Source organism: Geodermatophilus amargosae, assembly GCF_041028265.1.
GTDB classification, from domain to species: Bacteria; Actinomycetota; Actinomycetes; order Mycobacteriales; family Geodermatophilaceae; genus Geodermatophilus; species Geodermatophilus amargosae_A.
In genome coordinates, this window is sequence record NZ_JABGCW010000008.1 from 56,483 (window position 1) to 114,153 (window position 57,671).

At 74.2% G+C, this 57,671-nt stretch carries 51 protein-coding genes (2 of these 51 running past the window's edge); 38 read left to right on the forward strand and 13 right to left on the reverse strand.

All coding sequences use genetic code 11. From position 1 onward, the window contains the following. Nucleotides 1-225, forward strand: the 3' portion of a protein-coding gene (locus tag HLV61_RS10900; RefSeq protein ID WP_369255222.1) for a nuclear transport factor 2 family protein. Its footprint begins 129 nt before the window's first position; the window shows 225 of its 354 coding nt (coding positions 130-354); the start codon falls outside the window, past its left edge; it ends in the stop codon at nucleotides 223-225. A gap of 41 nt (nucleotides 226-266) precedes the next feature. Here the strand turns inward: HLV61_RS10900 and HLV61_RS10905 are convergent, their stop codons facing one another. Then, nucleotides 267-629 carry a hypothetical protein gene (locus HLV61_RS10905; protein WP_369255224.1) on the reverse strand — a complete coding sequence of 121 codons (363 nt, stop codon included), beginning with the start codon at nucleotides 627-629 and terminating at the stop codon, nucleotides 267-269. Nucleotides 630-783: 154 nt separating this feature from the next. Between HLV61_RS10905 and HLV61_RS10910 the strand changes: the two genes are divergently transcribed. Beyond that, a complete protein-coding gene (locus HLV61_RS10910) occupies nucleotides 784-1,692 on the forward strand; it encodes an NAD-dependent epimerase/dehydratase family protein (protein ID WP_369255226.1) in 909 nt (302 codons plus the stop codon). A 76-nt stretch (nucleotides 1,693-1,768) separates the two neighbouring features. Here HLV61_RS10910 and HLV61_RS10915 read toward each other — a convergent pair whose 3' ends face one another. Beyond that, on the reverse strand, nucleotides 1,769-2,980 hold the full coding sequence (locus tag HLV61_RS10915) for a serine hydrolase domain-containing protein (protein WP_369255228.1): 1,212 nt from the start codon (nucleotides 2,978-2,980) through the stop codon (nucleotides 1,769-1,771). 35 nt (nucleotides 2,981-3,015) lie between these two features. Then, a complete protein-coding gene (locus HLV61_RS10920) occupies nucleotides 3,016-4,266 on the reverse strand; it encodes a serine hydrolase domain-containing protein (protein WP_369255230.1) in 1,251 nt (416 codons plus the stop codon). Nucleotides 4,267-4,478: 212 nt separating this feature from the next. Between HLV61_RS10920 and HLV61_RS10925 the strand changes: the two genes are divergently transcribed. The 3 genes from HLV61_RS10925 to HLV61_RS10935 are packed head-to-tail and all read left to right on the forward strand — an operon-like array spanning nucleotide 4,479 to nucleotide 7,336. Continuing rightward, on the forward strand, nucleotides 4,479-6,236 hold the full coding sequence (locus HLV61_RS10925; RefSeq protein WP_369255232.1) for a sensor histidine kinase: 1,758 nt from the start codon (nucleotides 4,479-4,481) through the stop codon (nucleotides 6,234-6,236). Further along, nucleotides 6,224-6,871 carry a response regulator transcription factor gene (locus HLV61_RS10930; protein WP_369255234.1) on the forward strand — a complete coding sequence of 216 codons (648 nt, stop codon included), beginning with the start codon at nucleotides 6,224-6,226 and terminating at the stop codon, nucleotides 6,869-6,871. Before HLV61_RS10925 ends, HLV61_RS10930 begins: the two co-directional genes overlap by 13 nt. Nucleotides 6,872-6,910: 39 nt before the next feature. After that, nucleotides 6,911-7,336, forward strand: coding sequence for an SRPBCC family protein (locus HLV61_RS10935; RefSeq protein ID WP_369255236.1), 426 nt, complete (start codon nucleotides 6,911-6,913; stop codon nucleotides 7,334-7,336). 28 nt (nucleotides 7,337-7,364) lie between these two features. Here HLV61_RS10935 and HLV61_RS10940 read toward each other — a convergent pair whose 3' ends face one another. Together HLV61_RS10940 and HLV61_RS10945 are read right to left on the reverse strand one after the other, a co-directional pair. After that, nucleotides 7,365-7,766 (reverse strand): DoxX family protein, encoded by a 402-nt coding sequence (locus tag HLV61_RS10940; RefSeq protein WP_369255238.1) that lies wholly within the window; start codon nucleotides 7,764-7,766, stop codon nucleotides 7,365-7,367. Nucleotides 7,767-8,054: 288 nt separating this feature from the next. Beyond that, nucleotides 8,055-8,897, reverse strand: a complete 843-nt coding sequence (locus HLV61_RS10945; RefSeq protein ID WP_369255240.1) for a response regulator transcription factor — start codon at nucleotides 8,895-8,897, stop codon at nucleotides 8,055-8,057. 549 nt (nucleotides 8,898-9,446) lie between these two features. On the opposite strand from HLV61_RS10945, the gene HLV61_RS10950 reads away from it, so the two are divergent. Beyond that, nucleotides 9,447-10,277 carry an AfsR/SARP family transcriptional regulator gene (locus tag HLV61_RS10950; RefSeq protein WP_369255242.1) on the forward strand — a complete coding sequence of 277 codons (831 nt, stop codon included), beginning with the start codon at nucleotides 9,447-9,449 and terminating at the stop codon, nucleotides 10,275-10,277. 72 nt (nucleotides 10,278-10,349) lie between these two features. Beyond that, nucleotides 10,350-10,667: a hypothetical protein gene (locus HLV61_RS10955; RefSeq protein ID WP_369255244.1), complete on the forward strand. Its 318-nt coding sequence runs from the start codon at nucleotides 10,350-10,352 to the stop codon at nucleotides 10,665-10,667. An 82-nt stretch (nucleotides 10,668-10,749) separates the two neighbouring features. Here the strand turns inward: HLV61_RS10955 and HLV61_RS10960 are convergent, their stop codons facing one another. Continuing rightward, nucleotides 10,750-11,661, reverse strand: a complete 912-nt coding sequence (locus HLV61_RS10960) for an FRG domain-containing protein (protein ID WP_369255246.1) — start codon at nucleotides 11,659-11,661, stop codon at nucleotides 10,750-10,752. 228 nt (nucleotides 11,662-11,889) lie between these two features. Between HLV61_RS10960 and HLV61_RS10965 the strand changes: the two genes are divergently transcribed. The 12 genes from HLV61_RS10965 to HLV61_RS11020 all read left to right on the forward strand — a co-directional run bounded on the left by HLV61_RS10965 (nucleotide 11,890) and on the right by HLV61_RS11020 (nucleotide 25,737). Continuing rightward, complete coding sequence (locus HLV61_RS10965; RefSeq protein WP_369255248.1) at nucleotides 11,890-12,375, forward strand: hypothetical protein; 486 nt, start codon at nucleotides 11,890-11,892, stop codon at nucleotides 12,373-12,375. A 25-nt stretch (nucleotides 12,376-12,400) separates the two neighbouring features. Beyond that, entirely contained in the window at nucleotides 12,401-14,989 is a 2,589-nt protein-coding gene (locus tag HLV61_RS10970; protein WP_369255250.1) for a hypothetical protein, read from the forward strand. A 134-nt stretch (nucleotides 14,990-15,123) separates the two neighbouring features. Then, complete coding sequence (locus HLV61_RS10975; protein WP_369255252.1) at nucleotides 15,124-17,010, forward strand: hypothetical protein; 1,887 nt, start codon at nucleotides 15,124-15,126, stop codon at nucleotides 17,008-17,010. 319 nt (nucleotides 17,011-17,329) lie between these two features. Next, complete coding sequence (locus tag HLV61_RS10980) at nucleotides 17,330-18,178, forward strand: cupin domain-containing protein (RefSeq protein ID WP_369255254.1); 849 nt, start codon at nucleotides 17,330-17,332, stop codon at nucleotides 18,176-18,178. A gap of 319 nt (nucleotides 18,179-18,497) precedes the next feature. Then, the gene (locus HLV61_RS10985; RefSeq protein ID WP_369255255.1) at nucleotides 18,498-19,337 is read left to right on the forward strand and encodes a DUF4062 domain-containing protein; all 840 of its coding nucleotides are present in this window, start codon (nucleotides 18,498-18,500) and stop codon (nucleotides 19,335-19,337) included. A 362-nt stretch (nucleotides 19,338-19,699) separates the two neighbouring features. Continuing rightward, nucleotides 19,700-20,545, forward strand: coding sequence for a hypothetical protein (locus HLV61_RS10990; RefSeq protein WP_369255257.1), 846 nt, complete (start codon nucleotides 19,700-19,702; stop codon nucleotides 20,543-20,545). Nucleotides 20,546-21,192: 647 nt separating this feature from the next. Continuing rightward, entirely contained in the window at nucleotides 21,193-21,753 is a 561-nt protein-coding gene (locus HLV61_RS10995) for a class F sortase (protein ID WP_369255408.1), read from the forward strand. A gap of 181 nt (nucleotides 21,754-21,934) precedes the next feature. Beyond that, nucleotides 21,935-22,153 carry a hypothetical protein gene (locus tag HLV61_RS11000; RefSeq protein ID WP_369255259.1) on the forward strand — a complete coding sequence of 73 codons (219 nt, stop codon included), beginning with the start codon at nucleotides 21,935-21,937 and terminating at the stop codon, nucleotides 22,151-22,153. Between the two features lie 310 nt (nucleotides 22,154-22,463). Beyond that, entirely contained in the window at nucleotides 22,464-23,099 is a 636-nt protein-coding gene (locus HLV61_RS11005; RefSeq protein WP_369255261.1) for an AfsR/SARP family transcriptional regulator, read from the forward strand. 651 nt (nucleotides 23,100-23,750) lie between these two features. Continuing rightward, complete coding sequence (locus tag HLV61_RS11010; RefSeq protein ID WP_369255263.1) at nucleotides 23,751-24,527, forward strand: AfsR/SARP family transcriptional regulator; 777 nt, start codon at nucleotides 23,751-23,753, stop codon at nucleotides 24,525-24,527. A 455-nt stretch (nucleotides 24,528-24,982) separates the two neighbouring features. Next, nucleotides 24,983-25,486 (forward strand): hypothetical protein, encoded by a 504-nt coding sequence (locus HLV61_RS11015; protein WP_369255265.1) that lies wholly within the window; start codon nucleotides 24,983-24,985, stop codon nucleotides 25,484-25,486. Nucleotides 25,487-25,494: 8 nt separating this feature from the next. Beyond that, nucleotides 25,495-25,737: a hypothetical protein gene (locus tag HLV61_RS11020; protein ID WP_369255267.1), complete on the forward strand. Its 243-nt coding sequence runs from the start codon at nucleotides 25,495-25,497 to the stop codon at nucleotides 25,735-25,737. A gap of 58 nt (nucleotides 25,738-25,795) precedes the next feature. On the opposite strand, the gene HLV61_RS11025 is transcribed toward HLV61_RS11020, so the two are convergent. From HLV61_RS11025 to HLV61_RS11050, 6 genes are read right to left on the reverse strand one after another with little or no spacing between them, the layout of a single operon-like run. Beyond that, a complete protein-coding gene (locus tag HLV61_RS11025; RefSeq protein WP_369255269.1) occupies nucleotides 25,796-27,193 on the reverse strand; it encodes a Dyp-type peroxidase in 1,398 nt (465 codons plus the stop codon). Between the two features lie 3 nt (nucleotides 27,194-27,196). Beyond that, a complete protein-coding gene (locus HLV61_RS11030; protein ID WP_369255271.1) occupies nucleotides 27,197-27,745 on the reverse strand; it encodes a hypothetical protein in 549 nt (182 codons plus the stop codon). Next, entirely contained in the window at nucleotides 27,742-28,404 is a 663-nt protein-coding gene (locus HLV61_RS11035; protein WP_369255273.1) for a hypothetical protein, read from the reverse strand. Before HLV61_RS11035 ends, HLV61_RS11030 begins: the two co-directional genes overlap by 4 nt. A 4-nt stretch (nucleotides 28,405-28,408) precedes the next feature. Next, on the reverse strand, nucleotides 28,409-28,897 hold the full coding sequence (locus HLV61_RS11040; protein WP_369255274.1) for a cytochrome P450: 489 nt from the start codon (nucleotides 28,895-28,897) through the stop codon (nucleotides 28,409-28,411). A 24-nt stretch (nucleotides 28,898-28,921) separates the two neighbouring features. Continuing rightward, nucleotides 28,922-29,677, reverse strand: coding sequence for a hypothetical protein (locus tag HLV61_RS11045; protein ID WP_369255276.1), 756 nt, complete (start codon nucleotides 29,675-29,677; stop codon nucleotides 28,922-28,924). After that, complete coding sequence (locus HLV61_RS11050) at nucleotides 29,674-29,985, reverse strand: hypothetical protein (protein ID WP_369255278.1); 312 nt, start codon at nucleotides 29,983-29,985, stop codon at nucleotides 29,674-29,676. The genes HLV61_RS11045 and HLV61_RS11050 overlap by 4 nt, the downstream gene beginning before the upstream one ends. 197 nt (nucleotides 29,986-30,182) lie before the next feature. On the opposite strand from HLV61_RS11050, the gene HLV61_RS11055 reads away from it, so the two are divergent. Both HLV61_RS11055 and HLV61_RS11060 read left to right on the forward strand, forming a co-directional pair. After that, nucleotides 30,183-33,227, forward strand: coding sequence for a BTAD domain-containing putative transcriptional regulator (locus tag HLV61_RS11055; RefSeq protein WP_369255280.1), 3,045 nt, complete (start codon nucleotides 30,183-30,185; stop codon nucleotides 33,225-33,227). A gap of 148 nt (nucleotides 33,228-33,375) precedes the next feature. Further along, on the forward strand, nucleotides 33,376-33,966 hold the full coding sequence (locus tag HLV61_RS11060) for an RNA polymerase sigma factor (protein WP_369255282.1): 591 nt from the start codon (nucleotides 33,376-33,378) through the stop codon (nucleotides 33,964-33,966). A 97-nt stretch (nucleotides 33,967-34,063) separates the two neighbouring features. Here HLV61_RS11060 and HLV61_RS11065 read toward each other — a convergent pair whose 3' ends face one another. Continuing rightward, complete coding sequence (locus HLV61_RS11065; protein WP_369255284.1) at nucleotides 34,064-34,507, reverse strand: hypothetical protein; 444 nt, start codon at nucleotides 34,505-34,507, stop codon at nucleotides 34,064-34,066. Nucleotides 34,508-35,028: 521 nt separating this feature from the next. On the opposite strand from HLV61_RS11065, the gene HLV61_RS11070 reads away from it, so the two are divergent. The 17 genes from HLV61_RS11070 to HLV61_RS11150 form a co-directional block, all read left to right on the forward strand. Further along, on the forward strand, nucleotides 35,029-35,913 hold the full coding sequence (locus HLV61_RS11070) for a hypothetical protein (RefSeq protein ID WP_369255286.1): 885 nt from the start codon (nucleotides 35,029-35,031) through the stop codon (nucleotides 35,911-35,913). A gap of 13 nt (nucleotides 35,914-35,926) precedes the next feature. Continuing rightward, nucleotides 35,927-37,432, forward strand: a complete 1,506-nt coding sequence (locus HLV61_RS11075; RefSeq protein ID WP_369255288.1) for a phage tail sheath family protein — start codon at nucleotides 35,927-35,929, stop codon at nucleotides 37,430-37,432. A gap of 10 nt (nucleotides 37,433-37,442) precedes the next feature. After that, nucleotides 37,443-37,961 (forward strand): phage tail protein, encoded by a 519-nt coding sequence (locus HLV61_RS11080; RefSeq protein ID WP_369255290.1) that lies wholly within the window; start codon nucleotides 37,443-37,445, stop codon nucleotides 37,959-37,961. Nucleotides 37,962-37,965: 4 nt separating this feature from the next. After that, nucleotides 37,966-38,697, forward strand: coding sequence for a hypothetical protein (locus HLV61_RS11085; protein WP_369255292.1), 732 nt, complete (start codon nucleotides 37,966-37,968; stop codon nucleotides 38,695-38,697). A gap of 1,315 nt (nucleotides 38,698-40,012) precedes the next feature. Continuing rightward, nucleotides 40,013-41,248 carry a DUF4255 domain-containing protein gene (locus tag HLV61_RS11090; RefSeq protein ID WP_369255294.1) on the forward strand — a complete coding sequence of 412 codons (1,236 nt, stop codon included), beginning with the start codon at nucleotides 40,013-40,015 and terminating at the stop codon, nucleotides 41,246-41,248. After that, nucleotides 41,245-43,392 (forward strand): ATP-binding protein, encoded by a 2,148-nt coding sequence (locus HLV61_RS11095; RefSeq protein ID WP_369255296.1) that lies wholly within the window; start codon nucleotides 41,245-41,247, stop codon nucleotides 43,390-43,392. Before HLV61_RS11090 ends, HLV61_RS11095 begins: the two co-directional genes overlap by 4 nt. Continuing rightward, nucleotides 43,389-43,658, forward strand: coding sequence for a hypothetical protein (locus tag HLV61_RS11100; RefSeq protein WP_369255298.1), 270 nt, complete (start codon nucleotides 43,389-43,391; stop codon nucleotides 43,656-43,658). The genes HLV61_RS11095 and HLV61_RS11100 overlap by 4 nt, the downstream gene beginning before the upstream one ends. Nucleotides 43,659-43,887: 229 nt before the next feature. Then, nucleotides 43,888-44,583 carry a hypothetical protein gene (locus tag HLV61_RS11105; RefSeq protein WP_369255300.1) on the forward strand — a complete coding sequence of 232 codons (696 nt, stop codon included), beginning with the start codon at nucleotides 43,888-43,890 and terminating at the stop codon, nucleotides 44,581-44,583. Next, nucleotides 44,580-44,954 carry a LysM domain-containing protein gene (locus HLV61_RS11110; protein WP_369255302.1) on the forward strand — a complete coding sequence of 125 codons (375 nt, stop codon included), beginning with the start codon at nucleotides 44,580-44,582 and terminating at the stop codon, nucleotides 44,952-44,954. The genes HLV61_RS11105 and HLV61_RS11110 overlap by 4 nt, the downstream gene beginning before the upstream one ends. Continuing rightward, nucleotides 44,951-46,087 (forward strand): hypothetical protein, encoded by a 1,137-nt coding sequence (locus HLV61_RS11115; RefSeq protein WP_369255304.1) that lies wholly within the window; start codon nucleotides 44,951-44,953, stop codon nucleotides 46,085-46,087. The genes HLV61_RS11110 and HLV61_RS11115 overlap by 4 nt, the downstream gene beginning before the upstream one ends. Nucleotides 46,088-46,092: 5 nt before the next feature. Beyond that, on the forward strand, nucleotides 46,093-46,632 hold the full coding sequence (locus tag HLV61_RS11120; RefSeq protein ID WP_369255409.1) for a phage baseplate assembly protein V: 540 nt from the start codon (nucleotides 46,093-46,095) through the stop codon (nucleotides 46,630-46,632). 10 nt (nucleotides 46,633-46,642) lie between these two features. Beyond that, nucleotides 46,643-46,984, forward strand: coding sequence for a hypothetical protein (locus tag HLV61_RS11125; protein WP_369255306.1), 342 nt, complete (start codon nucleotides 46,643-46,645; stop codon nucleotides 46,982-46,984). A gap of 5 nt (nucleotides 46,985-46,989) precedes the next feature. Further along, nucleotides 46,990-47,352 (forward strand): GPW/gp25 family protein, encoded by a 363-nt coding sequence (locus HLV61_RS11130; protein ID WP_369255308.1) that lies wholly within the window; start codon nucleotides 46,990-46,992, stop codon nucleotides 47,350-47,352. Continuing rightward, nucleotides 47,349-50,399: a putative baseplate assembly protein gene (locus HLV61_RS11135; RefSeq protein WP_369255310.1), complete on the forward strand. Its 3,051-nt coding sequence runs from the start codon at nucleotides 47,349-47,351 to the stop codon at nucleotides 50,397-50,399. Before HLV61_RS11130 ends, HLV61_RS11135 begins: the two co-directional genes overlap by 4 nt. Nucleotides 50,400-50,488: 89 nt before the next feature. After that, nucleotides 50,489-53,611, forward strand: a complete 3,123-nt coding sequence (locus tag HLV61_RS11140; RefSeq protein ID WP_369255312.1) for a baseplate J/gp47 family protein — start codon at nucleotides 50,489-50,491, stop codon at nucleotides 53,609-53,611. Then, nucleotides 53,608-55,968, forward strand: coding sequence for a hypothetical protein (locus tag HLV61_RS11145; protein WP_369255314.1), 2,361 nt, complete (start codon nucleotides 53,608-53,610; stop codon nucleotides 55,966-55,968). The genes HLV61_RS11140 and HLV61_RS11145 overlap by 4 nt, the downstream gene beginning before the upstream one ends. 484 nt (nucleotides 55,969-56,452) lie before the next feature. Continuing rightward, nucleotides 56,453-57,671 carry the 5' portion of an eCIS core domain-containing protein gene (locus HLV61_RS11150; protein ID WP_369255316.1) on the forward strand. It continues 470 nt past the right edge of the window, so the window shows 1,219 of its 1,689 coding nt (coding positions 1-1,219); its start codon is at nucleotides 56,453-56,455; the stop codon falls past the right edge of the window.

Below are 57,671 nucleotides of genomic sequence, written 5' to 3' on the forward strand. Positions count from 1 at the left end.
GACGGCACGACCCACCGGGGCACCGAGGAGATCCGGCGCTTCCTGTCCAGGGCCGGAGCCGAGTTCAGCTACACCACCGAGCTCGTCGGCGCCCAGCGCGTCGACGACGCGCACTGGGTCGCCGTCAACCGCCTGGAGGGCGACTTCCCCGGCGGCGTCGTCGAGCTCGGCTACCGGTTCGTGATGGACGGCGACCTCATCGCGGAGCTCGACATCGCCCTGTGACGTCGCCCTGTGACGTCGCCCCGTGACGTCGCCCCGTGACGTCATCCCGTGACGCCCGGCGACCACCGGTGGCGTGACCGTGGCGACGACCCGCCCGGTGGTGGCAGCCGCGCGAGCAGTGCCCTGGCGAAGGCCTCGGCCGCCGGGTCGATCGGCTCGTGCGTCGCCGCGGCCCGCAGCCAGCCCGCCAGGGGCGCGGCCAGCGCGGGGGACAGGGTCGCGATCCACGCACCGGTCCCGGCCCGCGCCTCGGCCACGTGCTCGGTGCTCCCCCCGGGGGAGTGCGCGACCACCTCGGGGCGGGTCGCCAGCAGTCCGCCGGTCCGCCAGTCGCCGGGAGTCGTCCGGGCGGCCAGCGCGTCCAGCCGGTCGGCCGCCGTCCGCAGCAGCTGCTCGGGGTCCACGGCCGGATGGTGCCCGACCGGGCTGGCGGACGGGGAGGGCCGGGGGTCGGGGCCTCCTGCGCCACCTCGCTGCACGCAACTGCTGCGCGGTCGGGGACCCCGGGACGGGCTGCGCAGCGGGCAGCGCCGGGCCGTCGCTGGCAGTGTGGAGGACGTGACCGAGTCCTCTCCCCTCGTCGTGGTGACCGGTGCGAACGGACTGGTGGGCACCGCGGTGTGCCGGGCGCTCGTCGAGCGGTCGGCGCGGGTGCGCGCCGTCGTCCGCCGCGCCGGCAGCGCGCCTGTGCTCGACGGGGTCACCGAGCACGTCGGCGAGTTCGCCGACGAGGGGTTCGCCCGCGGGGTGACCCGGGGCGCCGACGCGGTCGTCACGACGGTCCACCCGATGGGTTCGTCGCGGGAGGTGCAGCACCGGGTGGGCGCCGAGGGGACGCCGGTCCTCGCCCGGGCGGCCCGGGACGCCGGTGTCTCCCGGCTCGTGCACCTGTCCACGGCCGGGGTCTACGACCGCTCGGCCGGCGTCGGGGACGTGGCCGAGGACGGTGCCCTCCTGCCCGAGGGCAGCGGGGACTACCCCGACACCAAGAACGCCACCGACACCGCGCTGGCGCAGGTCGGCGGGCTCACGACCGTGCTGGTCCGCCCGCCGGCGATCATGGGCGCCGGCGACACGTCGGTGTGGAACACGCTGCGACCGCAGGAGGTCCTCGGCGGGGAGCGCCGGGCGAACCCGGCACAGACCTGGGCCTGGGTGCACGTCGACGACCTGGCGGCCCTCGTCGCGGACGTCGCCACGGGCGCCGTCGCGACCGCCGACGATCCGGAGCGAGGCCCCGTGGCCGGAGGCACCACCGCGGTCATCGTCGCGGGCGAGCCCGCGACGTGGCGGGACTACCTCGGCTCGGTGACCGACGCGCTGGGCGTCGCACCGGAGTGGACCGACGAGCCGGCCTGGACCGGGCGTCTGCTCACCGACCGCGCGCGGAGGTGGGGCTGGACGCCGCGGGTGGGCCTCGCGCAGGCCCTCGAGGAGCTGCGGCGGGGCCTGACGACGCACTCCTGACGCCTCCGCGATCCCCTGGCGGAGGAGGTCGGGGAGCCGGGCGGCGCGGTCAGGAGCCGGACGGCGATCCCGTCGGTCACCAGGTCGGCAGGCTGTCGGGATAGAGCAGCGTGACGATCCCGGCCCAGAGGTCGTCCGCGGGGACGGCCTCGCCGTCGGCCGCGTTGACCATCACCACCACGCTCGCCTCCCTCTCCGGCAGGTGGGAGACCATGTCGCTGTAGCCGAAGATCGAGCCGTTGTGGCCGACCCAGTCCCCGAGCTGGAGGACGCCGAGGCCGTACTGCACCCGGATACCGGTCGAGGTGAGCGGCGTCCACTCCTGGCGCAGCCGGGCGGTCTCCGGGGTGAGCCCCGCGCCGGTCGCCAGCTGCTCGGCGTAGCGGATCATGTCCGGCACGGTGGAGACGATCGCGCCGGCGGTGGACGGGACCGCGGGGTTGCTCGACGTGACGTCCCGTGGCTCCTCCGCGGCGGGGTCCACCGGTGCCAGCTCGCTGTCGGTGTTCACGTAGCCGCGGGTGAACGGCTCCGGCAGGGCCGCCGTCGTGGGATACGACGTGTGCGGCAGGCCGAGGTCCTCGATCACCGTGGTCAGGTACTGCTGCGCCGAGCGGCCGGTGACCTGTTCGACGACCAGCCCGAGCAGGACGTACTCCGAGTTGGAGTACACGGTCGCCCGGCCGGGTGGGGCGGCCTCGTCGGCGTGCGCGCGGATGATCTCGAGGACGTCGTAGGGGGACCACCCCGGCAGGAGCGGATCGGCGACGTAGCGCGCCATGAACTCCTCGTCGGCGACGAAGTCGTAGACGCCGCCGCGCATGCCCAGGAGGTGCCGGAGGGTGATCTCGTCCCCGTGGGGGATGTCGGGGACGTACTCGGCCAGGGGGTCGTCGAGGGAGAGCCGCCCCTGGTCGGCGAGGCGCAGCACCGCTTGGGCGGTGAAGGTCTTGGTCACGCTGGCGATGCGGTAGTGCACGTCGGGAGCCATGGGGGTGCCCGCGGTGTCCGCGGTCCCGTAGGCCCGGAGGTGGGTCCCCCGGACCGGGTCGGAGATGCCGACCACCGCACCCGTGACGCCGCCGGTCAGCGCGGCCTGCGCCAGTTCGTCGATCCGTGCGGCGAGGTCCGCGTCGAGCGTCGCGGCCGGGGAAGTCGCGGCCGGGGAAGTCGCGGCCGGGGGAGGAGCGGACCCGGCCGGGAGACCGGGGCCGGCCGTGAAGCCGGTCGTCGCGGCCCCGGCGAGCAGGGCGAGTGCCAGGGCGGTGGGGCGCATCCAGCGGCGCATGACGAAGAGCTCCTCCGGTGGGGGTGGTGTCCCGGTCAGTCGGCGTAGAGCTCCTCGATCACCGCCCGGGCGAGCTCGACGGCCGGCCCCTCGCCGTTGGGTGCGGGGGCGGTGGAGGTCCAGGTGACGACGGTGATGTCCCGGACCGGGTCGTGGCCCATGAAGGAGTTGGTCCCGGGCAGCTCACCGGTGTGTCCGTACACGGGCCCGAAGCTGGCCAGGCCGAGCCCGTAGCCGGGGCTGGCCGGGTCGTCGGGGTCCAGCGGCTGGACGCTGGCGATCCGCTGCTGCTGCAGCTGCGGGCTGAGCAGGCACCCGTCGACCAGTCCCTCCACGTAGTCGGCGAGGTCCGGCGCGGTGGAGATCCCGGCGCCGGCGGTCCACCCCCAGGAGGGGTTGGCGTCGGTGACGTCCATCGGCTCCAGGGTGCCCGCGCGGGCTGCGGCCTGGACCTCCGGTGGGAGCACGAGGCTGTCGATGGTCTCCACGTTCGTGCCGAAGGTGTACATCTGCGGGTGCGGCTGCGGGATCGAGGCGTCGGTCCGCGCCGGGAAGGAGGTCTCGCCCAGCTCCAGCGGGTCGAAGATCCGCTCCTGGAAGGCCTGCTCCACCGGGACCCCGGTGAGCTGCTCGATGATCACGCCCAGCAGCACGTAGTTGGTGTTGGAGTACAGGAACCCCTCGCCCGGGGGGAAGGCGGGTGGCTCGGCGAGGCCGATCGCGAGCAGTTCCTCCGGGTCCCACACCCGGCCGGGGTCGCTGTCCATCTGCTCGTTCAGCCACGGGTCCTCGGTGTAGTTGGCCAGCCCGCTGCTCATGTCCAGCAACTGGGCGATGGTGATGTTCTCCCCGTTGGGCACGTCCGGGCGGTACCACGAGACGGGGTCCTCCAGGCCGATCCGGCCCTCGTCGACCAGCTGCAGGATCACCGTGGCGGTCCAGGTCTTGGTGTTGCTGCCGATCCGGACGTGGTCGTCGAGCGTGACCGGCTCCGTGCCGTGCCAGGTCCGGGTGCCCATCGTGGTGGTCCAGTCGCCGAGTTCGGGGGACCGCACCAGGACGACGGCGCCGGTGACCGCGAGGTCCCTCACGAGCCGGTCGAGCTCGGGCTGGACGGCCGCGGCGTACGCCGGGACCTCCGACGGCGCCGCCGCGCCACCCGGTGACGCGTGCGCGGGGGCGGGCGCCACGACCAGCAGGGCGACCGCCGTCGTCGCGATCGAGGCGGCCAGCGGGCCGGGTGCCCGCGAACGACGAGATCCGCTCGAGCGCTCTGCAGCAGTCATGGTCGACCTTCCGAAGGGTGGAGCACGACGGCCGGCACGACCAACGGGAGGGCAGCCGCTCGGCGGTTCACGTGAGCGACCCTGGCGACGTCGTGACCGCCGGGCAATGGACCGGGGTGGCCCGCCGCCCTGTACCTGGGTACAGGTCACGCGGGAGTCGTCACGGGTGCGATGCGGCACCGACCGCGCGTCGCCGGTGCCATGCTGCACCGGTGGCGCGTCGGGGAGGTGTCCGATCGCCGCTGGCGCGGGCGCTGACGCTGAGCCTCGCGCTGACCGGCGCACTCGGTGTCGTCGTCGCCGGCGTCGAGGTCGCCCTGGTCGCCGACTCGCGCGTCGCTCCGTGGTGGCTGCTCGCGTCGTTCCCCGCCGGGGGAGTCGTCCACCTGGCGGCAGGCCTGGCGGCGTGGCGGCGCCGGCCGAGCAACCGGACCGGCCCGATCATGGTCATCGGGGCCCTGTCGTGGTTCGTGGTCGCTCTCGCCAACACCGGGACACCCGCCCTGGTGGCGGTCGGTGTCGTGCTCGCCACCACCCCGCTCGCCGTCGTGGTGTGGCTGCTGCACGCCTTCCCGTCCGGCCGCCTCCGCTCGCGGACCTCCCGGCTGACGGTGGCGGGGGCCTTCGTGGTGTCGCTCGTCCTGCAGGTCCCGCTCTACCTCTTCGATCCGGGGGCCAGCCCGGGCGGCATGCTCTCCGTCGGTCCTCGGGCGGACCTGCTCTCCGCCGGCACCTGGCTCCAGCGCGGCGCGGGGATGGTCGTCATGGTGGTGACCGCGGGTGTGCTCGCCCACCGGCTGCGCGCCGCGACGCCCGGCCAGCGCAGGGTCCTGCTGCCGCTGTACGCCTACGGGATCCTGGCGGTCCTGGCGACGCCGCTCGGTCCGCTCCTGGGTCCGTCCGCCGGTCTCTCGGTCGCGCAGGTGGTCGGGTTCCAGATCGTCCTGCTGGCCGGGGTGCCCGTCGCCTTCGCGGCGGCGATGCTGCGCGGCGGGTTCGCGAGGACGGCCGAGATCCAGGAGCTCAGTGCCTGGCTGGCGTCGTCCGCCGCCACCCCGGAACGGCTCGCCGACGCCCTCGGACGCACCCTCGGGGACGCGTCGTTGCAGGTCGTCTACGCGTCGCGGGACGGGCACGCCCTCGTGGACGGCGACGGCACCCCGTTCGATCCGTCGGCGCTGGGCGCGCACCGCCACCTGGTCGACATCGACCTCGGGACCAGGCGGATCGGCGCCATCGTCTACGACGCGACGGTCGTCGACGACGCCGAACTCGTCCGCGGGGCGGGTCGGGTGGCCGCCCTGGCCATCGACCACGACCGGTTGACGGCCGAGCTGCGGGCCAGCCATGCCGACCTACGGCAGTCGCGCGCCCGCCTCGTCGATGCAGGCGACCGGGCGCGGCAGCGCATCGCCCAGGACCTGCACGACGGCCTGCAGGTGGAGCTCGTCCTGCTGGCGCTGGAGGCACAACGACTGGCTCGGATCGACGGGGCGGCCGACCTCCCCGACGCGGCGACGCGCCTGCGCGTCGGCATCGACCGTGCCGCCCGGAACCTCCGGGGGATCGTCCACGCCCTGATGCCGGCCGCCCTCGTCGAGCGGGGCCTGACCGCGGCGATCGAGGACCTGGTCGACCGCATGCCCCTGCCCACCCGGCTGGCGGTGGCCGAGGTCGACGGGCGCCTGCCCGCGACGGTCGAGAGGACGGCCTACTTCGTGGTCGCGGAGGCGCTGACCAACGCGGTCAAGCACGCCGCGGCCGACACGTTGACCGTGACGCTGGAGCACGCGCCGCCCCGGCTCGTCATCGGCGTGGCCGACGACGGCGTCGGCGGTGCGACCCAGGACGGTGGCGTGGGGCTGCACGGCCTCGCCGATCGCGTCGACGCCCTCGGCGGCCGGTTCACCATCGAGAGCCCGGCCGGCGGGGGCACACACCTGCTGGTGGAGCTGCCGTGCGGGTCGTGATCGGCGAGGACGAGGCGCTGGTGCGGACCGGGCTCACGCACGTGATGCAGGCGGCCGGGTTCGACGTCGTCGCCGCGGTCGGGGACGCGCACGAGCTGGTCCGCAGCGCCGAGGAACACGTCCCCGACATCGTCGTCACCGACATCCGGATGCCGCCCGACCACAGGGACGCGGGCCTGCGGGCGGCGGTGGAGATCCGCCGGGGGCATCCCGGGATCGCCGTCCTCGTGCTGTCGCAGCACCTCCAGCGCGCCTACGCCGTCGAACTGCTGGGCGACCGCCCGTCGGGCGTCGGGTACCTCCTCAAGCAGCGGATCGCCGACATCGACACCTTCACCGACGACGTCCGCCGCATCGCCGCCGGCGGCACCGTCCTCGACCCCGAGGTCGTGGGCCTCGTGGTCGCCCGCGCCAGGGGGCACCACGATGCCCTCGACCGGCTGACTCCACGGCAGCAGCAGGTGCTGGCCCTGATGTCCGAGGGCCGGACCAACGCGTCGATCGCCCGGACCCTGTCGATCACCGAGCGGGCGGTCGTGCAGCACACGTCCCACATCTACGACGAGTTCGGCCTGGCGCTCAGCGACGACGACCACCGCCGGGTGCTGGCGGTGATCCGCTACCTCTCGTCGTGAGCGGTCCATGGAGCCGGAGACCTCCGGCAGGATGACCCGGTGGAGCAGAGCACGACGATCGACGTCGAGGCCCCGGTCGGGCGGGTGTGGGCGGTGCTGTCCGATGTCGGGCGGTGGCCGGAGTGGGCTCCGACGGTCACCTCGGTGCGACGTCTCGACGACGGGCCGCTGGCCGTCGGGTCCCGGGTCCGGGTGGAGCAGCCCCGGATCCCCCCGACCGAGTACGTGGTGACCGAGCTCGAGCCGGGCCGCTCGTTCAGCTGGGTGGCCACCGGCCCGGGGGTGCGCACCACCGCTCGGCACCTGCTCGAGGACCTCGGCACCGGCGGCACGCACGTGACGCTGGCGGTGGAGCAGGCCGGCGTCGTGGGTCGAGTGATGGGGCGGTTCTACCGCCGCCTCACCGATCGTTACCTGACCGCCGAGGCCGAGGGGATCAAGGCCCGGAGCGAGGGACGGGTGTGACGCCCGGCCTCGGGTCGCGGAGGCGGGTTCAGCGTTGACGGGTGCGCTGCCACCAGCCGCCGCCGAACAGGGCCAGGAGCACGAGCACGGGCTGGAGGAACAGCCGGACGAGTCGCTCCCGGTCGGTGTCGAGGCCGAAGGCGTCGGTGCCCTCGAGGTACTGGGCGACGTTGCCGGGGAAGACCACCACGAAGAACGCCGCCAGCAGCGCTCCGACGAGCCGCCTCCTGCGCGGGAGCGCGACGAAGGCCGCGCCCAGGGCGATCTCGGCGACGCCCGAGGCGAGCACCGTCAGGTCGGGGTCGACGGGGAACCAGTCGGGCACCTGGGCCTGGAACTGCCGCCGCTGGGTCGTCAGGTGGAGCAGTCCTGCGCCCACCATCGCCGTGCCGAGCAGGAGACGGGCGGCGGTGCGAGGGGCGGAGGCCATGACCGCACGGTAGGCGGGCTCGCTGTCCTCGATCCGGGGGTCGTGCCCGGTCAGGCACTCGGCCACCAACTACCGGTGCCCGTGGGCGTCGGCAGAGCGGCAGGAGTGCCGACGCGGCCGGCTACCCGGTGATCCGGCGGCACGACCGCCGCCATACTCAGACGACCCCGCCACCGGCCGACGGCGTACTCGGAGTACACACGCACACGCATGCGGCCCTGGTCCGCGCCGGCCGATCGAGGTCATCCACCGGCGCAGCGAGTGGGATGGCTCGTGGGCGTCGGCGCATCAACGGGGCGATGCGCTCTGGAGGGAGCGGCGCAGCGCTGAAGTGTCCGCCGTGCCGTCCCGTCTGCCGGGCTCGGTCGGTGGAGCCAGGAGGCCGGCGTCGCGGGCGCGTTGGACCGCCATGAGCCTGTCGCGCACGCCGAGCTTGCGGTACAGGTGCTCGAGGTGCTTGTGCACCGTCCGCGGGGAGGTGTGCAAGCGATGGGCGATCGCCTCAGCGGTGAGACCTGCCCCCAGGAGCGTGAGGACGGCGAACTCGCGCTCCGTCAGGCGGGTGCCACGGACGCGTTCCCTCTGACACTCCGCCACGTCTGCGAGCACCCGGTGGTGGCGCACGAGCGCGGCCACCGCGTGGCGGACCAGGTCCGCGAGCTCGGCATCGGCGTCGTCGTAGTCGTCGTCGGGTCGGCTGACCACGTAGGCCTCGATCCCGTCGCCGACCCGGAGCGGCAGGGCGAGCTGGTGGGTGATCCCGAAGGGACGTGCGAACTCCGACCAGCCGGTGACCATGGCCACGGGAGCCACCTCGCGGGGGACCCGGCCCAGGATCTGGGGCGAGGAGCTGCCCGTGACCGAGTACCAGCGGATGAGCGGGTGTGTGGTGGCGTCGGGGAGCTCACCGGACGGCGGCGCCTTCGGCAGGTAGCCCTCGGGCCAGCCGCCGACGACGTGGTCCACCCACGCGCCGTCCACGACGTTGAGCGAGCAGCACGCTGCGTCGAAGGACTCCAGGAGCAGGTCGGCCACCTGCGCGTGCGGGAACTCGCGAGCGCCGGTCTGCCCCTGCAGGACGTCGGCGACGAGCTCCAGCCATCGTGCATGACATGTCGTGAGGCGCGACACGCGACGGAGCGTATTCCGTCGCTGCCGGTGAGCAAGGGCCTTATGTCACGGTCGAGTTCCGCCGTGTCACCGGACGTAGCGAGGGCCGCCGTCGCTCCTCAATACGCACAACTGCGTACGGTCCCGACGCCTCTGCGTGACTAGCGTTGCCCTCCCGCATCACTCGTGCGTGCGGCCAGGGGGAGTCATGCCGGTCGGAGTCGTGCACTCGCGTGTCAGGACGGTCAGCGCCGACGAGAGTGGGCAGGTCAAACGGACGCGGCCCACCTGCCTCACCTGATCGACGGCCCGGGTCCTGCGGCTTCCGGGCCGCACCACCTCGCACGTGAGCGCTGCCTGGTCCCGTGCTGCGTCCGATTGCACCGCCACAGGGCCGTTGCCCATGCCCGGCCGGCATCCCGGACGGTCCGTGGGCCGGGGTCCGTCGCATCCGCCTCGGAGGATCCGGTGTCCGCGGCGGTCATCCGCGGCGCGATCCGCAGCCTGGCGGGGGCGCCTGCTGCGCCGGCTCGTCTCCCGTCGCTCGTCCCCGGAGGAAGGAGCCCTCCCGTGGACCGTTCATCCCCCACCCGCGTCACACTGCTCGAGGGCTTCGGGTTGACCTTGCCCGGCAGGGCCCTCCGGCCGTCCGCTGACGACCTGCCCCGTGCGGTGCAGCGCCTGCTGGCACACCTGTGCCTGTCCACCAGGGTGACCCGCGCGGCGACGGCCGGCCACCTGTGGCCCGACGTCCCCGAGGACCACGCGCACGGGAGTCTGCGGTCGGCGCTGTGGCGGCTCAACAAGGCCGCACCCGGCCTGGTCGAGGCATCGGGGACCTGCCTCCAGCTGGCGACGGACGTCCGGGTCGACGTGCGGGAGCTGAGCGACTGGGCGCGGCGGGTGGTGGTGCCGTCCGGAGGGTCTCAGGACGTCGCTCTGCCGGACTCCGCCCTCCTCGGCGACCTCCTCCCCGGGTGGTACGACGACTGGGTCCTCCTCGAGCGCGAGCGGCTCCGCCAGCTCCGCCTGCAGGCGCTGGAGGCCGTGGCGGTCCGGCTGGCCTCGCTCGGACGCCACGGTGAGGCACTGCAGGCGGCGCACGCAGCGGTCAGGGCCGAACCGCTGCGGGAGAGCGCCCACCGGCTGGTGGTCCGGATCCACCTGGCCGAGGGGAACGTGGCCGAGGCGATCCGGGCGTACGAGCTCTTCCGGACCATGCTGGAGGACGAGCTGGGCGTGCCACCGACCGAGCTGATGACTCGATTGGTCCGGCACGTGCCGCGGATCCGGCGGACCCTCGCCGGCCGGCACTCGGAGTGCCCGCGGGGTCGCGACCCGGTCCGCGACGGTGACCTCCCGAGGCAACGGGTGCCCAGCGGTCGGACGTCTTCCGGCTGAGACGCGGGCACGAGAGGAGGGGAACCCGTCCACGTCGGTGCGTCATCCGGACAGGGGACTGTGGAGCGCAGCGTGACCGCTGAGCATGGAACCCGGTACCCCGACCGCGTCGCGCGGTTGCCGTACAGGGACCGTGACGCTGCGCGGCACCCCGTAGGAGATGACGTGGTCGACCACCGGAGTGCGGCACTGCTCATCCGCGTCTGGCTGGAGGACGCGGGAGCGTTCAGGGCTCGGCTCCTGACCCAGCGGGACGCCGCCGCCGGGAGGCCCGCGGAGGAGGTCACCGTCGCCGTCGCGTCGTCTCCCGACGGTGTGCTCGACGCCGTCCGGAGCTGGCTCGACGACGTCACCGGGCAGGACGTGGACCCGGGCCGCGGCGACCACTGAGGCCGCATCACCCCAGGACGGGAACTCCACCGTTGCCGGCTGGTCCGATGAGGTGGCCGGGTACTGCTGTGACGTCGTGACCTCAGTGGTGCTCCACGACGGCGACCCCGTTCTCGAACCGGTAGGTGAAGGCGGTGTCGAAGGCGGCCGCGAGGTCGTCGGCGCTCCCGGTCGGCAGCAGGGACTGCGCTGTGTGTGGCGGGAAGTCCTCGTCCCAGAAGCCAGGATTCCCGCTCGCCGCGCCATCGTGCAGGCGGAAGACGGCGACCAGGCAGTCCGAGAGGAGCCGGGCTGACTCGTCGAGCGACTCCGCGTCGGCCTGCGGATCGCCCACGAGGTAACCGTCCTGCAGATGCGGTCTCTGGGTGCCCGGCGGGCAGACGGCGCTGAGGCGAACTGTCATGCGGCGGGCGGACGGCCGCGGGGGCATCAGGTCGCTGACGACTCGGGGCGCTGAGAACACGTACAGGAGCCCCGTGGTGCGGGATGCAGGGACGCCGAAGGCGAAGGACGCAGCCACGCGCAGGGAACCGGTGAGGTCGAGCAACGGTGTGGGCCAGAGTTCGTAGTGCTGGATCACCGCCCACGGGGCAACCCGCAGCTGTCGCCTCCTGGGATCCGATGCCTTCTCGAAGGGCCGGTGCCGCGGCAGTCTGCCGGCCAGCATCCGGGTCACCGCCGCGGACAGTGGCCCGAGCGCCTCGTAGTAGTCCGCGCGTCTGTCCACGAGCCGCACCGGCGTGGGCAGCCGGTGGGTCGCCCAGGTGTCCCTCGTCAGGGTGGGTGACGGGAACGTCTCTCGCGACTGCCCGCGAAACAGCAGGTGATGGTGCTTGTTCATGACGTTCAGGAAGGACACGACGGTCGCCAGATCGCGGTAGGTGCTGACGTCGAAGGCGGGCTGGCTCTCGATCTCCCCGGGCGCCCGACGTGTCGGACGTAAGTCGCGTGGAGCGTGGTCGCGCCAGGCCACCCAGGAGTCGATCCCGTACAAGCGCCCGTCCGTCGGCACGCCGCCACCCCCTCACCAGGACCTGTCACACGCCTGGAGCCGACCGCGGGTCGCGGTAGCCGTTCGGCGGACGAGCGCAGCGTCGCCGGCGGGTGTCACGCGGGCGTCACTTCCGAACGGTGTCCAAAGTCCCTGTCCCGGCGTGAGTGAGTCACTACCGTGCGCTTTACCGGAACGGAGGCGCCGACCTCCGGACGGGAGGGGGCGGACATGATCAAGGGGAGCCAACGGGCCGACGACGAGCAGCGGTCGCTGGTGAAGGACCTCGCCGCAGAGCTGGTCGAGCAGCTGGACCCGGACGAGCTGGCGGTCTTCGACGACGCCGCTGAGGACTACTTCCGCGATCCCGAGGCCGTCCTGAACCCGCGGCGGCGGGACGAGGCCGTGGGGTCCGGTGTCGAGCTGGCACTGGTGACGCCGGTGGTCCTCGCGGTCGCCGGCCAGGTCGTCGAGTACCTGTCCGGGGTCGTCGTGGAGGCGTTGGGGGACAACGTGCGGCCACGGCTGCTGCGCTTCGTGCGCCGGATGCTGGGGTTGGGCGGCGAGGACGCCGCTGAGCCGCCGTCGCTGGACAGCGCCCAGGTGGAGCACGTCCGCGACGTCGCCCTGGCCAGGGCCCGGGACGTCGGCCTCGACGAGGAGCGCGCGCGGCTGCTGGCCGAATCGGTGGTCGGCGGGCTACGCAGAGCCGCCTGACCGGTCGCCTGCACCAGGAGGCCTCGTGGAGACGCTCGAAGGCACCCGCCCACGGGTGGACGTCCTCGCCTATCCGGCCCCGACGACGACCCGGTTCGTCCTGGTCATGACCTCGCTCCTGACCGCTGGGCTGTTCGTCGGCACGTGGCTGCACAACACGACCTCCGCCGGCGACCGCTGGGCCGGGACCGTCGCCGAGTGCAGCGAGGTGGTGTTCGGTGCGCCGGTGGACCCGGCGGACCCCACGGCGACGTTCGACCGCCAGGAGCGCTTCGTCGACTGCACCGCCCCGGTGGAACGCACGAGGGCTGCGTGGTCCCTCGGCGGCCTGCTCGTGGCCGGCGTCATCGGTGCCGCGATCCTCTACGCCACTCCCGCCCATCTGCAGCGGAGCCGGAGGTTGCGTCGGCCCAACCCCCGGCTGGCGGATGCCGAGCGGCGCTTCGCCGAGCTGGCGGCCGAGGCGGGGGTGCGGCCGACTCCGCGGCTGCTGATCGGCCACAGCAGCTCCGCCGAGGCGTTCAGCTTCGGTGTTCCCGGCCGGTACACCGTCGTCCTGCCGCCGGGCGTCGCGGCCAAGTGGAGGAAGCCGGACGTCTTCGACCCGCACGTCCGTCACGAGCTGGCGCACCTGGCTGCGTCCGACGTGCCGCTGACGTGGATCACCCGCTCGCTGCGCTACGCGGTCGTCGGCCTCCTGCTCCTACCCGTGGCCACGGAACTGGTGGCCTGGGAGTTGTCGAGCCTGCCGGACTACCTGTGGCGGGCGTCGCTCGTGGCCGGGGTGGCACTGCTCACTGCCGCGGCCGCGCTGCGCAGCCGGGAGTTCGACGCGGACGTCCGGTCGGTGGCCCGACACCCCGAACGCAGACAGGCGTGGGTCGCCCAGCTCGGCGTCGAGCCGCGCGAGGGGTCGGCCCGGTGGCGCGGACCGGTGGCCAACCACCCGACCAGGACGGCCCGGACGGCGGTGCTGGATCGACCGGAACGGATCGCGGCCGTCACCGGTCTGGACGGCGGCGTGACCGGTTTCCTGGTCGGCCTCAGCACGCCGCTCCTGACCGCCGTGCTCACCACCGTCCTGGCGCCGGCGGGGCGGACCGATCTCGTCGTCGTCCTCGTGTGCCTGTTGCTGGGTCCGCTGCTGGGGTGCACCCTCGGTCTCGCGCTGTGGCGGCAGGCGCTCCTGAGCCGAGTGGTGGGGACCCGGCCTCGTGTCCTCCTCGCGGCTGTCGGACTGGCCGGTGGCCTGCTGCTCGGGCACGTCACCTCGTTGGGCAACACGGGGCTCGGGCTGCCCACGCAGCACCCCGGCTGGGTGGTGCTCGGCGCCGTGCTGGCCTTCGGAGCGACGTACGCCGTCGCCGGGCTCGGGGAGCTGTGGTCCGACGTCGCGCCGCGACTCCGACGGCCGCTGGGCAGCTGGCTGGTGGCGGTGCTCGCGAGCAGCGTCGCCTTCGGCGCGGCGCTGTGGCTGTGGGAGGTCCTGCGCCAGGCGTTCGAGGAGGGCTGGCTGCTGGCCAGCGGCGTCCTGGTCAGTGAGGTCGGATCGACGGTGCCGGCAGCCGTCGCGGGGCTGCTCACGACGACGGCCCTCGCTGCTGTGGTCCTCACCCGCTCGGCGGCGTCCGCGCCGCGGTGGCTCGTCGAGGACGAAGTCGTCGTCCCGTGGCCCGCACCACCGCGCACCGGACTGCTCGCCCTCGCGACCGGTGTCCTGTGCGGCGCCCTCACCGCCGTCATGGTGCTGGGGTACCGGGTCGTCGGCGGCGCCACCGGGTCCGCGGACGAGGCCGTCGCCCTGTTCTGGGTCGTGGCCGCAGGCGCCGGGGGCGCGGCACTCGCCATGGCGCTGCTCGTGCCGCGACGCGGACCCGGGCTGGGGGTGCTGGCGGCCGAGGTCGCCGGTGGGGTCGGGGTGCTCGGCCTGCTCGTCGTCGGCCTCGACGCCTTCGGCGGGGTGACCCCCGTCCTCCTGGAGTCGCTCGCGATCCCCTTGGGGTTGGTCCTGGCCGTCGTGCTGGCCGCCTCGGCTGCGGGGGCACTGGCCGTCCGCTCGACGCGGACGTCCGGGCTGGCCCCTGTCCTGGGGGCGCTGTTGACGCTCCTCGCCGGCGTGGGCGTGCTGTCCGCTCCGTCGGTCGTCGCACCGTGGGCGGCGACGGGGACGGTGGAGGGTGAGGCCTCTCAGCAGGCGGAGGCCGACATCGAGGTCGCCGCATGGCTGAGTGGTACCGAGCCGGATGCGCGCGCCCGGTTCGACGCCTCGGCGGCCGAGGCCGCACGCCTGGCCACCGACCGGAGCATCGATCCGCAGACCACGGCGTCCCGCCTGCTGAACGGCCCCGCGGCTGAGTTGGCCGCGTTGCGGGACGAGCTCGCGGCCATGCAGGTGCGGGACTCCCAGTTGAGCGGAGTGCACGGACAGTTGACCGACCTCGTGGAGAACAAGCGGCTGCAGGTCGTGGCGATCGCGGCGTTCTTCCGCAGCGGGGACGAGGGCGAGGTCGATCGGCTCCGCGGGCTCCGGGCACAGGAGCACCAGCAGACCGTCGACCTGGAGGCCGGCATCGTGGCGCTGCTGGAGCGCGTGGAGGACTCGCTCGACGACTGACCTCGGCACGCGCGGCAGCACCTGGGCCCGTACGACCGTGACGCCGCGGTGACGGCTGCGCCCTAGCGTCGTCCGGCGCCCGTGGCACCGTCGTCACGGACCGCGGGGACACCGACCAGCGGGGATGGGACGTCATGGCAGAGGCGGACGGTGGCCGGTCGTCGGCCCGAGGTGCCGCTCGCCCGGCTCTGCGGTGGCGGGCGAGCCCGGTCGAGCTCGCTCTGCAGGCCAGCGGCCGCGCGACGACCGGCCAGCTGCCCGATGCCTTCTGCGCCGAGGTGGGCCGCCGGATGCTGCTGGCCCAGTTGCAGTTCAGCGAATGGGTCCTGCGGCGGGTGGAGACGATCGCCTTCCAGGACGAGCGCAGCGTCGTCCGGGAGATGACGATCGACCTCCGCGTCCGCGACGACGCACCCGTCTTCGTCGACGACGCGGACGTCGAGTACTGGCTGGTGCCACTGACCCTGATGCGACGGCGGACGCTGGTCGACTTCCACATCCGCACCGAGGACGACGAACCGCTCGCGATGCCGGGCCTGCGGCTGGCGCAACAGCTCGATGAGGCGATCCTCCTGGCCGCTGCGGCCACTGCGACACGACAGCCGGCAGCGGTCGACGCGCGCGACGCGACCGTCGTGACCGGCTTCATCCGGGACCTGGTCGCCGGTCGCCGGGACGAGGTCCGGCAGTGCTGGGACCGCTTCGAGGCGACCAGTCCCTCCGGTGAGGGACCCCTCGAGGTGCTTCGGGGCTCGACCGTCTTCACCGCCACGGCGCGGAAGCTGCGCAACGGCTTCACGCTCTACGCCTTCCTGCCGTGTCAGAAGGGGAGACGTCGACTCCTGCGCGTGTCGTTCGTCGAGCCGATCCGCTGGGTCTACCAGTGGCCGGACCTCCGCCGACCGACGGCGCAGGAGCCCGCGTGGACGTACCGGGCCAACCAGCGCGTGCCCGCGCGCTACCGGTGGGACCGGGTCGCGGCGACGCTCGGCTGGGCGGCCACACGCATCCGGTTCCAGGTCCCCGCGGCAGAGCGGGCAGCCAGCTACCACGTGGAGATCACCGCACCACCGGGCGTACGCATCGCTCGGGCCACCCTGCTCGCCGGGCGGCCCAACGAACCCGAGCACCGGGTGACCGCCGACCACGAGGAGAACGACACGCTGACCGTGGGTCTCCACGGGGTCGAGATCCCGTACGGATCACTGTGCCGAGCGCAGGTCGACCTGCGCGTCCAATCCTCCGGGTGGCTCGCCACCATGGCCATCGCGGGCCTGGCGGTCTGCGCCGTCCTGGCCGCGGCCGCGTGGCAGGTGGCCCGTCAGGAGCAGCCCGTCCCCGAGCAGGGGAACAACATGGTCGTCCTCTTCCTGACGACCGCGGCCGCTGCGGCGACCCTCGTCGCCCACCGGGAGTCCAGCGGAGTCGCAGCCAGGCTCGTGGTCGGGGTCCGCACGGTCGCCGCCGTCTGCATCGCCCTACCGGTGGTCGCCGCCGGGTTCGTCACCTATCACGAACTGGAGCCGGACGAGCCGACCGAGCCGTCGGCCTTCCTCTGGCTGCTGTCGTTGACCCTCGCGGCCGGTGTGCTGTCCCTGCAGTTGGTGGTCGTCTGGTTCCTGTCCCGCCGGGCGGAGCGCGCCGGCCGCCTCCGGTCGCCGTGGGACATGACCCCCGACCCGCCGGTCCACCAGGGGTTCGGCCGGTCCTCCGTCGACTCGCGCCGGCACGAGTCAGCGGACCGGCACCTGCTCGACGCCATCCGGCTGCACGGCTTCCACCGTCCGGCCATCGGCATCCGGTCGTCGGAGGCCTACCACGAGCGGTACGACGTCACCGACAGCAGCCATTCGTCCGCCGTTGCCCGTTTGACGAAGTTGCGGGCCACCTCGGACACGACGCCTCCCTACACCTGCGGGAACCCGACGCGCTGTCCGCACCGGGACAGCGGGACCTGCCTGGTCATGACGGAGAACGGCCCCTGGTGGAACGGCCGGCGGCGCAGCCGGGCCGACGCGTAGGTCGTGGTGAGCCGGGTGTCCCGTCCGAGGCAGGCCGTCGTGGTCGTCCACGGGATGGGGGAGCAGCGGCCGACGGGGACGCCGCGGGCGTTCGCCGACGCCCCGTCCCGCCGACCCTGGCGGTCGACCACGCTCCCGGAGCGCGCCCGACGGGATCCCGGCGGGGTTCGATCTGCGTCGCCATCTGGTCCTGCCGACCGGGACCCGTCCGGTCACCGCGTTCGCGTGCTGCGCGGGGCGCTGGACCTCGACAGCCACGAGTGGCCGGTCGACGGGCTGACGCCACGGCGGGTCGTTCCCGTCCCGCAGGAGCCGGCGGATGCCTGACCCGGCCCTGGAGGACCCCTACCGTCTCCCCGAGGAGGCCGATCGCACCGCTCCGATGGGCGGCTGGCGGATCCGCCGCATGCACCGCACGGACGGTGGCGAGCTGACCTCCGCGGTCCTGCCGCGGGATCGGACCACCGCCACCGCCTGGCACGACGGGGTCAGCGAGATCTGGTACGTCTGCGCGGGTGCGGGGCAGGTGTGGACCCACGACGGCGCAGCGGCACGGACGGTGGACCTGCGACCGGGGCGGGCGCTCCTGCTGCCCCCGGGGCTCCGACACCAGGCCAGATCGACTGCGGTCGACGCCGTGGAGTTGCTGCTCGTCGTCCTGCCCCCGGGGCACACCGGACGCACGCACCTGACCGAGGGCGCGTGGGCCCCGAGCGGCGACGCTGCGCAGGAGCCGGTGCTGGAGGATCCGCCGGCCGGGTCGTCCTCCGCCGCCGTGGAGGTGCGCGACCTGCCGTGGACGATGGACCACGCCGCGCCGGACGGCTCGGAGATCCGCCTGTTGCCGACCGTCGCGGCCGGTGGCCTGGCGCACTGCGTCGTCCACCCGGGGCAGCGCACCCGGGCGGTGCGGCACCGGACGGTCACCGAGCTCTGGTACGTCCTCGACGGGCTGGGGGAGCTGGCCCGGTGGGACGACGGCGTCGATGCGGTACCCCGGGTGCTGCCCCTGCGCTCCGGGACCGGCATCGGCATCCCCGTGTGGACCGCGTTCCAGTTCCGCTGCACGGGAGTCGACCCGCTGCGGCTGCTGCTGACCATGCCGCAGTGGCCGGGGCCCGATGAAGCGGACACCACCGTCGGTGGACTCGACGCCTGGCGGTCGTGAGGGGCACAGGTGAGGTGCCCTCGGGCGGGACGTGGGCGGACGGTCGAGGAGAGGGGTGTGTCAGGACGGCAGGTGGGCCGGGTGTTCGACGGCGCCGGGCAGCAGCGACCCGAGACAGTCGACGCCTGTCGGCAGGCGGGGTCCTGTCGTGCCTTCGCGCTCCGCGAGTGCATGCATCCGCGGAGGGGCAGGAGCTCCGGCCGCTCCCGCGACGTCCCGAGGCCGACCGCAGCGCGGCCCCGTGCGCCGACGAGAGCAACGGGCCGGTGACGGCCTTCGTCCAGCGTCGTGGGTGACCGTCCGATCTCGGAGGGCTGCGATGCGGATCTACCCGTCGTCGACCTACGCCGATCTCCAGCCACACCGCGCTGCCGTGGACCTGGCACTGCGCCGCATGGGCCACGACGTCATCGGGATGGAGCAGTACGTCGCGGAGAGCACGAAGCCGCTCGACCGGTGCCTGCGCGACGTCCGTTCGGCGGAGCTCTACATCGTGCTCGTCGCCTGGCGCCAGGGATTCGTGCCGGACCGTCCTGCGGACTCGCCGCCCCGGTCCATCACCCAGCTGGAGTTCCAGGAGGCCGAGGTCACCCGCAGGACGATCCTCGCGTTCCTCCTCGATCCCGAGGCCCCGTGGCCACCCGGTCAGATGGACGCCTTCGGCCCAGGAGGTGGCGCGGCGGTCCTCGCCTTCCGCGCCGAACTGGGCAGCCGCCACCTCGCCGGCATCTTCCGGACACCCGACGACCTGGCCAGCCAGGTCGCTGCCGCGGTGGCCGCGCAGGGGCTCGGCCAACGGATGGTCGAGCGCACCCTGCGGGAGGACACGGTCACCCAGACCCTCGCCCGTTTCGGCCGAGGCGAGCAGATGGACGACTCGACGGTCGGCGGCATCCGCACGCTCATCGGCGGGGCAGGGACGGCGCGAGCTCTCCAGGTGGGACCCGTCGACGGCCGCTCCTGGTGGTCGACCCGGCTCTACCTGCCGGCCGCCCTGGCAGAGAGCGTCACGGGTGTCCGGCAACCGGTCTTCAGCCGCACGGACGACACGTTCCTGGGGATGGCCAGGCCGGGCGACGTCAGGACGGCACTGTGCTCACGTCGACGAGCTGCAGGCCCGGGTCATGACGACGGCGTCTGCACGTACACCGTGACCTGACGGATGTGGATCGACCGGGCCGCGTCCTCGTCGTCACGGCGCTCCTCCGGGACGACCCGGACCGACACCTGGCCGGCCGGCCACCCCTGCCCTGCGAGGCCGGGCCCGGGGCAGGTGAGGATCTCCACGGGGCATCCCCGTGAGGTCACCGCCGCGTCACGGTGTCCCGTGCCGTCGGGAGCCCCCGCCGGAGTCCCGTGAGGTACATGCCGACGTGACATCGCGGTGACGCCCCTGGGACCACAGTGCTCCGCATCACGAGGAGTGACCGGGGAGCTGCCGGGGGCTGTCGGGTCACCGGGATGCCATCACACGGACGACCCCGGGATCGGGGAGACATGCACTCAGCAGAAGGACCAGCCGTGGAGGGCAGGGCCGGGTCCCGGGACTCGCGCGCGGGCCTGCTCGAGACGATCCGCGTCCGTCGGGGCGCCATCGAGGCCTACGTGCACGAGCAGCGGCCGGCCAGCACGCGCCTGTCGACGATCAGCATCATCAGCAGCTCGGTGGCCGCTGCGCTGACGGCGGGACCGGCGTTCGGCGGGACGCGCTTCGCCGACAACGTCAAGGAGGGTCTCTCCCTCGAGCAGACGTCGCAGGTGTGGCAGGTCCTGTGCCTGGGCGCGCTCGTGGTCTCCGTCACCGCGGCGGTGTCGGCGCAGCTGAACAAGGCCAACGACCTGACCAGCCGTATCGGTGCCGCGGAGGCGGCGGGCGTGATGCTGGACGGCCTGCGGACGCGGCTGGAGTACGGCCGGCTGCCGGTCAAGGAGGGGGCGGAGGAGTACCAGGACATCGTCGCCGGGATCCCCTTCGTCCACGCGGGGCCCACCGACCCCGCGTCGGGGACCTCCGGCGCCGCCACGTCCCGCCGACGGAGGCCGGCAGGGGCCTGGGTCCTCGGGGTCGTGGCCGTCCTCGCCGTGCTGCTGTTGGCGGCCGCGCTCCTGGGTCTCGTGAGGGGTCTGGCCGGGTCGTCCACGGATCCAGGGGCCGGTCAGCCCCGCTCCGCCGACGCCCGGACCACGCCGGCCGGCCCGATCACGGTGCCCTCCCACGACACCGTGGACGGGACCGTCCTGCTGGGCGCGGGTGCCGGGTGGGGATCCCCGACGTCGGGGTGTTCGGCGTCCACGACCTCCGCGGACCCGTCCGAGTGCCCAGCCCCGGCCGGCGCGGCCCCTCGGGTCGAGGGCACCGGTCCGTGACGCGTCCGTTCGCACGGAGGAAGGAAGTGCGGCATGCCACGACAAGGAGACGGCGGTGTCCCGGCGCCCCCGTCCGGCGGGACCCGGGGATGGAGGAAGGCCAACTCGAACCTCCTCGCGGCGCTGGCGCTGGCCACGGCCGTCCTCGCCCTGCTGATCGCCCTGATCGTCCCCGCGATCGGCGAGACCGCCGGTCCCCGGGGCCCGCAGGGTGAGCCCGGCTCCACCGGCGCCCAGGGTCCCCCTGGCGAGCAGGGCCCGGCGGGCCCGAGTGGCCCTCCTGGCCCGGCGGGCCCCAGCGGCCCTCCCGGGCCGGCCGGACCGGGTGATCCCGTGACCGCTCCCGGACCCGGCGACGGGGCCGGGGGCACGCAGCAGGAGACCCCCTCGAACCCCACGCCCGTCGGGGCGCCGCAGACCGGTGTGGGCGGAGCGGCGCAGGACGTCGACGGTCTCCTGCTCGTGGCGGGCGGGGCCTCGTTGTTCGTGGCCGGAGCCTGTGCGGGGAGTGCCGCGCGGCGGCGCGCCCGACGTCGGCCGTCGTGAGCGAGGGGGCCAGGCGCCTGGCCCTCGTCGCCGGTGGCGTGGTGTCCGGCGCCCTCGGCGTGACGCTGCTCCTCCTGGGGTTGCACGTGCCCGGGGCCGCTGTGCCACCCGCGCCGGCCGGTGCTCCGTCGTCGACCCCGGCGGGAGACGGCGCCGTCCCGACCGGTGACCTCCCTGCCGCGGCGGACGCCCCTCCGCGTCCGGCGTCCTCCCCCGTCCACCTCGACATCCCCCGGATCGGCGTGGACACCCCGTTGGTGACCCTGGGCCTGAACCCGGACGGGACCGTGATGGTCCCGTCGGCCGGTCCAGGGGCTCCTGCCGGGTGGTACGGCTACTCGGCGTCTCCCGGCGAGCCGGGACCCGCGGTCATCCTCGGGCACGTCGACAGCCATGAGGGACCTGCGGTCTTCTCCCGGCTCAGCACCCTCGAGACCGGTGACCTCGTCTCCGTCCGGCGGGCTGACGGCCGCACCGTCGACTTCGTCGTCGGAGCGGTGCGCACCCACCCCAAGAGCGCCTTCCCCACGGAGGCGGTGTACGGCGCCACTCCGGAAGCAGTGCTCCGACTCATCACCTGCGGAGGGGAGTTCGACCGTGGGCAGGGGAGCTACCTGAGCAACGTGGTCGTCTACGCCTCGCTCGCCCCCGCGTCACCATGAGCCGGCCACGGCTCCTGCCCACCACGTGGGCAGCCGCGGTGCCCGTCCGGCACGGGGCGATGCGCCCATGTCCCGCCCTGCGGCGAGGGGGAATGCCATCGGGAGGGGGTCCCGCACGTGGCGGCCGCGTGACGTGCCTGTGACGGACCCACGGGAGTCTGGGGGCTCGGCGGAGTGGACGGTGATCGTGGACGAGAACCGAAGCGGCGTACTGCTCGTTCGTGTCTGGCTGGAGCAGGGAACGGATGAGTTCCGCGGACGCATGACGACACCCGGCGTCTGGCACGGTCCCGGCGCGCGAGGGGACCTCACCGTTGCGCTGGCGTCGACACCGGAGGACGTCTGTGACGCCGTCCGACAGTGGCTCAGCGAGTTCCTGTCCTCCGCCGTGCCGAGATGAGGCCTGCGCGGTGACGCGTGCAGCACTGGTCGTGTTCCTCGGCGCTCGGGAGCCCGACCTCGGGCGCCCGGCCGTGACGTGACGGAACGGTGACGACCCATCTCCTATGGTCGCCCGGCGCTGAGACCGCGAGGGGGAGGCCATGACAGCACAGCTGTTGCCGGACCCGAAGGCCCCGTCGGACCCGTTGGCGGCTGGGCCGTCCCTGCACCTGTTCGGAGGTCCCTACGTCTGTGTCGACGGGTGCCGCCGGGAGGTCCCGGAGGGGAGCAAGCGACTGCTCGTCTTCGTCGCTCTCCGGCGTCGGCGGGTGGAGCGGCGACACGCTGCCGGCGTCCTGTGGCCCGACGGCAGCGACGAGCGTGCGGCCGGCAACCTGCGCTCGGCGCTGTGGCGTCTGCGCGGAGCAGACATCGATCTGATGGTCGTCGACAAGGGCTCGCTGCGTCTCCGCGACGACGTGGCCGTCGACGTCGAGCTGGTCGGGGACTGGGCTGCTCGCATCATCAGCGGCAGGCTGCGGCCCGACGAGCTGTCGATGATGCCCTCGCTGGTGGAGGCGCTCGAGTTGCTCCCGGGTTGGTACGACGACTGGGTGCTCCTCGAGCGGGAACGGATCAGGCAGCGACTGCTGCACGGACTGGAGGCGCTGAGCCGCGAACTGGTAGCGGCAGGGCGGTTCGCCGAGGCGGTCGAGGCAGCGATGGTGGCCGTCGCCGTCGAGCCGCTCAGGGAGAGCGCTCAGCGTGCACTGGTCGCGGCTCATCTGGCCGAGGGCAACCGGGTCGAGGGGCGGCGCTGCTTCGACGCCTACCGCGAGATCCTGCGCCGCGATCTCGGAGCCGAGCCCGCACCCGAGCTGACCGCGCTCGTCGATCCCCGGCCGGTGATGCAGCGCGGGCGTGACCCGTGGCCGTCGACGTCCGCAGAGGTGGTCGTGGGCTGACCGCGGTGAGGGGCCCGGGGTCGCCCGGGACGAAGCGACGAGGAGTCGTGATGCCCTGGTGACGCAGGATCGCGATGGCCCGCTGCGGCCTCCCGTCACCGCGTGTTGACGGGACACGCGGCCATCGCCGAGCTCGAGCGGCGGGAGGCCGTGGAGAAGTGTCACGAGGACGCCGGCGTCGCCGCCTGGACCCTGCTGCGCACCAACACGGTCGACGAGGTCATCGCCGAGCACCTGAGGATCGACGACGATTACGGCCAGGACGACGCCGGGGGGCCGGGCGAGTACGGGGACGGGGAGGGGAGCGACCGGTACGGCGGGGACCGGTACGGCGGGGACCGGTACCGGCGACCGGTACCGGCGACCGGACGACCGCGACCGCGGGAAGGACGACCGGTACCGCGACGACGACCGGAACCGGTACGGCGACCGCCCCCGTGCCAGCGGGGCGGCGCCGCGCTGGCCGCGTCGCAGGTCGCCGCCGGCGGCCGTGGGCGGTACACCGGCCGGCAGCTGCGACGCACGGTGGCCGACGGCCTCCAGCGGTGCCGGGAGCCAGCGGGTCACCTCAGCGGTATCACCTGGGTCGCTGGCCCCTCCGGTAGCCAGGGAGGTGCTGCACACAGCACCGGGTACCGAGGGAGACGACCCGTGGACGTGGGACCGGCGCGTGTGGCCTTGCTCGGGGGATTCTGGCTCGGCCTGGGGGAGGACACGGTCCTCGACCTGCCGCACGGGGTGCAGCGGCTGGTCGCCTACCTGGGCCTGGCGCACCGCCCGGCGCGTGCCGCGGTCGCCGGGCAGCTGTGGCCCGACGTCCCCGAGGACCAGGCACACGGCAGCCTGCGTTCGGCCCTGTGGCGGCTGCAGAAGGCGGCGCCCGGCGTGGTCGACGTGACCGGGGGCGCCCTGTGCCTCGCACGGGGCGTGCGGGTCGACGTCCGCGAGGCCGCTCGGTGGGCGCGGCGCGTGCTCGACCGACGGGAAGACGTCCCCGATGCCGTGCCCCGGGACGTCGAGCTGCGGGGAGAGCTGCTGCCCGGCTGGTACGACGACTGGGTGTTGCTGGAGCGCGAGCGACTCCGTCAGCTGCGCCTGCACGCCATGGAGGCCCTGGCCGACGGGTTGGCCCGTCACGGTCGCTACGGCGAGGCGGTCCAGGTCGCCCACGACGCCGTCCAGGTCGAGCCGTTGAGGGAGACCGCTCACCGCACCCTGGTCCGCATCCACCTGGCCGAGGGCAACCTGGTCGAGGCCGTCCGCGCCTACGAGTCGTTCCGGGCGGCCCTCGCCTCGGAGATGGGCGTGTCCCCCTCGCCCCGGATGGAGGCGTTGCTCGCCGGGGCACGTCGTCCGCCTGCGAGCCGCACGGTGGTCCCGATCCGTCGCGACCGTCCGGCCACCGCCGGCACCGCCGGGTTCCGGTGAGCCGGTACCGGCGCAGGCCGGACCGGCCGGAGCCGGGCGCCGGCCAGGGGACGGCGGCCGACCCTCCGGTCCTGCCTGCGCAGCAGCGTGGTGGACGTCCTGACGCCCTCCGGTCACCGCGTGGGTGAGCGGGGGTCCGGCCCGGGTGCCTCCTGCACGCCACGGCGTGCTTCCCCGGGCCCCGCTCTCGAAGCCATCGGGCCTCCGCTCCGGTACGTGGCGCCCGCGTGCGGCTGCAGGACCGCAGCGGGTGGTCGCGAGGCGATCCGCCACCGGTGGTCAGCGACGTCGTCCGACACCACGCGGTCGTCCAAGGGGCGCGTGGCCGACACGAGGCCCGCGTATCAGCGGGTGCTCACCCCGCCTCTTCCAGTCGGGCCCGGACCCGAGGACCGGCCGGGCCCGGTCGGGCGGGGCCGCCCGACGACCGATGGTCCTGCGACAGGAGGATCGCCATGACCCCCGACCCCTTGACCACGGGCACCCCTGCACCACCGCCGGACACCGTGCCTCCGCGCGGAGGCGTCCTCGGCTTCCTCGGCACCATGCCGGGGGTCCTCACCGCGCTGGCCGGGGTCATCACCGCGCTGGCGACCCTCTACGCCGTCCACGTCACCTCGGGATCCTCCGCGCCGCCCCTCACGCAGTCGCCGGCGCCGGCTCCGGAGGCCTCGAGCCCGGTGGATGCTGGGAGCGTGGCCGACCAGGTGGACACCACCACGTGGGCCGGCACGACCGTGGACGACGAGGCGACCGCGCTGGCGACGGACTGCGCCAACGGCTCGGTCGATGCGTGCCTCACGCTGCTCGACCTGCTGGCGTGGGGGTGCAACGACGGCGACCCGTACGCCTGTGACGCCCTCTACTGGATCAGCCCGGTGGGATCGGACTACGAGGCCTACGGCGCGACGTGCGGCGGCCGGTTCGAGCCCGTGGACGCCCGGTGCAACGAGCTGTGACCGGGGACATGGCAGGCACCGGGAGCCAGGGCCGGCCGGAGGCCGCTCCCCGGCGCGGTCGCGGCAGAGCCGTCGACAGCCCGGCCTTCTGGTGGTGCGCCGCCGTCGTGTTCCTCGTCAACGCGGCCCTGACGGCCGGGGAGGACCGGTGGCTGATCGCGTTGCTGCAGATCCTGACCGCCGTGTGGGCCTTCGTCGCGGGCGCGACCGCGAGCGAGCGACGGACGTCCGGCCGCGACCACCCCGAGTGAGCCCGTTACCTGACGGGCACCGGGACCGGGCGTCCCGGTGCCCGTCCTCGCGCGCCGACTACCCGAAGGCGCCCTCGGCCAGTCGGTGCAGCGCGCGCATCCCGGGCGCGAACAGGTACTCGGTGCCTCGCGTGACGACGAGGTCGGGGTGGACCGCGACGAACCTCGGGCGGCCGTCGCGGGTGGGGATGGTCATCTTCCCGCTGCCGCCGGCGCCCCCGATGAACCAGTCACGGTCGTCCCCGAGCCCGAAGGTGTCGCCGTCGTTGCACCAGTGCGCCTGGACGGTCTCGAACTGGCGGGCGATGTCGGCGTTGTAACAGATGAACAGCAACCCCCGGCGCCCGTGCTCGTCGTCCGGGCCGCCGGGGTCCTCGTACGGCATCCCCCGGCGGATGATCCGGTGCCGCGCCGTCAGTCTGCCGCTGGAGCGGACCGCGCCGCCGAAGTCGAGTGCGTCCCGCGGGTTGACCCGACGGACGTGGGCACCCAGCGGGCAGCGGTACCCGTCCCGGTCGTCCGGCAGGTACCGGAAGTCGTTGCCCGGCTGGTCGCACGCGACGTCGTCGAGGCCGTTCGGGTCGCTGCGGACGGGCTGGGTGGCCAGCGGGGTCCCGTCCCGCCAGCGGCCCATGACCTTCGCGGCGACGAGTTCCTCCGGCAGGCCCGTCCGGCGCGCCGCCTCCGCGAGGACCGTCCGGAAGAGGCGCACGTCCTGCTCGAGCTTGCGGTAGACGACGTAGGTGCCGTTGCGGACGAGGTCCGGGTCGGGTTCGGAGTCGATCCGGCCGTCCTCGTCCCGGTGGCCGAGCAGGAACTCACCGAGCCTGACCGGTCGCCAGCCGCCGTCCGGGAGGGGGATGCCGACCCCGCTGTCCCACGGCGCACGGTGGCTGCTGGGCCGGTCGACGCCCTCGATGTCGGGCTGGGAGAAGCCGTCGGCGTAGCCGAAGTGCTCCCGCCTGTGCGGCAGGTCGTGGGTCTCCTGCTCGGCGACGACCGTCAGGCCGGGGATCGCCTCGACCTCCTCGCGCAGCTGCCGCCGCTGTTCCGCGATGTCGGCCCGCTCCCGCGTGCAGACGGTCAGCACCAGGTGCACGTCGCCGGTGCCGAGGTGCCGGTCCCAGCCCTCCGGGCTGCTGAGCCCGACGTCGCCCAGGCCGGGAGCCCGATCGCGGGTCGACGCGCGGAACGCCTCCGGGAAGCGCTCCAGCAGGGATCGCTCCAGCCCCGCCCGCTCGAACCCGCGGTGGCTGATCGCGACGTTGAGGGTGGCGCGAGGGCGTTCCCCCTGCTGCCAGCGGACCGCGGTCGTCACGCGTCCCCCGACCGCTCCGAGGCACTGCCGAACGGCCGCCGCCGTCTCCCCGTGGAGCAGCAGGTGGACGGCGTGGCCGAAGCCGTACCCGTTGAGGATGTTGCCCTGGACGTCGGCCAGGTCGAGCGCTGTTCCCATGGCTCAGGTCCCGTCGTCTCCGAACTCGGCGAGGAAGGCCTCCTGCAGGCCCAGGTCGTCGACGTCCTGCGTCCGCACCGCGAACTCCGTGTGCCGGCGCCGGAGGTCGAGGGCGTCCCCGACCTCCCGCACGGTGGCGTCGTACGCGGCGAACCACCGGTGGATCGGGAGCCGGTTGTGCAGCAGGTAGCGGCGGAAGCCGGCGGACTCCTGGTACCCCGGATAGCCGACGCAGTGGCCCCAGGCCGCGTCGGCGTCCCCCCGCAGTCCGGTGCGGAGGTCCTCCACGTGCTGCTCGTGCGGGCGGTTGGCGGTGCTGGTGAAGAGCAGGTACTGCATCCGCAGCGGGCGGGTCCGGCGGGGGCGCCCCCGATACCGCCAGGGCGCCCCCGACACCACGACCCACCGGGCGAAGTGGGTCTCGGCAACCCGGCTGAAGGGGCTGACCCCGGTTTCTGAGAGCCGCCGCAGGGATTCCCGGAGTGCCTGCTCCTGGCCGGGGACCACGGGTGTCAGCACCGTGAGCGGGGTGGCCGGCCAGGTGGCGTTCACAGGTCCCCCTGGCGTCGGGCGAGGAAGCCGCGGTAGACCACGGCGAACTCCGCGGGGGTGGTGGTCCGGGCGGCCCGGACGAGGTACCGGTGTTCCCTGACCACGTCGAGCGCCGAGAGGATCGTGCGGACGGTGGCTCCGGGGTGCGCGGACCACCAGTGGGCGCCCGGGATGCTCAGGTCGCCGATGTAGCCCGCCAGCCCGGTGACCGACCGGGACCCCGGGAACCCGTGGGACGTCCACCAGATGTTGCGGACCTTGTCGCCGACCCCGTACACGAACGTCTCGACGTAGGGCTGCGTGGGCGCGCTGTAGACGGTCTCCCAGAGCAGGAGCCGGTGCGGCAGCCGTTCGCGGACCTGCGGTGGGCCGTCGTGGGGCAGGGAGCCGAGGACGCTCCAGCGGATGAAGTGGACCGACTCGAGCGGGCCGAGCCCGGTGAGCCCCGGCAGGCGGCGGGTCAGGGCGAACAGGACCCGCAGCCACGACGCACCGAGGGGTCTCAGCGCCGTCAGGACGGTGATCATCCCCGCACGGCCGGCGGTGTCGGGGCGCAGGCCTGCCGTCGGGGGCGCCGACGCCCCGGCCTCCCGGGAGGGAGCCTGCTGTACCCGGACGACGGCGGTCCGGCCCGGGGTCGGGAACGACCGGTACTCCACGGCGCTACCCCTCCTGGCCGAGGTCGACCTCGAGGCGCCGGGGGTACAGGCCGTCCCAGCGGGTGCGTCCGGCGGGGCCGGGCACGCGCCGCAGCCCGTCCGAGCGCAGGAGCGGTGCCAGGAGCGCCGGCAGCTGGACGCCCATGACCTGCTCCCCGGGGCACCGGTGCGGGCCGCCCCCGAAGACCCGGTACTGCTCCTGGGCTCGCGTGGCGTCGAAGTCCTCCGGGTCCGGGACGGCGGCCTCGTCCCACATGGCCGAGTGGGTGCCGACGAAGACCGCGGCGCCGGTGGGAACCCGCCGGGCCCGTGGGGTGCCTGCAGCCAGGGTCGTCTCCGCCCTGCACCGGCGCGCCAGCCTCGGCTGGACGGGTCGGAACCGGAAGACCTCCCACAGCAGACGGCGCAGCTGCTCCAGGTCCCCGTCCCGCGCGGCTTCCCGGGCCAGCTCGAGGGCGGGGGGGCGGGCGAGCAGCCCGTCGACACCGAGCACGGCCGCTCGCGCGCCGTGCCACAGCTAGCCGATGGCCATGCCGATGACGTTGCCGCGGATCTCGGCGTCGTCGAGGGCGCGGTCGGGGTCGGACGCCTGCCGCTCCACCAGACGCCGGAGCAGGGTGTCCGGTCCGCCAGGGGTCCCCCGGACCTCGTCGACCAGCGAGGCGAGGTGCGCGTCCATCTGCCGCCCCGCCACCTCGGCCCGCCGCGCCACCAACGGGATCTCCCCGCGGTTGAGGAAGATGTGCTCGAACAGGTCCCTCGCCCACTGCAGCCGCGTCTCCGGGCCCGGACCGGGCGTGCCGACGTACTCGTCGAGGACGGCGTCGAGGACCGGCTGCACCAGCTCGCCGACCACCTCCATGCGTCCGGTGCGGCGCGCGCGCTCGACACGTGTCTCCGCCCGGTCCGCCGCGAGCCGGCGTAGCCGGTCGGCGTCCCCGCAGCGCAGCACCGTCTCGAGCTCGGCGCGTTGCCTCCGGTGCTCGGCCGGCCGGGAGCCGAGGAGGAACTCGCCCGGGAGGTGGTGGGAGTAGGGGAAGGCGAAGTCCTCCGTGCGGTCGAGCACCTCGTCGACGTCGTCCTGTCGCGTGACCACGACCAGGGACCGGCCGACACCCGCCAGGGGCCGGCGCCGGCGCACGGGCCCGAGGCGGGCCACCGGGTTCCGGCTCAGCACTCCCGCCAGTCGGGCCGCGACGTGCCGCCGGATCTCGTCGACGAGGAGCGGGGGCTGGGCGTCGGGCCTTCTCTCGGACACCTGCACGGTGGTCACCGCCCCTCGAACGTCCGTCGATCCGGTGGGGGAGCGGCCAAGCTAGCGGCGAGCCGGGGACGGGGCGAGGCGCCGGCGACCGGCCCGTGGTGTCGGGCGACGGTGCGTACCGTGATGATGACGTCGAGCCAGCAATAGGCGGCCCGGCCCGCGGCGACGACGTCCGCCAGGATGAGCCGGGCCGGGCCGTGATCCGTCGCCGCGGGGGTCGCTCGCCCGTCGCGGCGCGCCTCCTCGTCGTCGAGCACCTCGGCTGCGAGCCCGATCACCTGCCCGTCGTCCCACCGGAGACGATCGTCGCGTCCCACGACCGCCTCCCTCCCGGCACCCGCCCCCACTCGTGTCGACCGGGGTCACGGAGCACCGGGTCCCGGTGACGCCGGTGTGCAACAGAGGAACGGGCGACCGGTGGTGATACACCGGGGCAGGTGGGAACGCCGCTAGCGGTGCGTCAGCGGGACCGAATCGGGTGTACCGACGGTCGCGCGGTCCCTACAGTCGGTCCATGAGCCGGGCGCTCAGGTACACGCCGCCCCTCGCCAACCGGGACCTGATCACGCGGCCGCGGCTGCTGGAGGTCCTGCGCAGCCGCTTCGAGCGTCCCCTCACCGCGGTGGTGGCACCCGCCGGCTTCGGCAAGACCACGCTGCTGGGACAGGCCGTGGGCGAGAACCTGCTGTCCCCGTCGGGGGAGGACCGCTGGCTGACCTGTCAGCGGGACGACACGACGCTGTCGTTCCTCGTCTCCGGTGCCTTCGCCGCGGTCGGGCTCTCCGCACCGGTGCCGGAGGACCCCCGGCAGGCCGCGGTCGCGGTGGCCGAGGCGCTCTGGAGCGCCGCCCCGCGCCAGGTCGCGCTGGTCCTGGACGACGTCCACCTGGTGACACCGGGGTCACCGGCCGGCCGGTTCCTCGGCCATCTCGTCGAGGAGCTGCCGCGGAACGGGCACCTCGTCCTGGCCTCCCGCCCCCCGCTGCCGCTGTCGGTCACCCGGCTCGTGGCCGGCGGCGACGCCGTGGTCCTGCGGGAGGAGGACCTGCAGTTCCGCGAGGACGAGGTCGCCGCCTTCGCGGAGTCCCGCGGGGTGTCGCCGGAGCTGCTCGGCGACGTCGGCGGGTGGCCGGCCCTGGCCGAGCTGACGGCCACGGCGGGTCCCTTCGCCGTCAGCGGGTACGTCTGGGAGGAGCTGCTCACCCAGCTGTCGCCGGAGCGGCGCCACGCACTGGCCCTGCTCGTGGCCGTGGGCGGTGCGGACGAGGAGATCGCCACCGCGCTGCTCGGCCGCGACGTGGACCTCCCGTCCCTGCTGGAGGGGCTGCCCCTCCTCGTGCGCTCGCGGTCGGGGTGGTGGTCGCTGCACGGGTTGTGGGCAGCGGCGCTCCAGCACCACCTCGACTCCGGGCAGGTGGCGGAGGCGCGGCGGACCGCGGCGGCCATCCTGCGCGCCCGCGGCCAGTACCACGAGGCGATGGGCCTGTTGCTCGACGCCCGGGCCTGGGACGACGTCCGACGGCTCGTCGTCGAGGTGTGCGAGTGCTGCACCGCGCTGGTGCCGACGGACGTCCTCGAGGCATGGCTGCACAGGCTGCCGTGCGAGGTGCAGCAGACCCCCGAGGGCCTGCTGCTGGCCGCCATGGTGGCTGAGCCGACGAGCCCGGGTGCGGCCGAGGGGCTCCTGGTCCAGGCGCTCGCGGCGGCACAGCCCGACCCCGGCGTGCGCTACGCCTGCCTCAACGCACTGGTCCAGCTGGCGTTCTGGCGCAGCGACCGCCGTCGGATGGAGATCCTGCTGCACGAGCTGGAGGAGCTGGCGCGCGAGGGCCACCCGGGCGCGCCGGCGTTCGTCGCGCTCGTCCGCGGTGTCCTGGCGCACTCCACCGACTCGGTCCGGTCGGCGCTCGCGGTCCCGGGTCTGGTCTCCCGCGCGCCGCTCAACCCGGTCCAGGACTGGTTGCACGCCCAGCTCGTCCTGCTCAGGCTGGGCGACGCCGCGACCGGCGAGGTGCTCGCCCGGCGGTCGCTGTCCCACGCGGCGACGACGATGCACGGCGTCTCACGCTGCCTCCTCCTGGAGTCCTTCCGGCTCAGGGGGCGCGTGGAGGAGGCCGAGCGGCTGCTGCCGTACCTGCTCGCCGACATGGGGCCCGCCAAGGTGCTCACCTCCCCGGAGCTGGTGACCTGCGCGGTCTCCCTCCTCGACGTCCTGGGTCGCCACGAGGAGGCGGGCGGGGTCCTCCAGGCGTGGCGGTCGGTCCTCGGTGCCAGCCCGGTCGCGTGGGCGCCCCTCGCACGGACGCTGGCGGAGGCGTTCCACTCCCTGTCCGCGGGGGACGAGGGACGGGCGGCCGCCGCGCTGCGGTCGATCGCCGCGCGCAACGGAGGGCGCAACTCCGCCGCCGTCCGGGTGTCCCCGGTCGCGCTGCCCCTCGTCTACGTGCTCGTGCCCGAGGTGCGGGACCGCTGGGACGCCGACCCGCCTCCCGGCTCCCTCGCCGACCTGTACGCCGGTGCGCGGGCTCTCGTCGAGCTGCGCGAGCGCGGGTCGTCGACGGCGGCGGCCGCCATCCCGCCCACCACCTGGCCGGTCCTGCGCGCCCTCCTCCCGGTGCCGTGGGCGGCCGAGCTCGCCCTCGGGATGGTGGCGGCAGGCCGCGACGGTGCCCGGGCGCTGGTCGAGGGCCTCGGCCCGGCCGCCAGGCCGACCCTGCGCGCCCAGGCCGCGACGGCGCCCCCGCACCTGGCGGCCACGGCTCGCGGGTTGCTGAGGGCGATCCCGGCGGCGCCGACCGCACGGCTGGACCTGCGTGCCCTCGGCCCGCTCGAGCTGCGCCGCGACGGGGTGGTCGTCACCGCGCCGGAGCTGCGCAGGGAACGGGTGCGCCAGCTCCTCGGCTACCTGGTCACGCACGACCGGCCGACCCGGACCGCCATCACGTCGGAGCTGTGGCCGGACCTCGACGACACCGCGGCAGGACGGAACCTGCGCGTCACCCTCACCTACCTGCAGGACGTCCTCGAGCCCGACCGCGGCGAGCTGGACCCGCCGTACTTCGTGCGGAGCGCCGGACCGGTGCTCCAGCTGGTGACGGACGGAGCGCTCGAGATCGACGTGCTGCAGTTCGAGCACGCCCTGGACGAGGCCGCCCGGCTGGAGCGCCAGGGCGCGCCCTCGGCTGCGCTGGCGGCCCACCTGCGGGCGGCGGAGCTGTGGGGTGGGGACCTCCTCGCCGACGTGGCCGGGGGCAGCTGGCTGGAGTGGGAGCGGGACCGTCTGCGGAGCAGGTTCGTCGCGAGCGCCGTCCGTGCCGGCGATCTGCTGCTGGCGCGGGGGGACACGACGGCGGCCCGGAGCCTCGCCGAGCGGGCCCTGCGCGCCGACGACTGCTCGGAGGACGCCCACCAGCTCCTCGTGGCCGTCCACCTGGCCGACGGCGACCTGGTCGACGCGCATCGGGCACTCCGTCGCTGCCAGCGCATGCTCTCCGAGCTCGGGGTGCCGCCGCAGCAGCGGACCCGCTCGCTCGCCCAGCAGCTGGCCGCCCGCCGCTGAGCGCACGCGCCGGGCCTGCGTGCGGGCTCGCCCTCCGCCCTGACCTGCGGCGTCGTCCGCGCGTCGTCCGGCTGGCGCTCTGCTAACGCGGCCTCCCGAGCCTCTCCCGTGCCGGTGCGGTGCACCGAGCGGACGAGAGGAATCGGACGTGGAGCCTGCAGAGGTCGTCATGCTGGTCGACCGGGCCATCGAGGGGGACCCGACTGCCTGGAACGCGATCGTCGACGAGTACGCGGGTCTGCTGCGGTCGGTGGTCCACGGCTACCGGCTGAACGAGGGGCAGGCCGCGGACGCGGTGCAGACGACGTGGCTCCGGCTGGTCGAGCACGTCGCGGACCTCCGGGAGCCCGAGCACCTGGCGGGGTGGCTGAAGACGACCGCCCGGCGGGCCTGCCTCCAGATCATCCGGCAGAGCGGCCGCGAGCATCCGGTGGACTGCGACGAGGACGGCGCTCGGGCGACCGCCGGGCGGTTCCAGGACCTCGACCAGGACGGTCCGGAGGTGTCCGCGTTGCGGGCGGAGCAGCGGTTGTTGGTCCGCCGGGCGTTGGACGACCTGCCGGATCGGCACCGGCAGCTGCTGGACCTCCTGCTCGCGTCCCCTCCGGTGAGCTACCGGGACATCAGCGCCCGCCTGGGCATGCCGATCGGCAGCATCGGTCCCACGCGGGCCCGGATGCTCGCGCACCTGCGGGAGGCACTGGCACCGGCGGGGCTGCACGACCTCGTCCTGAGCTGAGTGCACGGTGGGCCGGAGGGCTGCGCCGTCCCACCGGGAGCGCGTCGGTGCCCGGGACGAGCCCGGGGACCGACGCGCTCGGCACCCTGCAGCGGCGCTAGCTGTCGCGACCGGTGCCGTCGTCGACGAGCGTGGCGATGCACTGGTCACCGGACCGGGACCAGCCGATGGCGTAGCTCGCGTCCTCGCGGACGTCGATGGTCACCTGGCCGACGCACGTGAGCCAGGAGTCGTCGACGAGGAGGCTCTCGACGTACAGCTCGTACGTCGTCGCGCCGGGTCGTGCCGTCACGGGCAGGACGGCCTCCGGCGACCTGACACCGACCTCGACCGTCCGGACGTCCACCCCTCCGCTGGACACCGTCAGCACCTCGAGGACCTGGATGTCCGCCTCGAGGGTGTCCGTGATCCGGCAGGTCACCTCCTCCGGCGATGCCGGGGAGGGGGCCGTCGGCGTGGCCCGGAGCGGGGCCGGGCGGTCGGGCCCGTCCGAGAAGGCCCCGGTCAGGACGAGGACGGCGATCACCACCCCGGCGGTCACGACCACCGCGGCGAGGAGGCCGACGATCCACCTCCTGCCCCGCTTCGGAGCCGGGGCGTACCCCGGGGCCGGCGGTCCCGCGGGCGGGCCGCCGCTCCCTCCGCCGCCCAGGTACCCGGGGTGTCCCCAGGTCCCGGGCTCCCGGCTCTGCGGTGGCGGCGACCCCTCGCCCGACCACGCGGTGGCGGGCGGGAACGGCTGCGCAGGTCCGGGAACGGTGTCCGCCCTGCCGTCCCGGGGCGGGATCGACGTGGCCGTGACCTGGTGCTGGGGATCCATCACCTCGTTCCTCTCCTCTCGGTGGAGACCGCTCCGGTCACCGCGACCTGCCGGCCGACGGGGCGGTGGTAGGTGCGCGGATCCATGAGCCGTCGCGCGGCGTCGGTGATACAGACGGCGGCACGTCGACCTCGGTGACGTCGCAGTGACGGGAGCTGCCGACCATCAGCCGTACCGGCGGAGGCCCAGGCCCGACCGCTCCGCCGGCGGCCGATGACCGCCATGGCGGAAGAGGAGCGGTGATGACCACCCTGCCCGACGACGGCGCCCGGGGAGCCACGACCGGCGCCACCCCTGATGCCCCGGCGGCTGGGCCCACGCCGCCGGACGGGAACGACCTCGCGGACTTCCTCGCCTCGCTGGAGAAGCGTCAGTCCGAGCTGGGCAGCAGCATCAAGCAGGGCAAGGCGACCCTCGCCGACGAGGAGAGCCAGCACCAGAAGCTGAAGAAGCAGCTGGGCGACGTGACCCGGACCGCCACCGACCTCGGCAAGGGGCGCACCGAGGGTCGGGCGCTGCTCGCCGAGGTGGACAGGGCACTGGCCACCGCGGCGCCCCTCATCGAGCGGCTGGACGACGACACACGGGCCGAGATCGCCCGGAGACTCGCGGAGATCGACCAGGACATCAGCGACGCGGCCGACGTCGTCGAGGCGGAGTCGGGGAAGCTCGACCAGCTGCAGAAGGAGTGCGATCGGCTGCACGGCGAGGCCGCCGCCCGACAGGCGGCCTACGACCAGGCCCTCTCCTGGCTCACGGGCCTGCCGGCGGCGATCAAGCAGCAGATGGGCACCATCAAGGGCCTGCGCGCCGGGCTCGACGCCGCCTGCACCGCGGGGCAGGCGCTCAAGGCCTGCGTCCTCGCAGCCGAGGTCACGACCCACCGGGGGCGCCTCGAGGAGATGGTCGCCCCCGACCAGGAGACCCAGCTGATCACCTACGTCCGGTCGGCGGCGAAGGACCTCGCCGATGCGCGCGCCGCCCTCGCGACGGGACAGGCGGCCCTCGACGACCAGCGGGAACTGCTCGCCCGCCGCTCGACCGAGCTCGAGAACGCGCAGGATGCGCGCGCCGGCGCGGTCGAGGAGCTCCACACCCCATCCGCCCCCGCCGCCCCCGCAGCCTGAGGAGACCGCGTCCATGCCTGTCCCACTGAGCTATCCCGGCGTCTACGTCGAGGAGATCCCCAGCGGCGTCCGAGCCATCAGCGGCGTGGCGACGTCCATCGCCGCGTTCGTCGGCTGGGCTCCCCGCGGGCCGGTCGACCAGGCGGGTCACGTCCTGAGCTGGGGGGACTACGACCGGCTGTTCGGCGGGCTGCACCGCGACAGCCTGATGAGCTATGCCGTCTCCCACTTCTTCGCCGCAGGGGGGCAGCAGGCCTACGTCATCCGGGTGGCCGACCCCGCTGCCACGCCGGCGACCCTCACCCTGGACGACCTCACCCTGGAGGCCACCGGCCCGGGCATCTGGGCCCGGGAGTACGGGGTGGACATCACCATCCGCGTCGACGACGGCCAGCGGTTCGGGCTCACGGTCTTCCGCCGCCCCCCGGGAACCACGGGCAGGCAGGTGACCGAGGTCTTCGAGAACCTCTCCCTGGCCGCGGACGACCCCCGCTTCGTCGTGAGCGTGGTGAACGAGCAGTCCGAGGTCCTCAACGCCACCGTCGCCGACGGCGGTACCTCCATCAGCGCCACCGACGAGGACGGCGCGATGCTCGACGGCGGGGACGACGGGGCCGTCCTGGATCCCGCCCTCCCCGAGTTCTTCGCCCAGGCGTGGCCGACCGAGCCCGACGACGACGGCCACCTGGGCGGCGTGCGGCACCTCGACCGGGTCGACCTGTTCAACCTGCTGGTCGTGCCCGGCCTGACCGACCGGACCCAGTTGGCGACGCTGGCGGGCTTCTGCCAGGAGCACCGCGCCTTCCTGATCGCCGACGGGGAGAAGATCCTGAACGAGGGGGCCGTCGAGCCGATCACCGGCGACTCCGGTATCAACGCCGCCCTCTACTACCCGTGGGTGCGCCTCGCCGACCCGCTGCAGGAGGGACGCCTGCGCGACTTCCCGCCGAGCGGCATCGTCGCGGGCGTCTACGCCCGGACGGACACCACCCGGGGCGTCTGGAAGGCGCCGGCCGGGATCGACGCGAGCCTCGCGCCCGTCCGGGACCTGCTCAACAAGCTGACGGACACGGAGTCGGGACTGCTGAACAAGAAGGGCGTCAACGCCCTGCGGACCTTCCCGATCTACGGCCCCGTGGTGTGGGGCGCGCGCACCTGCCGCGGCAACGACGAGATCGGCTCGGAGTGGAAGTACGTCCCGGTGCGGCGGACCGCCCTCTTCATCGAGGAGACCCTGCGCCGCAGCCTCAAGTGGGTGGTCTTCGAACCCAACGACGAACCGCTCTGGGCGCAGATCCGGCTCAACGTCGGTGCGTTCATGCACGACCAGTTCCGCAAGGGTGCCTTCCAGGGACTCAGCCCCCGGGAGGCCTACTTCGTCAAGTGCGACAAGGAGACGACGACCCAGAACGACCGCAACCTGGGCATCGTCAACGTCGTCGTCGGCTTCGCGCCGCTGAAGCCAGCCGAGTTCGTCGTGCTCAAGCTCCAGCAGATGGCCGGCCAGGTCCAGGCCTGAGGAGGCGACGGTGGCCCAGTTCAACGTCAACGTGACCCGCTTCGACCCGTACAAGAACTTCAAGTTCCGGGTCCGGTGGGACGGCCGGGATGTGGCCGGGATCAGCAAGGTCGGGGCGCTGAAGCGCACGACCGAGGTGGTCGAGCACCGCGAGGGCGGGGACCCCAGCACGAGCCGCCGGTCACCGGGGCGCTCGAAGTACGAGGCCATCACCCTCGAACGCGGCGTCACCCACGACGAGGAGTTCGAGCAGTGGGCCAACAAGGTGTGGCACTACGGCAACGGGCTCGGCCAGGAGGTGTCCCTCCAGGACTTCCGCCGGGACATCCTCATCGACCTCTACAACGAGGCGGGACAGGTGGTGAAGACCTTCAAGGTCTACCGCTGCTGGGTTTCCGAGTTCCAGACGCTGCCCGACCTCGACGCCAATGCCAACGCCGTGGCCATCGAGACCATCAAGCTCGAGAACGAGGGCTGGGAACGCGACCGCGACGTCACCGAGCCCACCGAACCGACCCTGAACTCGTGACGACGTGCACGCCGCCGACCTCGCCGCCGATCTCGTCGCCGCCTGGGAACAGGGTTGTGGCCGCACGCCCGTGGGTCGCGGCGAGTCACTGCTCGGCGCGCTGGGCATCGACGCCGCCCGTCGGTGGGACCTGAGCGTCGGTCAGCGGGACACGCTGCTGATGGACCTGCGGGCCCGGTTGTTCGGGACGGGAGTGACCGCGCTGGCCGCCTGCCCGGCCTGCCGGGAGCAGCTGGAGGTGACCTTCGACCTCGACGACGTCCGCACCCACCCGCCTGGCGACCCCACCGACCCGGTCGAGGTCGTGCAGGACGGCTACACCGTGTACGCCAGGCCGCCCACGGCCGGGGACCTCGTCGCCCTCGACGTGGCGCTGCCCTGGCCGGACGCCTGCGAGCAACTGCTCGAGCGCTGCGTCCTGGGCGCCCGGCTCGCCGGCCGCCAGGTCCCGGTCGCCGAGCTGCCCGATGTCGTGCGCGACCGGCTCGAGACCCGGCTGGCGGAGGCCGACCCGCAGGCCGACGTCCAGGTCGTCCTCACCTGCCCGGACTGCGGCCGAACCTGGAGCGCACTGTTCGACGTCGTCTCCTTCCTGTGGGAGGAGCTCGACGTCTGGGCACGCAGCCTGGTCGTGGAGGTGCACGACCTCGCCTCCGTGTACGGATGGTCCGAGGCCGACATCCTGGGCATGAGCCCGTACCGCCGGTCCCTCTACCTCGACCAGGTACGGCGATGAGCGGCTTCCTGACCCACCTGGTCGCGCGCAGCACCGCAACGGCCGACCGGCTGACCCCCCGCCCCTGGTCGCGGTTCGAGCCGGCCGCCGTCCCGGGACATGCCCTCGACGCCCCTCCGGACGGCGACGGTCCCGGAGAGGGCGCAGGGGAGGAACCCGTGGCAGGTCCGACCCGGACCGGCCTCCCGGCGGCGCCGGGCGAGCGTGCGGGGGAGTGGCCCCCGCGCGGCCCGCTCCCCGTCGAGGCGGGGGGCCCGCCGGTGGACGCGACGACGGCGGCCGCCGCACTCCCGGTCCTCGCGGACGCCCTCCCCCGGCCGGCCGCGGCGCCTCCCGCCGGTCCCGGCGCCCGCTCGGCGTCGGAGGATCGCCTCGCCGCGCGGCACGCTCCCGCGGCTCCCCGCCCACCCGGCACCGGCCGTTCCCCGGCCCTGCCGCGCCCGACCGGGACGCCCGGCACGCGACCCACGATGCCGGGACCGGTCCCGGCCGGACCCGGGGGACAGGAGCGCGGTGCCGCCCACGCATCCGGCGACCCATCCGGCGACGCACCCGGTGAGCGGGCGGTGCCCGCCGGGCGGCGGCACGAGGACAGATCCCGGGACGCCGAGACCACCGCTCGGGCCGAGGCGCCCGGCTCGACCCCGTCCCCCCGTCCCGGGGAACGGACTGCAGAACCGATCCGGGCGCCGGGTCCGAGGCGGTCCGCCGCAGCGACCGACGTCGGGTACCGGAGGCCGGCGGTCGGATCGGTCGCCGACGCCCCGTCCCGAGGCGCCGTCCCCGACGCCGTGATCGCGAGCACGCGAGCCGGGACCTGGGGACCTCCGCCCGCCGCGGACCGCCCCGACCCCGAGCGCACGGGCCAGCCGGAGCTCCGGCGCCCCGAGGACCCCGCACGGGCAGCGGGCACCGCGGGGTTCGCGGCCCCACGCGCTCCGGACGCGTCAGGACGCGCACCGCACGTCCCCCGGGAGGCGGCCCCGGCCGTGCCCGTGCCCGCGCCCGGCGAGCTCCGGCCACCCGGGACGCCGGCGCGCGCCGCCCCTCCGGGGGTCCCCCACCCCGTCCGCGTCCGCCCCTGGCCCGAGGAGGTCCCGCTGCTCGGACAGCTGCGCCCGCAGGCAGGCGCGGACGCCCCCGTCCGCGCCCCCGGACGGAGGGCCCCCGACCCCGGTCCGACGATCGAGGTGACGATCGGCCGCGTGGAGGTACGGGCCGCGCCGCCCACACCCCCCGCGCGCCGCCGATCCGCACCACGGCCGGCAGTGGTGCCGCTCGCGGAGTACCTCGCCCGCCGGACGGGTGGCCGGTGATGGCGAACCACCTCGCCCTCGCCACGGTCACGGCGGCCCTGCGGCTGCGCCTCACCAGCGTGATCAGCCCTCTGATCCCCGATGTCGACGTCGTGGCCCGGCGTCCCGACGCGGCGGACGACAAGGCCTCGAGCCAGGTCACCGTCTTCCTCTACCGCGTCATGCCGAACGCGGCGCTGCGCAACTCCGACCTGCCCACCCGCGGGGCGGACGGCGCCGCCCGCCGTCGCCCGCGGATCGCCCTGGACCTGCACTACCTGCTCAGCTTCGCGGGCGACGAGGACCGGTTGGTCCCCCAGCGCATGCTCGCCTCCTCCATGGCGTCGCTGCACAGCGCGCCCGGCCTCAGCAGGACCGAACTCGCCACAGCCGCCGAGGAGGGCGACCCGTGGTTGCACGGCTCCGACATCGCCTCCGAGCCGGAATCGGTGCTCTTCACCCTCGGCGACCTGTCCCTCGACGACCTGTCGAAGGTCTGGTCGGTGTTCCTCCAGACCCCCTACCGCCTCTCCGTCGGCTATGAGGCGAGTGTCGTGCTGATCGAGGCCGACATCCCCACGACCGAGCCGCTCCCCGTCCAGCGGGAAGGCGTCGACGCCGTCCCCGTGCGGCAGCCGGTGATCGACCGGGTCCGCGTCGCGGCAGCCGGCCGGGCGCCCACCGACGGCCCCCACCTGGAGGTACTGGGCCGGGACCTGCGGGGTGCGGTCACCACCGTCCGGTTCGACGACGGGGAGCCGGTGGCCGTGGCCACGGCCACGGCCACCCGGGTCCTCGTCCCGCTCGACGCCGTCCCGGCCGGCGTCCACGGCGTCCAGGTGGTCCACGAGATGCCGATCGGTGACCCGCCGGTGCCGCACCGGGTCGTCGAGTCCGCCGCGGTCCCCTTCGTCCTGCGGCCCGCCGTCGAGGTCCGCTTCGACCCCGGTGACCCCTCCGCAGCACCTCCGGGGAGCGCGGTCGCCGTCACGTTCACCCCACCGCTCGCCGCGGGTCAGCGTGTCCGCCTGCTGCTCAACGAGTGGACCGACCCGGCGCCGGCCGACCGGGCCCTCCGCTTCCACCGGCTGGAGCCCGAGGGCGAACCCGCCCCCGGGACGACGACGCTGCGCTTCCCGGCCGACGCCGTCGCGCCCGGCACCTACCTCGTGCGCGCCCAGGTGGACGGCGCCGAGAGCGTCCTCGAGCTCCGTGGCGGCGAGGACCCCCCCACCCCACGGGTGACCGTGCCATGACCGCCGCCGTCCTCCAGGACCGCTCCGACGACCGCCTCATGGGGGCCACCATGGCCTGGCTCCGGGCGGTCCTGGTCCCGCCCGCCGGCACGACCGAGCCGTCCTGCGCGACCCCCGAGGACGCGCCGGCGCGGCAGGCCCGGCGGGAGCTGGAGGAGGTCATGGCCGCCGACCCCGCACCCCGGTTCACCCGGCTGTGCGACTCCTTCGGGATGCGCCCCTTCGAACGGGACGTGGCGCTGCTGTGCCTCGGGCACGCGCTGAGCACCGAGATCGCCCGGCTCTGCGCGGCGATGCCGGAGAGCAGGAGCGGCGCTCCCACCTTCGCGCTCGCCATGGCACTGGCGGTCGACGAGGACTTCGACGCGGCCGCGCCCACCCGGCAGGCACGCATGACCCGCGTCGCGGCTCCCGCCGAGTGGAACGCGCTGGCTCCGGACCGTCCGCTGCGTCTCCGGCGCCTCCTCGAGATCTGCCAGCCGCCCGCGCAGGCACTCATCAGCAGCGCGCTGCAGATGGAGGAGCGCGTCGTCAACCACCTGCGGGGCCTGGACCACCTCGACGACCGGCTGATGCCCCTGGTCGCGCCGGTGCGGCCCGAGCACGTCGACACGTCCCCGAGCGCCACGCAGCAGACCCGGTTGCTGGCGGCGCTCGACCGCCTCCGGTTCTACTCGCGCCACCGGGGACGGCTGCTCGTGCAGATGCCCGGAGGTGACTCCACGACCAAGCGGCTGTTCGCCCAGTGCATCGCCGGCGCCGTCGGCCGGCACCTCCACCGGGTGTCCGTGGCCCAGCTCCCGGCCGGCCCCGACCTGACCACCGTCCTCGACCTGTGGAACCGGGAGGTCCACCTCCAGGACGTCGCCCTGCTCGTGGACGCCGGCTCCGTGTCCGCCGATGCGACGCCGGTGCTGACACGGCTGCTGGACGGGCTCACCGGGCTGGTGTTCCTCGACGCCTACGACGCCCTGCCACGCGAGGACACCGCCCTCGTGCTGGACGTCGCGCGTCCCGAGGCCGCCGAGCAGCGGTCGACGTGGCGGGACGTCCTCGGCGGCGCATCGGGGGAGTGGCCCGCCCGGCTCGCCGGCCAGTTCGACCTCAACCTGGGCGAGATCCTCGAGACGGCCGCCTCCGTGGCCGCAGACGGGATGTCCCCGGAGCAGGTGGGGTCGGCGACCTGGGACGCCCACCGGGCCCGGTCCCGGCCCCGGCTCGAGGGCCTGGCCCGGCGCATCACCACCGGCACGAGTCTGGCCGACGTCCAGCTGCCCGAGCGGGAGAAGCGGCTGCTCGGGCAGATCGGCGACCAGACCCGGCACCGCGTGCGGGTCTACGACGAGTACGGCTTCCGCGGCACGTTCTCCCGGGGGCTCGGGATCACCGCCCTGTTCGCGGGGGAGAGCGGCACGGGGAAGACGATGGCCGCCGAGGGCCTGGCGAACGAGCTCCGCCTCGACCTGTACCGGATCGACCTCGCCAGCGTGGTGAGCAAGTACATCGGCGAGACCGAGAAGAACCTGCGGCAGGTGTTCGACGCCGCCGAGCAGAGCGGCGCCGTCCTCCTCTTCGACGAGGCCGATGCGCTCTTCGGCAAGCGCAGCGAGGTCCAGGACAGCCACGACCGCTACGCCAACATCGAGGTCAGCTACCTCCTGCAGCGCATGGAGGCCTACCGGGGTCTGGCCGTCCTCACCACGAACATGAGGGGCGCCCTGGACCCCGCCTTCCTGCGGCGGCTGCGCTTCATCATCCCGTTCCCGTTCCCCGGCCCGGAGGAGCGCGAGCGGATCTGGCGGGGCGTCTTCCCCACCCAGCCCGGTGGGACGGGGGCGCCGCGCAGGTACCGCATCCCCGGTGTGGACCGGCTCGACACCGCGGCACTGGCGCGCCCGGCGCTGACCGGTGGGCAGATCCGCAACATCGCGCTCGACGCCGCGTTCCTCGCCGCGGCCGGGGACGGCGTCGTCACCATGGAGCTGCTCAGGGAAGCGGCCCGCGAGGAGCTGCGGAAGGGCGGCCGGCCCTTCGTCGGCGCGGACTACGCAGCCTGGGTCTCGCCGCCGGAGCCGGCTGCCGGGGGACACGACCGGGTCCCTGCGGGCGCGGGTGCAGCGGTCCGGGCGGGGGTGCCGGCGTGACGATCCGCCTGCACATCGAGCGGCTGGTCCTCGACGGCCGCTGGCAGGGGCTGGACCGGGCCGTGCTGGTGCGGGCGGTGGAGGCGGAGCTCACCCGCCTGCTGGCGAGCGGGCCCCCCGGCCCCGGGCTGGTCTCGTCGGGAGCCGTCGCCGGCCTGCGCGCTGCGGACATCCCCGGGGCCGCCGGGCAGCCGGAGGTGCTCGGAGCGCAGATCGCAGCGGCCCTGCACGCGGGCTTCGCCGCCCGGGACGGGGGGACGGCATGACCGCACGCCGCACGGCTGTCCGCGCCCGCGGCGGCACGGACCGGCGGCAGGGCCGGCCCCGCTGGAACGGCCCCCTGGGAGGCGGAACGCGATGGGAACCACCACGTCCTCGGCCCGTGCTCCGCAGGGGAGCCGGAGCCGCCGGCGCAGCAGGAGGTCGCGCCGACACCACGGGGATGGGGTCGACCCACCGCGCCTGCCCCGGCTCGTCGCAGCTGCCGCGGTCGGGGTGCCCGTCGCGGGCGTCGTCTGGTGGCTGGTGATGACGGTCTTCCCGCAGATCTCACCGCGCATCCTCAAGGGCGGCATCGCGCTGATCGACCCGGAGACCGGTCGGGTCGTCCGCGTCATCGCGCTCCAGTACAACCCGGAGACCCTCAGCCGGACCTTCCAGCCGCAGGCCGTGGGCGGGGACGGCGGGAGCGACCGCTCCCAGGCCCTGCGGCTCACCGGGCCCCCGATCGAGTCCTACAAACTCGACGCCGAGATCGACGCCGCCGACCAGCTCGACGACGGTGACGAGCTCGTCGGGCGGTACGGGATCCAGCCGTACCTCGCCGCCCTGGAGCTGCTCGTCTATCCGACCAGCGCCCAGCTGCAGGAGCACCACGCCGCCGCCGGCCGCGGCGAGCTGCAGATCGCGCCGGTCGAGGCCCCCCTGACCCTGTTCATCTGGAGCACGAGCCGCGTCGTCCCGGTCCGCGTCACGGACTTCAGCGTCGAGGAGGAGTTCTTCGACACCCGGCTCAACCCGATCCGGGCGAAGGTCAGCCTCGGCATGCGGGTGCTCAGCGTCAGCGACCTGGGCTACGACCACCGCGGCGGATCGCTCTACCTGCGGTACCAGCAGGAGAAGGAACGTCTCGCGGCCACCGTCCCCGGCGCCTCACCGGCCGTGCTCGGACTGCGGGAGGTGCCCTCGTGACGGTCGACGACCAGGCGCAGCGGCTGCAGGCACTGCTGCAGCCCCTGCCCTCCAGCGCCACACTGGTCCCGCCCACCAGCCGGTACGCGGGTGTCGGGACCGCGGTGTCCGACCCCGACGGGGAACGGCCGGTCCTGTACCTCCAGCGCCGCTTCGTCCCGCAGCCCGATCGACTGGCCACGCTGGGTGAGCACGTGGTCGTCGCCGGCGAGCGCACCGACCACGTGGCGGCCGCCGAGCTGGGCGACCCGGAGCTGTTCTGGCGGCTGTGCGACGGCAACCGCGCCGTCTTCCCCGAGGACCTGCTCCGCGAACCCGGGCGACGGCTGCGGGTGACCTCGCCGGAGGGCATCCCGGGGAGCCCGTCGTGAGCACCGCGGTCACGCTCTCGCTCTACCTCGGGCCGGTCCTGCCGCTGCCGGCGCCCCGTGCCGTCGTCGAGGCCGTCACCGAGGTCACCGTCACCGCGGGCAGCGGACAGGACGACGGTTTCGAGCTGAAGCTCGCCCTCGGCGACGACGCCACGCTCCTCCAGACGCTCTTCCTGCTCTCCGGCGGCGCGGTACCGCCGCTCATCCGGGTGGTCATCGCCGTCACCGTCCGCGGGTCGGTGGACGTCCTGATGGACGGCGTCGTGACCCAGACCCAGCTGGCCCCCGACACCGGTTCCGGTGCCACCCAGCTCGTCGTGCGGGGCCGCGACCTCAGCCAGGCGATGGACTACGTCGACCTCAGCGGCCTCTTCCCCTACCCCGCGATGCCCCTCGAGGCCCGCGTCGCCCTGATCCTCGCCAAGTACGTGGTCCTGGGCGTCGTCCCGCTCGTGGTGCCGACCCCGACGGTCGACGTCAACAACCCGCTCGAGCGGATCGACCAGCACTGGGGGACCGACCTCGGCTACCTCCGGGAGCTGGCCGGCATGGCCGGCTACACGTTCTACGTCGAACCCGGCCCGGCCGTCGGCGCCAGTGTCGGCTACTGGGGACCGACCCTGCGGATCGGGCCGGCGCAGAAGGCACTCAACGTCGACATGGACGCCGAGACCAACGTCGAGTCGGTCAGCTGCACCTTCGACCACGACTCCGCCGGCCTGCCGGTCATCAGCATCGAGAACCCCCTCACCCGGGTCCCGGCGATCCCCGTTCCCGTGGGCCTGGTCAACCCCCTCGACCCGCCTCTGGGACTCATCCCGCCGCTGCCGAAGAGGGCCGACATCGACCCCGACGCCGCGATCCAGAGCTTCCCGCGCGCGCTGATGCAGGCCTGGGCCGACCAGGCGGCGAGCAACCGTGCGGTCACGGCGCAGGGGACGCTCGACGCGCTGCGGTACGGCCAGGCGCTCAAGCCCCGCCGCCTCGTGGGGCTGCGTGGCGTCGGCACGGCCTTCGACGGGCTCTACTACTGCCAGCAGGTCACCAGCACGCTCAAGCGGGGGGAGTTCACCCAGGCCTTCATGCTCGTCCGGAACGGCCTGGTCTCGACCGTGGGGAGGATCCCGGTGTGAGCGCCATGACGGCCACGGGCGCTCCCGCCCGGCGTACCAGGCAGTACCTCGGCAAGTACCGGGGCGTCGTCGTGCAGAACGTCGACCCCCAGGGCATCGGACGGATCCAGGTGCAGGTCATCGGCGTCTTCACGCTCGCGTCGAGCTGGGCGATGCCGTCCTTCCCCGTGGCCGGCGCCCAGACCGGCGCCGTCGCCGTGCCGCCCCTGGGGGCCGGCGTGTGGGTCGAGTTCGAACGGGGCGACCCCGACCTCCCCATCTGGACGGGGTGCTACTACAGCACCCGGGCGGAGGTCCCCCCGATGGTCCAGCTCGTCCCCCCGCCGGTGCCGGCCGTGACCGTGCAGACCCCCCTGCAGAACGCCATCCAGGTCAGCGACGCCCCGCCGACCCCGGTGACGGGCGGGGTCGTCCTCCGCAGCGGCACCGGCGTCTCGGTCGTGGTCAACGACTCGGGGATCTACCTCTCCGACGGCAAGGGCGGCTCGATCACGATCACCGGAGGGGTCGTCACGGTGAACACCGGCGCCCTCGTCGTGAAGTGAGGAGGACGACGTGCCCGGCTTCCTGCTCGACATCGGCTCGACCGTCCAGTGCACCCACGCCGCGCCGGCGACGGCGCAGACCGGCAACACCCGGGTCCTGACGGCGACCGGTCCCGTCCTCACCGCCGCCGACCTGCACACCGTGGCGGGGTGCCCCTTCACGGTCCCCGGCCCCAAGCCGCAGCCGTGCGTGACGATCCGGTGGTCGCCGGCCACCCGGGTGTTCGTCAACGGCCAGCCGGCCGTCGTCCAGGTGCCCGGCCCCGGTCAGGGAATCTGCCAGAGCGTCGAGCAGATCCCGCAGGGTCCGCCGGTCGTCGCTGCCGTCCAGACGCGCGTCTTCGGGATGTGAGGCCGGTGTACGTCGACTTCCCCTGGCACTACGACGGGCGCGGTGCCACCGCGCAGACCTCCGAGGACGACCACGTCCGGGATCTGCTCGTCCAGCTGGTGCTCACCGACCCCGGCGAGCGGGTGAACCGGCCGGGCTTCGGGTGCGGGCTGCGCCAGCTGGTGTTCGCGCCCAACAGCCCCGAACTCGCGGCGGCGCTGCAGTTCACCATGCAGGCCGCCATCCAGCGCGAGCTCGGCGACGTCCTCACGCTGCAGGGTCTCGAGGTCACCAGCGAGGACGCGGCCCTCCGCGTCACCGTGACCTACGTCGTCCTCGCGACCGGGCGACCGGCATCCGTCACCGTCGAGCGGGAGGGCCTGCCGTGAGCGAGCCCGGGCTGCACTGTTCCGAGGACCACCGACGTCGCGACGTCCGCAGGTCCGAGCGGACGAACGGCATCGACTTCGTGGAGGTCGAGCAGGACGGTCGGCAGTGGCAGCTGTGGGTGTACCTGCTGCGCTCACTGCCGGCCGACGACGCGACAGCACCGTTCACGAGGGAGAACGTCCGCATCGAGGGCGGTGGCGGGGACGTGGGGGTGCTGGAGGTCCTCCCGGTCCCTGCCCCGGACCCCGCGCGCGACGACGTCGTCGTCCTCCGCCTCTCCGGCCGCGGCGGCCGGTCGCGGTACACGGTGCGGCTGGTCGGCACCGCGGCCGGTCCGATCCCCGACGTCGACCCGCGGTACCGGTCGGCCACGTTCAGCTTCGAGGCCGGCACGTCGACCGACGTCGACTGCCTCCCGGCCTGCGGGACCGCGCCGCCCCCGGCGACGGTGCCGGAGTTCAGCCACCTCGCCAAGGACTACGCCGGCTTCCGCCGGCTGCTGCTCGACCGCCTCGCCACCACCCTGCCGGGATGGCAGGAACGGCACAGCCCCGATCTGTACCTCGCCCTCGTCGAGGTCCTGGCCTACGAGGCCGACCGCCTCAGCTACGCCCAGGACGCCGTCGCCACGGAGGCCTACCTCGACACCGCACGGCTGCGGACCTCCGTCCGGCGCCACGTCCGGCTGGTCGACTACGCCATGCACGAGGGGTGCAACGCCCGCGCCTGGGCCTGCCTCACCGTGGTGGGCCATCCCGTGGTGGACACCGACGCCCTGTCGTTCATCACCGCGCCCGCGGGTGTGGAGCCCCTCGGTGCCACGCTCCTGCCCCGCGACCTCGCGCACGCGCGACGTGCGTCCTACGAGGTCTTCGAACCGCTCGTCGCCCCTCACCTCGGCGTGACGCCGCAGGACGTCGCCGACCCCGATCGTCTCCGCCGGCGGCTGCTGCACGACGACGACCCCCTCGTCGGCTACGTCCGCGCCACGCTCGCCGATGCCGACCGCGAGGTCCTCGAGCGCGAGGAGACCGACGACGAGGACCTGCCCGAGCTCGTCGGCGTCCTCGCCCGGTGGCTCGACGAGCTCCTGCACGCCCCGGGCCTCCTCGTCCGCACGCCCGAGTCGGCCCGCGAGGCCCTCGACCGCCACGGCGCCCTGACGGCGCTCACGGGTGCACGGCTGGCCGCGGACAACCGGGCGCAGCTCGAGCAGGCCTTCCCGGAGGAGCTCGGCGGGCCGGCGCGGCTGCGGCTGCACGCCGCCCACAACACCATCCGCCTCCACACCTGGGGTCTGCTCGACTGCTGTCTGCCCGAGGGTGCCACCGCCGCGACCCTGCTCGACGGCTGGGAGGGCCAGCCACGCCGGCGGGCCCTGCGCCACCTCCGTCCCGGGGACGTCCTCGTGTTCGAGGAGGTGATCGGGCCCCGGACCGGCGTGGCCGCCGACGCCGACCCCGCCCACCGGCACGCCGTGCGCCTCACCGCCGTCGGACCGGGGCGGGACCAGCTCCTGGGTGTCCCCGTCGTGGAGATCACCTGGGACCGGGCCGACGCCCTCCCGTTCCCGCTGGTGCTCTCCACCACCGGCCCGCCCCCGGAGTGCGCCCCGCTCACCGACGTCACCGTCATCCGGGGCAACGCCGTGCTCGTCGACCACGGGCAGACCGTGCGCGAGCCCGGACCGGTCGAGCTGCGGGACGGCCGGCGCTCCACCGTCGCGGTGCCCTTCCCGTCCCCGTACGAGGTGGTGCCGGCCGACGACGTGCAGCTGTGCTGCCTCCGGGAGGGCACGGCGGCCGAGCACCCCGTGCGCGGCCCGGCGTACGAACCGGTGCTGGACCAGGCGCCGGTCGTCTTCTCCGAGCCACCGACCGACGGCGTCCCGGCCACCGCCGCGCTCCGCCAGGACCCCCGGCGGGCCGTTCCCGCCCTCGTGGTCTACGGGCCGGTCGCCCGGCCGCGGCCCGGCCAGGACCTCGTCGAGCGGCCGCCCGACGCGACCATGACCTGGCCCACGACGTTGCGCTACGAGCGGTGGGAGGCCCGCCGCGACCTGCTGGCCAGCGGTCCGGCCGACCGCCACGTCGTCGTCGAGCCCGACGACGAGGGCGCGGCGCACCTGCGCTTCGGTGACGGTGAGTCCGGTGCCAGGCCCGAGCCGGGCACGCGGATGCTGGTGTCGTACCGGACCGGCGGCGGCGCGGCCGGCAACGTCGGGTACGGCGCCATCCGGCACGTCGTCCTCCGCGGGGAGGTCCGCGGCGGCCAGATCACCGGCGTGTCCAACCCCCTCCCCGCCCAGGGCGGCACCCCGCCCGAACCGGTGGAGGAGGTCCGGCTCCGCGCCCCCCACGCCTTCCGGGCCCGGCTCGAGCGCGCCGTCGTCGCCGAGGACTACGCGGCGATCGTGCTGCGCGACTTCCCCAGCCTCGTCCAGCGGGCGGTCGCCACCATGACCACCGAGCCCCGGACGGCCCAGGAGGCCCCGGCCCGGAAGACCACGGCGCGGAAAGCCGCCGCGCGGAAGGCCCCGGCGATGCACACGGTCGTCACCGTGCGGATCGACCCGCTGGGCAGTCCGCCGGACGTGCCGGCCCTGTGCGCCGAGATCGGCAAGCACCTCGACCGGCACCGCCGGATCGGCCACACCGTCCGAGTGGAGCCTCCGCGGTACGTCCCCCTGGACCTCGTCGTCGAGGCGGGCCTCCTGCCCGGTCACCAGCCCGGTGCGGTGCGCGCCGGGCTGCAGGACCGGCTGAGCGACCGGGTACTGCCCGACGGCACCCGCGGCTTCTTCCACCCCGATGCCCTGACCTTCGGTGACCCGGTGGCGATCAGCGCGCTCCTCGGCGCCGTCCACGCCGTTCCCGGGGTCGCCTGGGGACGCATCACGCGCCTGGCCCGCCGCGGCTCCGCCGGGCCGAGCCTCCCCGACGGCGACGTCCTGGCCCTCGGCGAGGACGAGATCGCCCGGCTGGACGACGACCCCGACCTGCCCGAGAACGGCTCCCTGACGATCTGTCTGGAGGTGGTCCCGTGAGCAGCTCCGGCGGGGCCGGCGTCGGCCACCGGTGCGGTTGCGGCTGCGAGAGCGGCCCCATGACCCAGTGCGGTGTGTGTCCCGCTCCGGTGACCGGGAGCGCGCCGCCCCCTGGCGGTACGGCGCTGACCTTCGCCCGGTCGACCCATCCCGCCGCGCTGGACCGGATGCGGCGGCGGCTGTCGGACGCAGACCTGCCCGCGCTGCACGCCCTCACCGCCCGCCACGCCGAGCTGCCGCTCGACCCAGCGCTGGCGCTCCTCGACGGATGGGCGTGCGTCGGCCACGTCCTGGGCTTCTACACCGATCGACTGGCCGACGAGCACTACCTGCGCACCTGCCGGCACCGTCGCTCGGCCGTCGAACTGAGCCGGCTCGTGGGGTACACCCCCCGCCCCGGGGTGGCGGCCGACGTCCACCTCGCGTTCACCCTCGGGGACGTCGACGAGCAGGCCACGCTCGAGGTCCCGGCCGGTACCCGCGCCTACAGCCAGCCGGGGCCCGGGGAGACGATGCAGCCTTTCGAGACCAGCGAGGCGCTGACCGGGCGCCCCCGCTGGAACGTCCTCCGCCCCCGGCTGACCGAGCCACAACGCGTGGCGGCGACCTCCCGGGCCCTCGACCTCCAGGGGACAGCGACCGGCCTGACGACGGGCAGCAGACTGCTGGTCTGCCTCGAGGGGACGGGCCACCTGCGGACGGTCGCGACCGTCGAGCCCCTGCCCACCGAGGACCGCACCCGGGTCCTGCTCGCCCCGGAGCCGGACGCGGAGCCGGAGGTCGTGCCCCGCCGGGTGCCGGTCCCCGTGGATGCCGCTCTGCTGGCGGACCTCCTGAGGCAGCCGGCCGGCCCGCCTCCCGACGACCACCGGGCGGGACCCGATCCCGGGCTCGTCTTCAGCAAGGACTCCTACGCGACCTACGGCCTGCTGGAGAGCGCGTACCCGGCGCTGCGCGGGACCCTCGCCACGGCCCTCGGCGGCATCTCGCACGGTGACCCCACTCCCGGCGTCACGGTGTACGCCATGCGGGTCAAGGCGGCCCTGCACGGGCACAACGCCTCACCCGTCCCGGTCGTCGACGATGACGGGAAGGTCGTCGAGTACCGCGAGTGGCTGCCGGAGGGAACCGGCGCCGAGCCGACGGAGCCGACCGGGCCGACGGAGCCGACCGGGCCGACGGAGCCGACCGGGCCTCCCGTGCCCTCCGTCGCCGCGGATTCCGTCGCTGCGGACTCCGAGGTCGCGGACTCCGGGGCCGCGGACGGGACCCCCCCGTCCCTCCGGGACGTCGTCGAGCCGCTGCGCGCAGACGAGATCGCCCTCGATGCCGTCTACGACGCCATCCTGCCCGGCAGCCGCGTCGTCATCGTGTCGCCGATCGACCCCGCACCGGCCGACCCCGCACCGGCCGACCCCGCACCGGCCGACCCCGCTCCGGCCGACCCCGCACCGGCCGACCCCGCACCGGCCGACCCCGCACCGGCCGACCCCGCACCCTCCCACGGCACGCGCGTCGAGATCCGCACGGTCGGGGGGGTGCGGACGACGACGCGGCCTGCCTTCCTCCTGCCGGTGCGGGTCACCGTGCTCGCGCTGGAGCCGCTGTACGCCGAGCCGGTACCCCCCGCGCCCGCGAAGCCTCTGGCCGAACCCGACCGCGACGTGCGTCGGACGGTGGTCTACGCGCAGAGCGAGGCACTGGACCTCGCCGAGGTCCCCGTCCCCGGGGACGTGGACGGCGCCGTGCTGGAGCTGGACGGGTACCACCCGGGGCTGCTGCCCGGCCGGCGCGTCGTCGTCACCGGGGAGCGCACGGACATCCTCCGACCGGACGACGGAGCCCAGGGGACGGGGCCGGTCGTCACCGGTGTCCACGGCACCGAGGTCGTCGTGGTCACCACGGTCGAGCACCGCGTGCCGGCACCGGCCGCGGAGCTCGACGTCGGCCTCCCGGCCACGGAGGAGACGCTGCGCACGGTGCTGACCATCGAGCCGGAGCTGTGCCACCGCTACCGGCGGGAGACCGTCCAGGTCCTCGGCAACGTCGCCCGTGCCGGCCACGGCGAGAGCCGCGCGGAGGTGCTCGGCGGCGGGGACGCCGCGCGCCCCCTGCAGACGTTCGCGCTCAAGCAGGGACCGCTCACCCACCTCCCGGCCGCCACACCGAGCGGCGTCCGCTCCAGCCTGGAGGTCCGCGTGGAGGACCTGCGCTGGCAGGAGGCCCCGCACGCGGCGGCGGTCCTGCCGGGAGAACGCCGCTACGTCGTGCGGTCCGACGACGAGGGCGCCACGTCGGTCACCTTCGGACTCGGGGCACGGTTGCCCACCGGGGCGGACAACGTCCGCGCGCTGTACCGCAGCGGGCTCGGGGTGGCCGGGAACGTCCGGGCCGGTCAGATCAGCGTGCTGGCCTCGCGGCCCAACGGTGTGACCGGGGTGACGAACCCGACATCATCGGCCGGTGGTGCCGACCCGGACCCGCTGGAAGCGATCCGCCGGCGCGCCTCCCTCGGCTTGACCGCGCTCGACCGGCTCGTCTCGGCGGTCGACCTCGAGGACTTCGCCCGCGCCTTCGCGGGCATCGGGAAGGCGCGGTTGACGTCGACGTCATCGGCGGATGGGTCGGTCGCCCACACGCTCACCGTCGCCGGTGTCGACGACGCCCCGCTGCCGACCGGCTCGGCGCTGCTCACGGATCTGCGTGCGGCGCTCGCGCGGTCCGGCGACCTGGTCGATCCCGGGAGCGGGGACCCGCTGCGGACCCGGGAGACCCCCGGGGCGACGGTCGACGTGCAGCCCCGGGAGGCCCTCCTCGTCGCGATCAGGGCCCGCATCAAGCTCGCCCCCGACCACCTCTGGGAGGCGGTGCGGCCACGCGTCGTCTCGGCCCTGTTCACGGCCCTCGGCTTCGAGGCGCGGGAGATCGGGCAGGTGCCGCGGCCCGGGGAGGCGATGGCCGTCATGCAGGCGGTGCGCGGCGTCGCGTGGGTGGACCTCGTCGCGTTCGGGACGATCGACACCGGCGACCCCGACGCGCCGAGGTCGCCCGAGGCGGTCGCGGACGCGGCCCGCGCCCTGCTCGCGCCCGATCCGGACGCTCCCGCCGGCGGTCCTCCCGGACCCGAGGTCGAGCCCACGACCATCGCGTACCTGTCGACGGCGCCCGGAACCCTCCTGCTCGAGCAGGTCCCCGAGGAGGCACGACCATGAGCGCCGACCGGTTCTTCGACCTCCTGCCGGGAGTGATCAGGTCGCACGACACGGAGGCGGGCTTCCCGCTGCGCGACCTGCTGCGGGTCCTGGGCGCCGAGGCGGACGTGGTCGAGGACGACATCCGGCGCATGTACGCCGACCTCTTCATCGAGACCTGCGAGCCCTGGGTCGTCCCGTACCTCGGCGACCTGGTCGGCCACCGGTGGCTGCCCGTCCCGGAGGGGCGCCCGGGCGACGCCGGGTCCTCGCCACTCGTGCCCCGCCGGGCGGTGGCGGACGCGCTCCGCCTCCGCCGCCGGAAGGGCACGCACGCGGTGCTCGACGACATGGTGGCCACGGTGAGCGGCTGGTCGGCGGTCCTCTGCGAGGGGCCGGGCGACGGGGAGTGCGCCGGGGCCGCTGAGCAGACGGTGACCGTGAAGGCGTGGCGGGTGCCGTCCTGGCCACTGACCTACGTCCGGCCCGACCGCGTGCGGCGGGGGCGGCCCGCCAACGCCTACCGGCTGAGCGTGCTCGGCAACGACGCGCCGTTGTTCACCTGCGCCCGGTCCGCCGTCGGGGACGACGAGGCCGAACCGATCATCGTGCGGCCGCTCACGATCGATGCGCTCGAGAGACATCTGGCTCGCCACTACGGGGAGGGGAGGAGCCTGCTGCTCCACGAGGACGGCGTTCCCGTCGCCCCGGAACGCATCGTCATCCGGGACCTCGGCGACTGGGACGAGGTGTTCGACGACGAGGTCGCCGTCGACCCGGAACGGGGACGCGTGATGTTCCCCGAGCAGTACGACGTCGGACAACTCACCGCGTCCTACTGCCACGGCTTCCCGATGGCCATCGGCGGCGGCGAGTACCCCCGCCCCACGCCCGGCATCCCCGTCGCCGCCTCGTTCTTCCGCCCCCACCACATCAGCGCGGGATTCCCCGACCTGCTGCTGACCGACGCCGGCGACTTCAGCCGTTACCTGCTCGGGCTCCTCGGGCCCGAGGTCGTCGCCGAGCTCGTCGAGCACCGCGAGACGGCCGGGGTCCGCCTGTGTGCAGCGCTCAACCGCGTGCTGCAGGCACACAATCTGCAGCAGGGACCGGTCGACCTCGGGGCCCTGGACCACGAGGCCCTGCAACTGCTCGACACCTCGGCGGCCGGTGCCGGCCGCATCCGGCTCAACCGCCTGGTGCTCGAGGCGCAGTACCCCGACGACGTCGGTCGCTCGCATGCCGTCGTCCGGGTCCGGGCCGGCGACGGCGCGACCGTGGTCAACGACGCCGTACGAGCCCTGCAGCAGTCCGACCGGCCACCGATCCACGCCGTCGTCGAGCTGTGCGACAGCGGCCTGTACGTCGAGCCGGTCGTCGTCGACGTCGCCGCCGATCACGTCCTGGAGATCCGCGCCGCCCTCGGCTGCCGGCCGACCATCGTCCTGCCGGCCCGCAGCGAGGACATCGACGACATGCTGCTGCGCTGCGGGACCCGGAGCCGCGTGGTCCTCGACGGGATCATGGTCGCCGCCCACGCCGTCAGGGTGTCGGGCGACCCGGCCGAGGTGGTGGTCCGGCACTGCACCTTCGTCCCGGGCTGGGAGCTCGACGCGGCGTGCGAGCCGTCCAACGGCGAGGAGGCCAGCCTGGTCCTCACCCACCGCCCCCGGAACCGCCACGGGCGCCGCGGCTACCCGGGACCGGAGGAGCCCCCGGTGCAGCTCCAGACCACGTGCGTGGAGGTGGACCACAGCATCGTGGGGACGGTCATCGTGCAGCGGGACGCGGTCAACGCCGATCCGGTACGGCTCCACATCACCACGAGCATCGTGGACTCCACGACCGCGGATGGCGACGCCATCGCCGCGCCCAACGGTCGCCGCGCGCACGCGACGCTCACCGTCGTCGACTCCACGGTCGTCGGCAGCACCCGCGCCCACGCCGTCGAGCTCGGCGAGAACTCGCTCTTCACGGCCGGGATGGACCTCGAGCGCCGCCAGGTCGGCTGCCTGAGGTACTGCTACGTACCGGCCAGCTCGCGTACACCCCGGCGGTACGCCTGCCAGCCGGACCTCGCGATGGCACCGGACGACGGGAGCCCGGAGGAGAAGGCCGCCGCGGTGGAGCCGAAGTTCTCCAGCCTGAGGTACGGCCACCCGGACTACTGCCGACTCAGCGACGACTGCTCGCCGGCGATCCGCGAGGGAGCGGACGACGACTCGGAGATGGGCGTCTACCACGACCTCCACGAGGCGCTGCGCAGGCGCAACCTCGAGGCCGCGCTCGCGGAGCACCTCCCGCTCGGGTGGGGCCTGCAGGTGGAGTTCGAGCCCTCCCCACAGCCGGCGCCGAGCGCACGGAGGGGGGGACGGTGACGACTCAGCCCCGCCTCGCGGCCGCGGGGATCGCATCGTCGTGCACGTCAGGCGAGCGGGTCCGAGCACCCCCGCAGAGTGAGGCTGCGGAGCAACGCGTGGAGGCGCACGGCCTCGTACGTTGCGATGGGACGCCGACCGGGTCGCTGCCCGCGACGGCCTCCTGCCAAGGCGCCGAGAGGCGGATCGGAGCGGAGAACTCATGATGGATCGCCACCTGTTCGAGCGTCGGCCGCTTGCCGGATCGCTCCTTCCAACCGTCCGCGCCCCTGGCACGTGGGACGCCCGGCCCAGCCCGGAGCACGGCGATCCGAGGTCGTCTGGCCTCCCAGGTGTTGCGCGACGCGCCGGCCGCGCCGCGGCTCCACTCGTCCGAGGTGCGGGTCTGCGGAGGGTCCAAGCCCAATTGACCGTCGGTCAATCCACGGATCCAGCCGAACGATCAGCTGACCAGGACGCGGACAACCTCATCGCGGGTGAGGCGGTGGACGTCGCCCCGGTCACCCGCGTATCACCCGCGGGCGAGGCCACCGCGGACGTCGAGTCGGTGGTACTCCGAAGGGCGAGCGGTGGTCAACCGCTGCCCGGCGAGCAGCAGGCCTACTTCGGCACCCGTCTAGGAGCCGACCTGAACTCCGTCCGTGTTCATGCCGACGGAGAAGCGGCGGAACTGGCTGATCGCATGGGCGCGCGAGCCTTCACGGTCGGGACAGACATCTACTTCGGGGAGGGTGCCTACCACCCGGATGATCCGGCAGGTCGCCGCCTCATCGCGCACGAGCTGGTCCACACCCTGCAGCAGAACACCTTCGGGACTGCGGTACAGCGGCAGGACCTGGAGGAGATCGTCGGGCGGGCATGGCGGTGGGGCGAACGTCAGGCGGAGCGTGCGGGTACTGCCGGAGAGGACCTGGCCGACCGGGCAACGGCATGGGGGGAGCGTCAGGTCGGTCGGGCCGAGCAGGCGGGAACAGAGGTTCTCGGGGAGCTGGAGGCAACGCTGACGGCCGGAACCGGCGCGGTGAGTCACATGGAGTTCGATGGCTCCACGCTCGAGTTGCAGGGATCAGTCCAATACACCACCCCGGCCGTCTCAGGGCTCAGATCGACGAACCGGCTCGCCGGCGGGCGCGATTGGACGAGCCCGTTGTACCAGGACGAGCCGAACAAGGGCCCCATTCCTGAGGGCGACTACTACGTGGAGCCATCCGAGGTCGAGAACGCACGGACGCACAACTTCAGTGCGGGGCCGTGGGGTCAGTACCGGACCCGCCTCCATGCCAGTCTCCTGACCACCGCCCGTCGCAGACTCCTGACCGATCGCACGGGCGGCTTCTATCTGCACAAGGACGGAGGTAACGACGGCACCGCCGGTTGCATCGGCATCCAATCCGACACCGCGAACAAGAAGGTCCACGGATACATCGCCGCCAACTCCGCCCGGATTCCCTTGTCGGTCCGCTACCCGTCGATTCCACCGGACACGAGTGAGCCCGCACCCTCGGCGGTGCAACGGTCCCCGAAGTCACCGGAGCCACATCGTCCTCGCGGGCTCGTTCCCGCCGACCCGAGGTTCATCCAGCGGCAGGCTGCACCAGTTCCGACCGTGTCACACCCCTTGGTCGTCGCGGGCATGGAGCGCTTGTCGAGCGATGCGTCACGATTCGGTCTCGGACGCTTTCCCGACGACTACTACGACACGT

Coding starts and splice junctions, on each gene's coding strand:
- HLV61_RS10915 (WP_369255228.1), bottom strand. CDS start 2,980: ATGCGCCGCTGGATGCGCCCCACCGCCCTGGCACTCGCCCTGCTCGCC.
- HLV61_RS10920 (WP_369255230.1), bottom strand. CDS start 4,266: ATGACTGCTGCAGAGCGCTCGAGCGGATCTCGTCGTTCGCGGGCACCC.
- HLV61_RS10940 (WP_369255238.1), bottom strand. CDS start 7,766: ATGGCCTCCGCCCCTCGCACCGCCGCCCGTCTCCTGCTCGGCACGGCG.
- HLV61_RS10965 (WP_369255248.1), top strand. CDS start 11,890: ATGATCAAGGGGAGCCAACGGGCCGACGACGAGCAGCGGTCGCTGGTG.
- HLV61_RS10975 (WP_369255252.1), top strand. CDS start 15,124: ATGGCAGAGGCGGACGGTGGCCGGTCGTCGGCCCGAGGTGCCGCTCGC.
- HLV61_RS10980 (WP_369255254.1), top strand. CDS start 17,330: ATGCCTGACCCGGCCCTGGAGGACCCCTACCGTCTCCCCGAGGAGGCC.
- HLV61_RS10985 (WP_369255255.1), top strand. CDS start 18,498: ATGCGGATCTACCCGTCGTCGACCTACGCCGATCTCCAGCCACACCGC.
- HLV61_RS11015 (WP_369255265.1), top strand. CDS start 24,983: ATGACCCCCGACCCCTTGACCACGGGCACCCCTGCACCACCGCCGGAC.
- HLV61_RS11020 (WP_369255267.1), top strand. CDS start 25,495: ATGGCAGGCACCGGGAGCCAGGGCCGGCCGGAGGCCGCTCCCCGGCGC.
- HLV61_RS11025 (WP_369255269.1), bottom strand. CDS start 27,193: ATGGGAACAGCGCTCGACCTGGCCGACGTCCAGGGCAACATCCTCAAC.
- HLV61_RS11055 (WP_369255280.1), top strand. CDS start 30,183: ATGAGCCGGGCGCTCAGGTACACGCCGCCCCTCGCCAACCGGGACCTG.
- HLV61_RS11070 (WP_369255286.1), top strand. CDS start 35,029: ATGACCACCCTGCCCGACGACGGCGCCCGGGGAGCCACGACCGGCGCC.
- HLV61_RS11075 (WP_369255288.1), top strand. CDS start 35,927: ATGCCTGTCCCACTGAGCTATCCCGGCGTCTACGTCGAGGAGATCCCC.
- HLV61_RS11090 (WP_369255294.1), top strand. CDS start 40,013: ATGGCGAACCACCTCGCCCTCGCCACGGTCACGGCGGCCCTGCGGCTG.
- HLV61_RS11095 (WP_369255296.1), top strand. CDS start 41,245: ATGACCGCCGCCGTCCTCCAGGACCGCTCCGACGACCGCCTCATGGGG.
- HLV61_RS11120 (WP_369255409.1), top strand. CDS start 46,093: ATGACGGCCACGGGCGCTCCCGCCCGGCGTACCAGGCAGTACCTCGGC.
- HLV61_RS11145 (WP_369255314.1), top strand. CDS start 53,608: ATGAGCGCCGACCGGTTCTTCGACCTCCTGCCGGGAGTGATCAGGTCG.